This window comes from Ornithinibacillus scapharcae TW25 (genome assembly GCF_000190475.1).
In the GTDB taxonomy this organism is placed as follows: Bacteria; Bacillota; Bacilli; order Bacillales; family Amphibacillaceae; genus Ornithinibacillus; species Ornithinibacillus scapharcae.
The window spans coordinates 57,672-99,509 of sequence record NZ_AEWH01000019.1 but is presented as its reverse complement, the minus strand read 5'-3'; the positions used below and the strand labels follow the sequence as shown (position 1 = coordinate 99,509).

Below are 41,838 nucleotides of genomic sequence, written 5' to 3'. Positions count from 1 at the left end.
TTACCGAGACAAGCGCACTCACGGTAGGCATTATCTGAAAAAGTCGCAAACGTTACCGAGAAAAGCGTTCTCACGGTAGGCATTATCCGAAAAAGTCGCGAACGATACCGAGACAAGCGTTCACTCGGTAGGCATTATCCAATCTAACCCAGTCTTAACGACGATGATATCCCCGTAAATGCTAGTAAATCCCAAGCCCAACCGACAAAAAATGAATATATCGGTAGAACAATATAATATAAATAATTACAAGTATGACTTTGGACATATTGATTTTTAGGCTAAAAGGATTATAATAAGTAGTGGTTTATGGGAAAAATATGAAACAATGAAACTTTTAAAACTAAAATTACGTCTAATATAATAGAGTACTACCTATGAAGAGGTATGTAGGAGGATATATATGGAACTCATAGCATTAGGGATTTGTTTTGTTGCTGCTTTAATCATTACACCGTATGTTATAAAACTTGCATTTAAGATTGGCGCAGTTGACGAGCCAAACGAGCGAAAGGTTCATACGAAAGCGATGCCGAGATTGGGAGGCTTAGCGATATTTCTGAGCTTTATGCTTGGGGTACTGGTATTTTTACCAGACACGATGGAGGCTTGGCCGATAATTGTTGGTGCGTGTGTTATTGTTATCACAGGAATTTTAGATGACCTATATCAATTATCACCGAAAGTGAAAATGTTAGGCCAATTAATCGCTGCATTGATTACCGTGCTGGCTGGTATACAGATTGAATTTATTACATTACCATCAGGACAAATAATTGAATTTGGCTATTTCGCAGTTCCTCTTACTATTTTTTGGATTGTTGGGATTACGAATGCCATCAATCTAATTGATGGCTTAGACGGATTAGCTGCTGGTGTTTCGTCAATCGTGTTATTAACGATTTCCGGACTGGCACTTTCAATGGGGAATCCTCTAATTGCATTACTTGGCTTTATTCTGTTGGGAAGTACACTTGGTTTTCTTGTGTTTAACTTCCATCCGGCGAAGATTTTTATGGGAGACACAGGCTCCTTATTCTTAGGATATATGATTAGTGTGTTGGCTGTTACTGGTTTATTTAAAAATGTAGCGATGTTTTCTTTAATCATTCCGATAATTGTTCTTGGTGTACCGATTATCGATACGACGTTTGCGATTATTCGTCGTATCGTTCAGAAAAAACCATTATCGGCACCAGACAAATGGCATTTACATCATTGCTTAATCCGATTAGGATTTTCACATCGGAAAGCGGTTATCTTGATCTATGGAATGAGCGCACTATTCAGTATCTCGGCGATTATCTTTACAGAAGCAACCCTTTGGGGATCAACCATCTTACTTATTTCCCTTTTAATTCTTATTGAATTGATTGTTGAAATAACGGGACTTATTGGGGAGAATTACCGACCTCTGTTAAAATTATTGACAGGAAATAGAGCGAAACGTTAAAAGGGGAAATATCCCCTTTTTTATTGATTTTTAACCAAATGTAAATTTTATCTTACAGTTTTTGTGTCTATTGGTTAGAACTGTCCAAGATGTGTTAAAATAACCCTAATGGTTTGTCGAAAGGTTGGGAAAAGTGTTGAGTAACTCGTTACCAAAGACATTAATAATTGTGCCAGCATATAATGAAGAGGACAGTATAGCCTCAACGCTGACTACATTGATGCGAATAAGAGAAAAAATATCTACCGTTGATGTTTGTGTAATTAATGATGGTTCAAAGGATAGAACGGTTGAGATAGCTAGTCAATTTGATATTGTGTTGTTGGACTTGCCGCAGAATCTTGGAATTGGTGGTGCAGTTCAAACAGGTTATAAATATGCAGATAAACATGGCTATGATATTGCGATTCAGTTTGATGCGGATGGTCAACATAACGCAGATGACTTAAGAGAGCTAATTCAACCAATAATAAATAATGAAGCGGATATGGTTATCGGCTCAAGATTTTTGGAAAAGACACAGTATAAGGGAAGTAGTGCCAGAAGACTTGGAATATATTATTTTTACCTTATTCTAAAGTTTTTGACTGGTCAACGGTTTACAGACCCTACTTCAGGTTTTCGGGCAAAGAATGCAAAGGTAATCAAGCTGTTTGCCGAAAATTATCCAAAGGACTATCCAGAGCCTGAGGTACTTATTTTACTTCACAAAAAAGGCTTGCGTATTAAAGAAATCACCGCACATATGAATGCGCGCCAAGGTGGCGTTTCCTCGATTAATTCTTGGAAAAGCATTTATTACATGGCAAAGGTAACCCTTTCCATCGTGATGCAGAAGATTATTAAGGAGTAATTCCACATGAGTATTACGATTTTTTCGTTTGTTGTTGTTGTATTATTTTTCTTAATCATTATCGAAAGTGTCCGTCGGGGTGTCTTAGAGACAAGAGACTCGATTCTTTGGATTATTATGAGTATTGTTTTAGGTATATTAAGCTTATCCGAAGGGCTGCTGGAATATCTGGCAGACCTTCTTGGTGTGCATTATGCACCGAGCTTATTGTTCCTTGTTGGATTACTTGGTGTATTAATCATGATATTCGATCTGACTAGAAGAATCTCGAAGCTAAATCATAAACTAACCAATATTACACAGGAATATGCAATTTTTAAAGAAGAAACCTTAGATGAAATCGAGCAACTGCGCGATGAAATAGCACAAATAAGGAAGAAGGAAGAAGAGTAATGAACTACATATTATTAATGATTAATGTACTCTTTCTAGTATTTGGGCAATACTTATGGAAGGTTGGGATGACTAAAATTGGTACCTGGGGACCTGGTACAATTCTAGATTTGATTAAATCACCTTATATCATTGGTGGTGGATTAGTGTATGTTTTTGCAACCCTAATCTGGTTGTTTATTCTAACTAGAATGCCATTTAGTATTGCATACCCGTTTCAGAGTTTAGCCTATGTATTCGGAATTGTAATGGGCTATTTAGTATTTAAAGAAGCCGTAACACCGACACAATGGGTTGGTGCCGCAGTTATTGTATTGGGAGTGTATTTAATTGCAAAGTAAATCAAAAAAGATTGGCATACCTAAATTTAGTTTTAAAAAAGAGCATATACCACATTATCTATTAGCGGTCATTTTACTTGTGTCCTTTATTTTACATATTGTGTTATTAGTAAAAAATCCAGGAAGTAATTTTGTGCAAATGAGCCCTGAGCAAATTGAAGCACAATTAGAAGCAGGAAAGCTAACGGAGTATGATGCTAAGCTGAAAGAACACACATGGGAATGGGGAAGTCGTGACGGTTATTTATATTCAGTCATGGCAAACCAATTACGTGAGCATGGTGTATATGGTTATGACACAGGAAACACGGGAGAAATTGTCCATAATGCATTTGTAACATACGGGCATCCTATGTTGTTAGTTGTTATTTTTAGTATTGCTGACTTGATTAATGTAGATCAAGCAACATTAGTAAAGATTTTTAATATGTTTTTAAACCTGGCTAGTATTTTCTTATTGTATGTCATTACAGCGAAAATCTTTAAAAATCGATGGATGGGGTTAGTGGCAAGTGGTTTGTACGCGTTCTATTTCACGCCTTATCATTTCTTTAGAACGGCCCTAACGGAAACACCAGGTATTTTCTTCTATTTACTGGCGATTTTCCTATTTGTACTAGCGCTTGAGTCGAATAAGAAAAGGTATCATTTCTTATTTGCAGTAGTATTCTGTTATGCAGTCATGATCCGACCTGTCATTGCACCAATTGTTCTACTCGCTTATTTAATCGTATTAATCAAGCATCGCAGTAATTATAAGCAATGGTTAAAAATTGCTGTCATTTGGGCATTCGGTGCAGCATTAGTCATCATGCCATGGGTTGTTCGAAACTATGTGCAATTTGATGAATTTATTCTGTTTTCCACACATTCAGGGAATAGCTGGTTCTCTGGCGCTAACCCATATAACTTATATAGTTTCTCCGATTATTATCTGGAGCAAAAAGAGCTTGGAATGGAAACCGTTGAATATGCACAAATGAAGATTAAAGAAGGATTCGAGACGGACTATGGACTTTGGTTATCATGGTTTACCGTTGGGAAGACCTATGAAATGTTTAAAATTCCAGATGCCATCTACTTCTACCCAGGCGGAGACCTGATGGCCAATGTGAAAACATATCATAAATACTTAGTTATCCTAGCCTTACTTACAGCACTAATCTCACGCCGCAAGGAAACACTAGCGATAACAGGAATCCTGTTAATTTATCTCGTGCTATCCAATCTATTCCTAACCATACCACGATACGGGTTCTTCATCATCCCGATCATGTGTATCCTAGATGGATATGCCATCATCACCATTATTCAGAAAATCAAACAATGGATCAACAAAATACCAAAACAAAAACAACAGCCTCAAACAGCCCTAGAAAGCTAAGGGGCTGTTTTTTTGGGGGCACATCAGCCCCTTGTCCCAGCACCTCATGAAAGAGGGAGCCCGCCCGTGATCGGAAAGGGGGATATAGACTGGGAGCTACCAAGACAACGCTTGTCCAGATAAGGTTTGGTGTAGCAGTACCGGCAAAATGTAAACGAGAGGTTTAAGCCACAGTAGAGAAGCCTCAGAGCAGTGCCCACAAAGCCTGTTCGTCATCCCATCACTTAAAGTCGTTTAAAAGACCTCTAATTCTAGATACATTAAGTATAAGATGATGGGACAAGGGACCTGTCCCCATGTCCCAGGAGGTGGAAGGGTGGTTATTTATTTTTCAAAGGGTCTGGCTGTTTTGTTTGCTGTGGAGGAGTTGTGTAGGTTGTATGAGCAATGTCATAAGAAACCTCTTGGTAGTTACTTTTCAAAAGATGGAGATATTCCATTGGGATCAGAACGATTTTTTCTTATGCTGGAGAGTGAATGGAAGCAAAGGGGAAGAGAAGAACTTACGATTAAGAATGATGGGTTATCTATTGTAGTGGAGAATGAAGATGTCTTTATTATCGGTGCTCAAGAACGATCACTATTGTATGGTGTCTACCATTATGCTGAAATATTTTTAGGATACTCTTTCGTTGGGATGAAAGAATCCCAAAAGGCTAGCTACGTATCAAACTTAAACATCCCCATCACACATAATCCTCGTTTTCAGAGAAGGGGAAATGTGATTGAAACGATTCGTGATACACAGTATGTGAAACAGTTAATCGATTGGGGTATAAAAAATGGTTTGAATGAATTCTTTTTCACATTCTTTTTATGGAATGAAATAGGACCAGAAGTAGTGGGTGAACTCGAAAAACGAAATTACAATGTGACACTTGGTGGACATAGTTTATCATTTCTATTGGGACGGGAACTAGAAAAGGCGGAGGAAAGGACTGTTTTTTTCGACCGCCATAATATAGATCTTCATGATGTTGTGATTAGTCGAATTATCGAAATTTGTAAGGCTTATCCGATAGTTAACCGTATTTCACTTTGGCCAGAAGATGTCGGAATACAGGAGAAGAATTATGACAGCTTTATGCCTAGCTATATTGCTTTTGTAGAGAAGTTAAAAGATAGGTTAGACCAAGCTAATCTATCGGTTGACGTGGAGCACATTGCTTATAATGCAGGACTAGAATGGAGCATGCTGGAAAGAAATAAACATACAACCCCTTCCTCAAAAGCGGATGTGCTCTATGCATATTGGGGAAGAAATTATAAACAATCACTTCTTAGCCAAGAAAAGAACTCAATACGAGCTTATCAAGCATTATTAGATTGGGATTGTAAGACGAAGGATAACCAAACTGAATTGACAGTTTTGGAATATTATAGTGACCATTTTATGCTTAGTGAACTATTTCCACCGCTATTAAAACGGATAGAAGCAGACATGGAAGATTATAGCTGTATTGGGGTTAATGGGGTGTTGAATTTAATTGTACCAATTCACCAGAAGAAGGGTGCGCTAAACCAAGATAGTGAATATCCATGGAAATGGGTTCAAATGATCAATAATTATTTTTATGCAGGACTTAGCTGGGGGAGGGATATTCGGACATTACGGGATCGGTTCTTTGTACTGTTTGGTGAGAAAGAAAACCTCTTCCGTCAATTATTAAGTGAACTGGAAGATGTAATAGCAGAGCACACTTACTGGAATATCCCACTTTTTCCGGCAAGAATAGTCGATCCAGAAAAAGTTTCTAATAAACTATTCATAGATAACGTGATTCATTATTTAGATGGTGTATACGCATTTTTAGAGGATCATTCTCTGCAATATCCTGGAGAAGCCATTTCGCTACCTGAAGAAGATTTGCATGATTTCCCCTCGGAGGAAATGTTAAGCATCTATCTGTATCATGTACAAAAGAAAGTGGAAACCATAAGAGACCAGTGGAGGCAAAAAACATGAATAGTTTTCCGAAGTATTATGAACGGGTAAACAGAAGCAAAGGTAGTAGTTATAATGCAACGTTAATAGTATATGGAGCAACTCCTGCAGGGATAACTGCTGCTATTCAGGCAAAAAAATTAGGAATAGATGTGCTCATTGCAGAATTTAGTAATCATCTAGGTGGAATAACTGCCAATGGATTAGGAGCTACCGATTTTGGTGCAAAAGAGGCGATAGGAGGATTATCGAGGGAGTTTTATAAACGCGTTGGGAAGTATTATGGGAAGGATGAACAATGGACATTTGAGCCTAAGGTTGCAAAGAAAGTATTCCAAGAATGGCTCGAGTCCTACGGTATCCCTGTTTACTTTAAACAACATTTACAGGACGTACTTGTAGAAAAAGGTATGATAAACATGATTACCATGGAGGATGGTAATAGCTTTCAAGGCTCCCACTTCATAGATGCAAGTTATGAGGGTGACTTGTTGGCAAAAGCGGGAGTCCATTACCATGTAGGGCGTGAATCGAATGAAACCTATGGTGAGTCCTATAATGGTGTACAGTTCGGTCATCCACATCATCAATTCAAAAATAAGGTAGATCCGTATGTAACGCCCGGTAAGCCAGAAAGTGGCCTTCTATTCGGAATTACTGAGATTATCAGTTCGGAACAAAATATTCAAGGTGCAGGTGATAACCGGATTCAAGCCTATAATTTCCGTCTATGTTTAACAAAGGAGTCTAACAATAGAATCCCTTTTCCAAAGCCGCCTAAGTATCAGAAAGAGCGATATGAATTGCTGTTGCGATATATTAAGACAGGTGTTTGGGACGCAATGAACCTACATACAATGCTTCCCAATGGGAAAACAGATTTAAACAATTATGGTGGATTTTCGACAGACTATATCGGGATGAACCATAACTGGCCAGAAGCAAGCTATGAAGAGAGAGAGGAAATGTTCCAAGACCATCTGAATTATCAATTAGGGATGTTATATTTTCTAGCTAATGATGCAAGAGTACCGCAAGCAATCCGCAATGAGGTAGCGGAGTGGGGGCTAGCCAAGGATGAATTTGTGGAGTCGAGAAACTGGCCTGAACAACTCTATATTCGGGAAGGTAGAAGAATGATTGCTGATTATGTCATGACAGATCGTAATTGTTTAGGAAAAAAGGTAGCAGAAGATTCTATCGGACTAGCATCCTATCAAATGGACTCACATCATTGCAGAAGGGTAGTAATGGATGGAAGAGTTTTAAATGAAGGGGACGTGGAAATTCCAATTTCACCGTATCCAATCTCATTACGGGCCGTGTTACCAAGGAAAGAGGAGTGTCGTAACTTACTTGTCCCCGTATGTGTATCCAGTTCACATATTGCATATGGATCAATTCGTATGGAGCCAGTGTTTATGATCATCGGTCAATCTGTCGGTGCAGTAGTAGCTATGGCAGCCAAACAGGGTATTCCCGTTCAGGATGTACCATATCAGGAGCTGAGATCGATATTGGTACAAGAGGGCCAGGTGCTAGAATGGAATAATACTATGGAAGACGATCCTGTGAAGCGGATGCAGGAGACCTTTGGTAGAGAATAGGGTAAGGGAGCTGATTACAGCTCCCATTTTTAAATTAGCTACTTCAAAATATTAATCACACATCAACAGCATGGAAGTTTCGTTAAATATAGAAATAGACAAGTTGTGAGACAAGTCACTAATTAGTCTATAAATGTTAGATGAACAAAATAGGTCATGGTCGAAAACTGTTAGTATGTAAAAAACAAGTATAGAAACCACTATACTTGTTCAATATTTTCTAATCCCTTCTTCATTGCAATTTTCTTAAATGCACGTTGACATAGGAATGTGTATGCGAGCGCTAACACGCTTCCTGTAAATAATGGAATAATTCCCGGAATTAGAACTATTGCTCCGTATAAGAACAAGGTTACGACTATCATCCCTATTAATTCTAATGGAGAGGAGACCCCAATGAGAAAGGCTTGTTTAATGTATTGAAAGAATGATAGCTTAAAATGTGCAAACACAGGAAAGAAGAAAAAGATAGTAATAAGTGTTGTCATTAGAATTAATAAAATAACCGGTACCAGAAACTGAAATTGCCCAGGGTTTAACTGAATAAAGGCAATATCATAATAGAGAAAATATCCTACAAGTAAGAAAATGAGGGAGTAACCATTTAACTTAAAAAAGTCCTGCTTATAGGCTGTCCAAAATGTCTTAAATAGTGGAATATCCCATTCCCCATATAGAATCCATTTTCGGGCGATAGTGAACATAGCAGAAGTAGCTGGAAAAATACCAAAGAATACAATTCCAACCAATGTAAAGAAAATCCATAATATATTTAGATAAGCTATTCGTAGCATACATTTGGCAATGATATAAAATTTATCCCATCCACCCAAAACATCAACCCCTTTTATGAGACAACTATACACCGAGAAGTAATAGTTGTTCAATTATTTTTTTAATATTTTGCAAGAATCGAATAATATAATTAAAGACAATTAATAGACTTGTCTATTGTCAAAAAAACAAATAAGATAGTCATAGTTAGTATATGAAAATTCCAACAAGTCAAAATTTATAATGTAAATATCCTTAAGTGTGTAACTGTATAGCCTTAACTTTTATTAATTTGGTAACGCTTTCATGTGATGACTTTGTCAAAATACAGTTATGAAACAGTAGTGATTACTTTTCGTTTTGACTTGGGAATGAACAAGGGGGATTCATGATAATGAAGAAGAAGTTCAGTTTCCTAGTTTTGCTAATTGGCTTAATGTTTGTAGCGGTAGCTTGTTCTGATGACGCTGGAAGTGAGGGTGACGGAGAAGTCGGGGGCGAGATCACGGTTTGGGTACATCCTTACACTGGTGATGCAGCGAAGGAAGAAGAGATGTGGGATACCATCATCAAAAACTTCCAAGAGGAATTCGATGCTGAAGTCAATATAGAAGTGATACCTTGGTCAAACCGTGACCAAAAGATTTTGACGGCTTTAGCTGCAAATAATGGTCCCGATGTTTTCTATGCTATTCCTGACCAGATGCCACAATATGCAGATGCAGGAATGCTATTAGAGCTTGACCCATATTTAGAGGATTTTGATATGACAGACTTTGTTGACACGGCTTTAGTATCAACGAAATGGCAGGATAAAACATATGGTCTTCCAATTTTACAAGAGTCCTACACGTATTTCTATAATAAGGCTGTTATCGAGGCGATTGGCGAAGATCCAGAAAATCTACCAGAAACGTGGGATGACTTTAAGGCTTGGGCAGAAAAGGCGAAAGATAAAGGGTACTATGCAACGACTTTCCAAGGTGGAGGTTCCATGAACGGTACATTATATCCATATTTATGGCAAGCGGGTGGAGACGTCATTACCCAGGATAATGAAGTAATGATTAACAATGAAGCTGGTGTGGAAGCATTTACCCTAGTGAATGAAATGTATGAGAATGGCTGGATTCCAGAAGATTCTATTACAGCAATGGAGCATGATGCAATCTGGAATAGTGGCGATATGTTAGCGGTATTAGGATCAGGTATTACATTAAGTAATTTACAGAGCACTGGTGAAATCGATTTTGTAATTGGACCACCACTTAAGAATAAAGAGCAAGTAACATATGGAACAGTAGGAATGTTTGTAGTTCCGTCTAATACAGATAATCCTGCAACGGCTGCCGAATTCGTAAAAGTGCTAACAAATGCAGAGAACCAGCGCACATTTAATGAGGTAACTCAATATATCCCTACAAGAGAGTCTGCAAAGGATATTTTCGATGAACAACCATATCTAGCCCAGCTCGCTTCTTATACCCAATACGCATTACCTGGTGTTATTCATCCTAAAGGACGTGACATAATGCCGATGATTCAGGCAGAACTTCAAACGATGATGGAAGGCAAGAAGACACCACAAGAAGCAGCAGATTCCGCAGCTGAATCAATTAAGGCGGCAATAGGAGATTAATTAGGAATAAAACATGAAATATGGGCTGGCACTGTTTTATCCCGAAAATTACAGCCAGTAAGATTCGCGCTTCAGGTATACAAGGATATCAAAGGGAGTTAAGTGGGAATCAGCTGCTAGTCATTATCCGATAAGTTCGAGCTACCATTCAGTGGGGAAAAGATCGCCCCACTGAATATAGTTTTGACTCTATCCTTATAAGAAATAAGGTGATCACTTGAAAAAGAACAAAAATAATAAAACTCGTAACAAATTACCTTTTAAAGAGCGCTTTCGCAAAAATGCCATCGTTTATTTGTTCTTGATACCTATATTAATCCACTTTGCAATCTTTCAGGTTTTTCCCTTCCTGTTTAGCTTTGTACTTACCTTTATGGATTGGAGAATAATCGGAAACCATGAGTGGGTTGGCTTGAAGCATTGGATATATTTCTTCCAGGATAAATTAGCATGGAAAGCGCTATGGAATACATTTATGTTCTCCGTTTATTATATTGTACCAACAATGGCAATAGGGTTAATTCTTGCATTGATTATTAATTCGGGAGTTCGCTTTGCAGGGTTCTTCAAAGGAATCTTCTTCTTACCAGTTGTAACCTCCTTTGTCATTGTTGCTGGTTTATGGGGTTGGCTGTTCGGTGGTACCGAATCAGGCCTTATAAACTGGCTAATAGGGTTATTTGGAGTGGAACCACAATTATTTTTAGCAGACTCTAGTCAGGCATTAATTGTACTTGCCGGATTAAGTATATTTAAGGTAGCTGGAAGTACAATGATATACTATTTTGCAGGCTTGCAATCTATTCCTAAGGACTTGTACGAAGCGGCCAAAATTGACGGAGCATCTAAGATGAAGATTTTTTGGAAAATAACCTTTCCATTATTAAAACCAATACACTTTTACGTGGCTATTGTAACCACGATAGGTTCCTTCCAAATCTTTGATTCTGCTTATCTATTAACAGGTGGTGGACCAAATTATTCCACTACAACTATCGTATTCTATTTATACCAACAAGGGTTTACGAACTTGAACTTAAGCTATGCAGCGGTATTGTCCTATGCATTGTTCTTTATCATATTAATTGTTTCTTTAATTCAACGGAAATATATCGGGAAGGATACAGCAATCTACTAAGGGAGTTCTGAGCGTGAAAAAAATTATTACCTATCTATTATTAATTGCACTTGGATTTTGTTTTCTATTGCCCTTTCTCATCATGGTGCTGGGATCTTTAAAAGAGATAGAATATGCGCTACTTGATCCGTTTTTCTGGATTCCAGAAGATCCATCCATTGGTAACTACCTGTATATCTTCCGTGATGGAATCTTCATGCGATGGATATTTAACTCATTTGTTATTACGGTCATACCTGTTTTCAGTCAAATGTTCTTCTGTGCAATCTTAGGATATATCTTTGCCAAAAAACAGTTTGCAGGAAGAGAAACGATCTTTTGGATATTTATGGCTGTCATCATGATTCCACAACAATTATTAATCATTCCGAAATACATTATGTTTGCTCAATTTGAATGGATTAACACATACTGGGCGTTAATTGTTCCTGAAATATGGGGGATTATGGGCGTGTTCCTAGTTCGTCAGTTCTTACAAGGAATTCCAGATGATTTTGAGGAAGCCGCCTATATAGATGGTGCAAATGATATTCAAATATTTTTCAAAATCATCTTACCATTATCTTTACCAGTTGTAGCTACAGTTGGAACATTCGCATTCATCTCGAACTGGAATGATTTATTCCAACCACTTATCTACATGACACAAGAAAAGATGTACCCAGTGACTGTAGGTCTAGCATCATTGCTTGGGAAAGAAGGGAACTTTGGAATTGAAATGGCAGGTTCAACCCTATCGTTCATTCCAACATTCCTCATATTCCTATTCTTCCAGCGCTACTTCACAGAAGGAATACAGATGTCCGGGCTGAAGTAGTGGGGCTGCTTGTGGAGTTGGTTAGGATTGCACGAGTTGTATCTCTTATCGCGCGGCGAAAGGAAATCTAGCACCAGATGTTACGTAGTCGCGCGGGAAAAATAAAAAGATGCGCGGGTCGTAACACTTTTCGCGCCATAGGTTGAAAAGTAGCGCTGGCAGTTACTCAAGTCGCGCAGCAAGTAAAAAAAGTCGCGCAAGCAAGGTGATCCCGCGCAAGTTTGTTCATCCCCCGCGTCAGTTTATCTACAGACCGCGCGAGTCAATCAGTGATTGGCGTCATTTGGATTTACTTTGGCGCGAGTCCAAATCTGTATAGGAGGCCCCACTCGGTGGCTTAAATTAATCAAGGATGATTATTATGAAAAGATTAAAGTTAGGTATCATCGGACTGGATACAAGTCATGCTGTTGCCTTCATCAGATTGCTTCATGATGAAAAGGAGAACCACCATGTAGCTGGGGCTCGAGTTGCTCTAGCTTTTCCGGGTGGTTCTCCACATTTACCAATAAGCAGGGAACGATTGGAAGGATTCACAGCAGAGCTTATGTCTCACCCTGTACCAATAGCAAAAACGATGGAGGAAGTTGCGGAAAAGAGTGATGCCATTTTATTAGAGTCAGTTGATGGTGGTGTACATCTAGAACAATTTCGGAAAATAGTACCTTACCGAAAGCCAGTCTTTATCGATAAACCATTAGCACTTACTTCACATGATGCAGAACAAATAGTTCTACTAGCCAAACAATATAACACGCCCATCATGAGTTCATCAGCACTCCGTTTTGCAGAAGGTTTAACCACCACACTTCAGAAAAATTATAATCGAGAAATAATAGGTGCGGATTGTTTCGGACCAATGGAGATTATAGAGGACCAACCAGGTCTTTTTTGGTATGGCATCCATACGATAGAAATGTTGTATACCATTATGGGCTGTGGTGCTAAGAGGATCCAATCTATATCCAATCAGAATCATGATGTTCTCCAAGTTATATGGAAGGACGGACGGATGGCAACCATTCGTGGTAATAGAGCTGGAAATAACCAATTTGGTGCAATCATTCATTATAAGGATGGATCTGAATTTGTAGAAATTTCTCCAAAAGCTAAACCGTATTATGCAAGTCTATTAGAAGAGGCACTCGCGTTCTTCCGTGAAGGAAAAACACGGGTATCAATAGATGAAACACTAGAAATCATTCGTTTTATGGAAGCTGCCAATCGAAGTCGAGAGATAGATGAAATGGTGTTCATATAGAGGAAACAGGGGCGAGAGGCCACCCCAATGAAATTAGTTCTTACTCAAGTGCTCTTCTTGAATAAAGCTTAAACGATATATACGCCTTGGCCTCCCTTTAAAGGTTACCTTTTCCTCGCCGATGATATCGACTAGTTCTGCATCCATCCATTTAAGTAGAATGCGGTGTGCGCTACGAATCGTTATGTTTAATGTGGATGCGAGTTCTTGCGCAGTGTAGTCGATTTTATTGTGCCGTGCAACCCTTGCCATTAGCTTTGCCATATAGGCAGCCGACATTCCGGCTTTCTCAGCCTTATCTAAAAGTTTGGCATCGGTAATGGATAACTCATATTGCTCATAGTTAACCGTACTATTCAAGTCTACTGGACCAATGACACTCCGATCTTCGCGGACAATATAACAGACATTACCACCTATTTCCTTCGATTGCCTTAAGGCGAGGCGTGCATGGTTACCAGCTTCAGCAGCAGATTGGCCAAAGCCAACACCTAGACTTAAGGTAATACCGATCTGGTCCTTGGTATTTTTGAGCAAAGGTAGAAACTTGTATCCTCTCGTTTCTCGTTCGAACGTGCCACGAGTTGTAATAAATAAGTATTCTTCACCGCCAAGACTGACGAAATGCCCATCAAGTTGCTTGATAAAATCTAGTAGCTTTTGTTGTATTTGTAAGTTTAATAATTGCACGTCATGCTCTGTAGTAAAACGTTCGGATAGCTTTTGATAATTATCGATGCTAACGTAGCCAAACACAATCTGTGATTCCTTATTTCTTCTTGTCTCACTAGACAGAAGTGCTCTTTCCAAGGATACAATCATATCCTGATTCGTTGGGGTAACCCATTCATGTGGTGTTCCTAATTCTGTTAAACGGTTCGAGACTTCTTGAATTCCAGTTAATGCAACGGAACCAAATTTCTGGTAATTATCAAAGTGGAATTGTACCATGCTCTCTATATCAACTGTATCCGTACGGTGCTCAAGAATATCGCAGTCGTCTTCTTCCAATTCATAGAGAACTTGACGCACGTATTGCGGTGCAAGAATATCGATTGATAGTTTCTCGAGTCCATAACTATTTTTAATCAAAACCAATGAACGATACAATCCTGTTCCCATCAATGGTACATGATGAACTGGTATCTTAAAGTCTATATTCTCTTTAATATTTTGATAGAGGTAGTAATCCGTAAACATCAAAACATCAACTAATTCCATTAGCTCTTGAACCGTTTGCTCGTTATCTTGCCTGGCTTCTACCACTCGAAATACAGGTTTAAAGTTTGGGAACGCTTTCAAAACTTTCTTTGTTTGATCCAATAGGCCAGCAGGAGCTATGATGCCTATGTTTATTTCCGAGGCTTGTTTGATAGTTTCCTGAGTAGTCATACAAAATTTCTCCTTTACCGTTTATCAATCTATTTTATAAAGTCAGGATAATAGACATGTCTGTTCATAATATGTCCTTATCATACGTTGAATATGTAATATTGTCAAAATTACATTAATTAAATTTTAGAAATTTTAATTAAAAGACAATTTTAAGACTTGTCTTTTAATATCGCGATTTACTACAATTGAACCATAAGTAAAAAGCGATCCAAATAGTATGTTACGTTATTAAAAGATTTAGGAGTGATAAAATGAAAGCGATTACGGAGTTAGACAATATGTTAACTTCTCCATCTGATAGGTTAATAGCAGACCTGAAGAAAATCGATGGGGATATATTAATCCTTGGTGTTGGCGGTAAGATGGGACCCACCTTAGCAAAATTAGCCAAAAGAGCCATTGATGAAGGAAATCTTGAAAAGCGTGTCATTGGCGTTTCTAGATTTTTGTCAGGAAACTTGCGTGAAGAGCTGGAAGCGGCAGGAATAGAGACTATTTCGTGTGACCTACTCAATGATGAAGCGCTTCAGGCATTGCCAAATGTGAAAAACATTATTTATATGGCCGGAAACAAATTTGGGACGGTAGGAAACGAACACTTCACATGGGCAATGAATGCCTACTTAGCAGGTAGAATTGCCGAAAAATTTAAAGACTCTCAAATCGTTGCATTCTCAACAGGAAATGTTTACCCACTAACCAATGTATTGACGAATGGGTGTACAGAGGATTTCCCGGTTAATCCGGTAGGAGAATATGCACAGTCTTGTCTGGGTCGCGAGCGGATATTAACGTATTTCTCTCACAAACACCAAACTCCAATGCTTATTTTCCGATTGAATTATGCTATAGATTTACGTTATGGAGTGCTATTAGAAATTGCAAAACACGTGTATGAGGGGAAGGCAATTGATCTATCTATGGGGAATGTTAACGTTATCTGGCAAGGGGATGCAAATGAATATGCACTTCGTTCCTTACGACATGTGGACTATCCACCTACTATTCTAAACATAACTGGACCAGAAACCTTATCCGTTAGATGGGTAGCAAAGGAATTTGGAAAACGCTTCGGAAAGGAAGCATTATATGTAAACGAAGAGTCTGATAAAGCATTATTAAACAATGCCTCCCAAGCACATAAGCTGTTCGGTTATCCAAGAGTCTCCGTACAGGAGATGATGGATATGGTTGCAGATTGGGTTGCAAATGGTGGCGAAATGCATAATAAACCGACTCATTTCCAGGAAAGGGAAGGAGCCTTCTAAATGTTACATGCAGAGGTGAAAAAAGCATTGCTACAGGGGGCAGTTATTCCTGCACATCCACTTGCTCTAACGGAGGAAAGACAGCTTGATGTTAGGGGCCAACGAGCCCTCACCCGTTATTACCTAGATGCTGGTGTTGGAGGTATCGCTGTAGGAGTACACACCACTCAATTTGAGATTAGAGACCCGGAGTTTAACTTATTCGAAAAAGTATTAAAGCTTGCGATAGAAGAAATGAACCGGGCTAATGTTTCGGAAAGTTTTATCAAAATTGCTGGAATATGTGGGCCAGCGGAGCAGGCAATTCGCGAAGCAAAATATGCGGTAGAAATTGGTTATGATTTAGGACTATTGAGTATGGGAGGACTGCATCATCTTTCAGAAGCAGAATTGCTTGACCGTACGAAGGCAGTGGCTGAAGTAATTCCTGTTGTAGGCTTTTATTTACAGCCTGCAGTTGGTGGCAGAATATTTTCATATGACTTCTGGAAGCAGCTTGCAGAGATTCCTAATGTCCATGCAATAAAGATTGCCCCTTTTAATCGTTACTTAACGAACGATGTTGTGCGGGCAGTAGTAAACTCTACCCGAAACGACGAAATTGCTTTATACACTGGAAATGACGATAGCATTATAAACGATTTATTAACGACATTCCGTTTTCAGGTGGATGGAAAAATGGTTGAAAAGCGAATTGTTGGAGGATTATTAGGACATTGGTCTGTTTGGACGAAACGAGTTGTAGAGGTTTTTAGAGAGCTTGAAGTTGTTCGCGATTCCAAACATATTCCTGCATCATTATTAACGTTAGGACAGGAAATTACCGATGCCAATGCAGCCTTCTTTGATGCTACCAACCAGTTTAAAGGATCGATTGCTGGTATTAATGAAGTATTAAGAAGACAAGGCATTTTAAAGGGAAACTGGTGCTTGCTTGACCACGAATCACTTAGTCCTGGTCAATTAGAGGAAATAGATCGAGTCTACCGAGCATATCCTCATTTACATGATGATGAATTTGTAAAGGAGAATCTATCAAAATGGCTTGAGTATTGACATTTAGGAGGGTCTACAGTGAAAAAAATCGTAGCGCAACATAAGCAGGTGCGAATAGTTGAAGACGAAATACCCCAGGTTAAGCCTTCTTATATCTTAGTAAAAACTATCTATTCTGCAATTTCACCGGGTACAGAGCTTCTAATAATCGAAGCAAGTGAAGAAAATCCTATTACACTCGGATATAATGCGATGGGCATAGTGGTGGAGTGTGGCGAGGGTATTACAGACGTTAAGAAAGGTGATCTCGTTGCTTGTTATGGAGCACCATATGTTCAACATGCTGAATATTTATTGATTCCAAAAACACTTTATGCAAAAGTTCCAGACCATGTAGAGCCAAAGGAAGCAGCACTAGTTGGCTTAGGGGCAATTGCCATTCATGCCCTACGAATAGCTGACTTACAATTTGGAGAAACAGCTGTTGTTGTTGGCTTAGGAGTACTTGGGCAAATGATTGCAAAGATAGCCGATGCGGCTGCATATAATGTTATAGCTTGTGATATTAGTACCGAACGTGCTGGAATGCTAACGGAACAAAACATTAAGTCCTTTTCCTCGATAGAGCAAATGGAATCAGAAATAAATGTGCAGACAAATGGAAATGGAGCAGATGTCGTAATCCTCTGTGCCGGTGGAAAGCGTTCACCGCTCACGAAGGAATGCCTAAAGTGGGTTCGTAATAAAGGGAAAGTTGTGATTGTTGGGGATGTGGAACCAGACTTTCCTCGGGAGCTAATGTTTTCGAAAGAAGCACAAATTCTTATTTCTCGCGCAGGTGGACCAGGGAGATATGACAAGGTATATGAACAGCAGGCAGTTGATTATCCATACGGTTTTGTTCGCTGGACAGAAGGGAGAAATATAGCGGAGTATATTCGACTCATTAGTGAGGAACGAATTGATGTGCGTCCATTTATTGGTGATGTCATTTCATTCCGGGATGCACCAGGTGAATATGAAAAACTTCGCAATAAGCAGTCAACTGTATTAACCAAGATTTTGAACTATATGGATTAGGGGGATTTTATGAAAAAAGTTCAAGTTGCCATTGTCGGGGTCGGGGCAATAGCTGAATCTACCCATCTACACTATCTAAAGGGAATGGATACGGTAGAAGTTATAGGGCTAGTCGATACAGATTTACAACGAGTAGAAGCAGTTGCAGAAAAGCACGGGATTCCGAACTGGTTTGAATCCATCGAGGCATTATTAGAGAACATTGCTGTAGAAGCTGTTTTCATTTGTACACCAAACGCAACTCATATAGGGATTGCTAAAAAGGCTGCTGAAAAAGGCATACACGTTTTCATTGAAAAACCGATTGGTATTGATATCGACGAAGTAACAGAATATAGTAATCTCGCAAAAGCGAACAATGTGTTAACGATGGTAGGAATGACCCATCGTTTTCGCCGTGATGCAACCATTTTAAAATCTTACTTGGAGAGAGGTTCACTCGGTAACGTTTATTATGCAAAAGCGAAATTATTCCGTCGACGAGGTACACCGAAAGGGTGGTTTACCAATAAGGAACTAGCAGGTGGTGGAGCCTTAATGGATATTGGGGTTCATGTGTTAGACCTTGCATGGTGGTTATTGGGACAGCCGGAGGTTCAGTCTGTATCGGCTACATCTGTTAGCATGCTTGGAAACTATCAAACAAAATATACATCTGCCTGGGAGTCCAAAAATAATAAACTCAATGCACAGCATGTATTTGATGTAGATGACTTTACAGCTGGCTGGATACGCTTTCGAAATGGAACTGTCTTGAATTTAGAAATAGCTTGGGCAATCAATGGTGAAGAGGATGATTCCATCTCATTAGAGTTCTATGGTAACGAAGGCGGTGCAAAATTAAGCCCGGTTACTATTTTTAAAGAAGATAACGGTATATTTACAAAAATAGAGCCAGAATTCGAGAACAATGACGTTTACCAAGATGAAATTAATCACTTTATCGAATGCGTCATACGGAATGAGAAACCGTTGATTGATGCAGATCAAGGCTTAGAAATCCTGAAGATGTTACAAGCCCTATATACTTCTTCTAATCAACAAAAGGAAATCATTTTGGATTGATAGCTAGTCTCTAACCAAAAGGAGGAATTACCATGTTAAAAGTTGGTGTCATTGGTGTCGGTTCCATATCACAGTTTCATATTGAACCATATCTAAACCATAATCGAGTGAAGTTAATGGCATTTTGTGATGTGAATAAGGAACGCCTAGAGGAAAAAGGGAAACGATACGGAGTAGAGAATCTTTATACTGATTATAAGGCGCTAATTCTTGAAGCGGATATTGATGCTGTAAGCATTTGTACATGGAATAACACACATGCCGAGATTGCTATATTCGCACTAGAAGCAGGCAAGCATGTCCTGGTAGAGAAGCCACTTAGTATGACAGTAGAAGAAGCGGAAGCTGTTGAGAAGGCTCAGCAAAAGTCTGGAAAGACACTGCAAGTTGGTTTTGTCCGTCGGCATGGTGACAATGCTAAGTTATTGAAGACATTCATTGATAACGGGGATCTAGGTGACATCTATTATGCGAAAACCTCCTGTTTACGCAGATTAGGGAATCCTGGTGGATGGTTTAGTGATATTACCCGTTCTGGTGGGGGTCCAATAATTGATTTAGGGGTACATATGATTGATATTAGCTGGTATTTAATGGGGAAGCCTCGTCCAGTATCCGTTAGTGGCAATACGTATAACCGATTAGGGAATCGCAGTCATATTGAGAATCTATCATTCTATCAAGCAGCCGATTATGACCCCATGATAAATGATGTCGAGGATTTAGCAAATGCTATTATTCGTTTTGAAAATGGCGCTTCCATTATGGTAGATGTGAGCTTTACATTGCATTTAAAACAAGATGAATTATATGTGAAGCTTTTTGGAGAAAAGGGTGGTGCCGAAATCGAACCTGAATTAGCACTAATCTCCGAAAAGAACAATACGATTTTAAATATTACACCTCAGATTGATACGTTGAGCTTTGATTTTAATAAGGCTTTTCAAAATGAAATAGATCATTTTGTATCGTGTTGTTTAGATGGAACGGAAAATATTGCCCCTGTCCGTGATGGTGTTCAAGTAATGAGAATGTTAACTGCAATCTATGAATCTGCAAAAACTGGAAGGGAAGTTTACTTGTAGTGAACCCATTACAATTCGATGTTGTCATTGCTGGTGGTGGATTAGGGGGGACAGCTGCTGCCCTGTCCGCCTGTAGTAGAGGCTTGAAGGTGCTAATAGTAGAAGAGACGGAATGGATTGGTGGCCAAGTAACATCTCAAGGTGTACCACCAGATGAACATCCTTGGATCGAAGAATTCGGGAGCACGAATCGTTATCGTCAATATCGTAACAAGGTAAGAGAGTTGTACCAAAAAATGTTTCCGCACAAAGGAGAAACGGTCCCATCAAATCCTGGAAATGGACTTGTCAGTAATATTTGTCATGATCCACGAGTCACGTTACATGTCTTAGAGGAAATGCTGCTTCCATACACCTTAACCAATCAATTAATTATCTGGAAGAATGCTGTGATTTCATCCGTTAACCGGAAAGGTCGTAAAGTAACAGAAGCAATAATTACGATAACGCCTACTAAGCAAAAACACCATGTCATAGCCCCATTTTATATGGATGCAACCGAGGCAGGAGATTTACTTCCACTTGCAAAGATGGCGTATGTTGTTGGAGCTGAGTCAAAAGAATTAACAGGTGAGCCACATGCACGGGAAGCCGTCAATCCACTAGATATTCAAGCATTTACTTATGTGCTTGGTTTGGAATATAGAGAAGGGGAGGATTACACTATTCCTAAACCAGAAATGTACGATTTCTGGAAGGAATACCAGCCCGATTTTTGGCCAGATCGTTACCTAAGTTTCTATGCCCCACACCCTATAACGAAAGAAAAGCGGACCTATACATTATTTCCGGAAGAAGAAGGATTTTCCTTATGGGAATATCGTAGGATTCTCGATGTCGCTCAATACGAGTTGCCAATTCAAACAGGTGATGTAACTCTAATGAACTGGCCAATGAATGATTACTTTCTTGGCAATATATACGACGTGTCTGAAGAGGAAAAGGAAAGACATATCTATCAAGCAAAACAGTTAAGTCTATCGTTATTATATTGGCTGCAAACTGAGGCTCCCAGGAAGGATGGTCAAAAGGGGTATCCAGGCCTAATGCTCCGAAAGGATATCTTTGAGACAAAAGATGGGCTGGCCAAGGCGCCATATATTCGAGAATCACGTCGGATAAAGGCGGAATACACGATTGTGGAACAGGACTTATCTCCTCATACCAATAGCGGGAAAGTGGGAAAGAAATATAAAGACAGGGTTGGTATTGGCTCCTATAGTATTGATCTCCATCCTAGCATGTCTGGTGAAAATTACTTGGATATTCAGGCATTGCCATTTCATATTCCTTTAGGTGCATTAATCCCTATTGATATGGACAATGTACTTGCAGGTTGTAAAAATATTGGCACAACCCATATTACAAACGGCTGTTATCGACTACATCCTGTTGAATGGAATATTGGAGAGGCATGTGGCGCACTAGTAGCATTTTGCCTCAAGCATCACGTTACACCAAAACAAGTTCGGAATGATACAAAACTATTAAAAGACTTTCAGCAGGATTTGCGGCAGGATGGCTTTGAATTGGAATGGCCGGAGGAATTTTATTCTGATTCATTAGCTTTAAGTTAAGGGTTTAAAAATCATACTACTGGTCAAGGAGTGTTGGGTATGGGTCGAAAAATAGGTGACTATCCAATAGATGAATTATGGAAATATCGTCCTGAGCTTACCAACAAACCAGATGATTTCTGGGATTTTTGGGATAAAGAAAAAGGAAAGCTGGACCAGAGGCAAGAGGATGTTCACGTCACTTGGAGAGATTATCCAGTGCCAACTGTTGAAGTAGCGGATTTGCTTCTGACCAGTTGGGATGGGACACCACTAAAAGGGTTGTTCGTAAAACCGAAACAGATGGTAAAAGGGCCAGTCATGATAGGGTTTCATGGATACACCGGAACCCGTGGGCTCCCAGTTGATTATTTGAAATGGACAGCAATAGGTGTTGCAATCGTTATTTTTGATGTCCGAGGACAATCAGAATCACCAGATTATGCTAGATATGAGAATGGTAGTCGTGTACCAGGGTGGATGTTAAATGGCATATATGATCGTGAACAATATTATTTTACGAACGTATATCGGGATGTTTTATCACAGCTGAATTGGGTGCGCTCGGGGGCATTTCCAATGCATGTGACAAAATTGGGTGCTATGGGAGGATCGCAAGGTGGAGGACTTTCACTTGTTGCCGCGGGACTTGATCAAAAATTAGATTTTGTCTTATCTGATTATCCATTTTTAGCCCATTTTGAGCGGGCTTTAGAAATAGCATTATCCGGTCCTTATATGGAATTCACTACCTTTTTAAGTGGAATGATCCACAGTATGAAACCTATCATCAAGTCCTCCGTACATTGGGCTATATTGATTGTGTCCATTTTTGTGATCGTATTTCATGTCAAACACTGATGTCTATCGGATTAGAGGATGCAGTAACACCGCCTTCAACTGTCTTTGCAGCATTTCATCATCTGGCATCTAAACAGAAAAGAATGGAAGTCTATCCCCAATTTGAACATGAGTTTAATGTATTTCATGAGGAAAAGAAGCTAGCATTTGTAGTGGATATGATTGGATAGCTAAGGTGAAATACCCGTACCATATCCAAAAGGAGGAGAATAAATGAAGGTTAGTGTTAGTATGTATAGCCTGAACCAAGTGATCCAAGAGGAAGGCTGGTCTATTGTGGACTTTATCAACTATGCCAAAGAAATGAACCTTGACGGAGTAGAACTACTAGATTTTTATTGGAAAAACGAAGCGGAAGAGGTAGAGGAGGTACTTGCAGCATTAAAAACAAATAATCTACCTGTATCCGCTTATGATGTCACGAATAATTTTGTAAAAGAAACTGCTAAAGAACGAGCATTAGAAGTAGAAAAAATCAATGCAGGTATTCAAATGGCGAAAAAGCTTGGAACGAATATAGTCCGTGTTTTCTGCGGAGATTTATCAGGGGACCTAACGTATCAAGATGGTCAAGATTGGATTGTGGAAGGACTAAAGGAAAGCGCAAAGTTAGCAGAGTCAGAGGAAATATTCCTAGCAGTAGAAAACCATGGATTATTGGCGGGTAAAAGTGTGCAGGTAGAAGAAATTATTCAAAAAGTTGGTAGTCCGTATGTCCGTTCCACTTTCGATACAGGGAATTTTTTACTAGTTCATGAGGCATCCGAAACAGCGTTTGATCGTTTGAAGGATTACATTGTACATGTTCACTTTAAAGACTTTAGAGTGAAGGGTTCAAGTGAGCAAGTAAATGGATTCCGTTCTACAGAGGGTGTCGAATTAATTGGAACGGTTCCCGGTGATGGTCAAGTAAATCTGGAGTATATAATAAATGGCTTAAAGGAGAACAACTATGACGGTTGGTTGTCGATTGAGTACGAGGGATTCGATAATCCGAAGATAGCAAACATAGAGGCAGTAGACCGTTTACGAAAGTTATTAAAATAGGGAGGTACACAACATGGTAAATGTAATCTACGCAAACATTGACCGAATTAATCGGCTAACAACGACGGTTGATGTGGCTGTGGTCGATTCCATTGATCATACAACAGAAAAAACAGTCTTACTGGAAAGTAACCATTCCAATATACAAGATTTTAGTAACCATACGGTATATGTACCAGCTTCAGCTCTTCAACATGTCAAGGGAGAAAAGGTTAAGGTATATCACGAGCTTGCTCAATACCCATTTTTTCAGCAGGCAAGGTCTATGATTCATCGTAATGATTCGCCTAAAGGTGTTTTTCGCTTGCGTCGAGTGTTAGCGGAAGAAAAAAATGATTTCGTTATAGCGAGTGATCTATATGTATTGTCATCCCTGTTCGGCGAAGCCGAAATCATAGATGTAAAGCATAGTAGAGGTGGTCTAGATCCTCAGCATGTAATTGTAACGGTTAAATATGGTGATGGGGTAATGGCACATGTTGACTACACATTTACTAGTAAAGAAATTATTGAACTGGAATGGAGTGGTATTAATCAGATCATCGAATTTAAGAGTGATGAAATGAACCCGATGGATCCTGGTCATCTGACAACTTTACCATTACAGTACAATGTGGATTCGATATTAGAGACTGCAGTAGAACTGGATGTAGTAGCTCCAGAGTTAGCGAAATATCAGGAAGCAATCGGGGGTGTTGAAGCATGAAAATTGGTATGATGAGCTTTGCCCATATGCATGCTTATAGTTATGCGGATAGTTTAAAGAAACTTCAACATGTAGAATTGGTTGGAATCTTTGACGATGATGTTGCTCGAGGGAAAGAGGTTGCGAAACAATATCAAACAACACATTACATCTCTCAGGAAGACTTTTTAGCACTTGACATGGATGCCGTGATTATTTGCAGCGAAAATGTCCGGCATAAAGAGATGGTACGAAACGCAGCAAAGGCTGGGAAACATATCCTTTGCGAGAAACCAATTGCAACGAATCTAGAAGACGCACAGGAAATGATCGATGTATGTGAACATCATGGAGTAATCTTACAAATTGCTTTTCCAGTAAGATTCAGCGCCCCTATCATACGATTGAAGGAATTAATTGACCGAGGTGAACTTGGTGAAATCATTGCCTTTCGAACAACAAACCGTGGGCAAAACCCAGGTGGTTGGTTCATTGAACAAGAACAAAGCGGTGGTGGAGCTGTACTCGATCATACCGTACATATGGTGGACATTATGCGCTGGTATTTAGGGAGGGAAGTTACTGAAGTTAACGCCATCGTAGACTCCTACTTTCATGGAGTGGACATTGATGATGCTGGAATATTAACATTGGAATTTGAAAATGGCGTCATTGCTTCCCATGATGCGAGCTGGTCGCGTTTTAGTGAGTACCCAACATGGGGAGACGTGACAGTAGAGGTGATCGGCTCAAAACAAACGGTGAAAGTAGACGCCTTTCAAGAACATTTCCGATTATTTACAAGTGGCTCAAAATCCTTAACCAATGTATTCTACGGAAATGATATGGACTTTGGACTAATACAAGACTTTGTAAATTGTATAGAGGAACAACGTCAGCCATCTATTTCCGGAAAAGATGGTCTAAAAGCACTTCAAGTAGCCCTAGCAGCTTACCAATCTAGCAAGACCAAAACCAAAGTTAAACTTTGAGTGGACAGGGAATATTTCTGTTCCTTGTCTGGTGGCGAGAATAAGCGGTAAGGTCAAAAATAGAGTAAAGGTGTTGGTTAAGAAAGGCTTTGTCATGATAAGGATGGAGCATAACGAAAGGGAAGCAGAGGTCTTGTCATGACAGAGATGAATGCTGACCTATCATGTGCTGAACCAGGCAGATTGAGAGTAGAATATAGTGACACGGATGACAAAAAAGTAAGGAATGGGGGAAGTTCATGGAAATTCGTAATCTGGTAGGAGAAGAAATCAAGGAAGCGATCCATCTTTCAGACAAGACGTTTCGTAATGACAACCATGTGTCAATGGGGGAGGCATTCCCCGCTGTATTCACGAAATATCATAATTTGGCATATGGTGCTTTTGATCAAGGGAAGCTAGTCAGCTTCTTTGGATTAGTCCCGTATCGTTTGAAAATCAGAGATGCATTCTTAAACGTATTTTCCATTGGTTCCGTATGTACCGATCCTGACTACAGGGCACAGGGGATTGCTAGTAGAATTTTAGCGGAGATTAATGATTTTATAGACCAGGCCGATGCTTCACTACTACTTGTTTCAGGTGACCGAGGACTGTATCAACGGAATGGATGCTATCCAGTTGGAAGAAGTTATACATATAACATTAATAGTGCTAGTCCCACAAGCCATATCGGAGTAATACGGGAAGCAACAACCGTTGATTTTATGAAAATATTCTCTCTATATCAACAAAAGGAAGTTCGCTATGAATCTAGTATCGAAGAGTGGAAAACATTGCTTGAAGCAGCTGGATATGCAGGGATTTTTCATTTGAAACAGTCAGTGTTTGTTTCGGAGAAGGATGGAAAAATACATGCTTATGTTGTAATTGGTTTACCAAATGCGGAGAATCCAAATCGTAATGGGCTTGTTACGGACTGGGGAGGAGATTCAGAGGCTATTCATACAATCTTGATGGATATTTTAGGTAAGAATATAATTAGTTCCATGAAAATTAAAGTACCATGGCAGGACAATCTAAACAGATTCCTAACCGATTATGAAGCGGCAGATAATACGATTGGTGGAACGATTAATATCGTAAATCCTAAGAGACTGATAGATCAACTATACCCCTACCTTAGAATAATTGATCCCAATGTAGAAGAAACGTTAATAGTTGATGATGTAAGAGAAGGAAAAATTCACGTCCAATATGAAGATATTCAACTTACATTAACGAAACAAGAGTTTACAAACTTAATATTTAACAAGGATTCCAACCCAATCTCAAAACTCTTCCCAATCCCATTTCCAAGTACAGAAGGGATTCATTATGTATAGCTGGGACAAGGGGACAGGTCCCTTGTCCCAGGTCTGATAAGAAGAATTTAATTGAATGGGTTCATTCGAACCTAGTATCCTCGTAGAAACAACCTTGAAAGGCATATCACTTTGCCAATCAAGGTTTTACGTTACTTTATAAAATCTAATATAGAATTTACACTTTCTTCAAAACGACTTGGGTTCCTTTCTTTAATACTATTTAATTGAGACAAAATATATTTCTGAATATCATTGTTTAATGTGGGAAGGATTTCTTTATAAATATTCCTTGATGGTTCATGATTTAATATCCTTTTGTGAAGTATCTTTAACCATTCCTTAGCGTGAGGTAGCATTTTAGGAATAGAACTAGCTAACACTTTCAAAGAAATTTCAGAACTAGCAATCTTATCATAAGACTCTATAGCATGAATTAATCCAAACATTACTTCATCATTTTCGGTTAAATCATCAAATCCTTGACACAATATTTCTATATGATTAACATCCTCCATGTCTAAAATATTTTCTATGGGTTTTCAAATTTTTCTACTGCACTCTCATTTCTTAATAAACGATTATTCTTTAATTCGGTAAGTACGACTAAAATGTACAACTTTCTCCACCTCCCTATTACGTATCAAAAATATCTGGGTACCTTGTTATATTTAATTTTATTTCTTCCAATAATCCTGAACGTATCTCAGGAGTGTAAAGCCCTTCTTTTATATAGATATTCCTTGCATCAATAATATCACCAGCTAAAGCTTCACGTGGTTCAAGGCTAAGATAGTCTTTCTCAGCAAAAAGCACTTGTTGCTTATTAAACAAGTGCTTTATATATAGCTGTATAATGTTTTCACTGTTAATACTTCTTTTTATTCTTCAGTGTCCTCATATAAATTATCTAAGAATTCATCAATACTATTTGCTAAAAAATACATGTTACTCATATCATTAGGGTCTTCCGGTTCTAGTTCATGATCCCAAAAATAAATCTTGTCGTAATAAGGTTCCTTTGTCCCTAAACATATAACATTACCGGAAGGGTCATCCCCAATTGGAATAAATCCTACTGGTAACCTCTCATCCATTATCTCAATAAAATCTGTTAAGTTATCATACATATCGCCAATACCATAAAAAACATTCAAAACACTTGGTCCTTGCTCATTAGATATCATAAATAAATTAGGTATCACTTTTCCCCCATTCCATTTTAGTAAAAAATTAATATATTTTTTAGTTAGTTTAATGTTATTCTTACTTTCAAATATTTCTATTTGTTCTAACGAAAGATTATCATTTGAACCATAAATTTCCGCCATATATATCCTCCTAACTAATTTCTATTAACGATACTTACTCCACCTGCGTGAGTAAATTCTCTATGAACCTTTTTATCAACAAGAATCATTGTTTTTCCATCTTGATGATGATGCCAAGTATAACCTTCAGGAGCTTCATTTAAAGAAGCAACAGGTGGGTCGGAATCTTTGTTCAATCCCGCCTTTATATTTGCGTTTTTATTATCCAATGGACGATTGGTTGGATTTGCAATTTCGATTTCTACCGGCTTAACAGTTGGATGTGCATATTCAGTGAAGTCTGGATAACCATCAGGATACCTTACAGTCTGCCCCTTCTTATTTGTATATACCCAAGTACCATCTTCATCAATTCTCACTGTACCACCTTTCTTCGTCCATTTATCCGGTACAGGAGAATATGATGGTTTAGTGGCAAACTGTTCTTTTGTAAATTGGGCTTTTAGATTACTATTACCCGTACCCTTACCACCATCACCCTCAACAGAACCCGACTTCCCTTTCCCACCATCAATCCCAACCTTCTGCCCAAGTCCCTGCGACTTCTTCTGAAGACCACTAGTCATCTCGTCAAATGCCCTAGTGACAGGGAAGCGTTTGGCTAGGAGCTCCAGTCCAGTCACACCGGTTCGGATCAGAAATTCCTGAGGGGATAAGTCCTTTGCTTGGTCAAATAATGTCTTCGGATTTCGAATGACATTGGCAATCTTGTCTGACCCGTCGAGTACGTCCTTTGCTAACATCGATGTTCCGAATCCTGTAAAGCCAGCGGCGATAATTCCACCACCGGTTGCCACCATAAATAACCCGATTGTAGCACCAGTTGTGATAATGAGCCCGGTTTTAGTGAATGGGTCTAAGTTATCCCACCAACCAGATAAGCCGTCAAACACGCCAGCTAGGTATCTCATATATTCTGGTTCAATCGTAGCGTAGCTCCAGTTGACTAGCAAGAATAATAGAGCAAATCCGAGCAATTGGTAGGCACTCCACATTTTCTTATGTATCCGGTCAACTTTTTCCTGCCCTAACTTCAAAATAGTAGAGAATCCAAAAGCACGTCTTTCACGATAGAATAGCATGGTTTGCGCCCAGCGCTTGGGACCATGTCGAAATGCTTTAACCAACTCTATCATTTCTGTTAAAGGTTCTAAGAATTTTTCTTGTGGTAATAGAGGTAATGACGACTTTACCTTATTTAAGTTTCGATAATCCAAGTATACCGCTGCGATAAGGGATAGGACAAATGCCCACTTAATTAGATGACCATGATTTGTTAAAAAATGTACTAGTTCAATGCCAAAAGAAGAAAATGTAATATTTACTTGTGTGTTATAAGCAATGTGATCAAAGGTAGACCAGCACCATAGTAGCAAGGGTACTAACCAGACGAATCGAGAAAATCTACTCCTATAATGGATTGCAAAACCGATTCCTAATGTTACAAAGGCAGTCCAAACATGATGTCCAGCGGCGATTACTTCACCATATTGAGAACCACCAGGAAATAACGTATCGAATCCCCAAGTTTTTTCAAAGGGACTAAAAAACCTAAAAATAGATAACAATAAAGACTCGTTAGTACTCCCCCATGCACGCAAAACCTCTTCCATAAACTGAAAACCAGTTCCAACTGCTGCTCCTATTAACGCATAATCAACCAAACTTAATTGGCGCTCTTTTCCAGTCACAAAAAGGAAAAATAATAACGGTAAGACCTTAATTACCTCTTCTATGATTGGGCCAACTATTGCTGAACTCCAATAATCTGTTACAGTTATTAGACCATCAGCGAAGAGGAAGTGGATTCCCCACACGAGTAAAACTGTTATTGGTCCAACAATCCAAATGCCAGAAAAGAAAAACCTGGCATAATGACTCCAGGATATCGTTTTACTACGGGATAGAATCCAAAATTGCCATAAAGCATAGTAGCTCCAAAATAAAATGACAATCATGGTTCTAGATATAGGAAAAAGAAGCCAGAACAACAACACCACCGGAATCAATAACCAAATCACAGCGATATAAATTTTCCTCAGTCGCATCAACAAAGCTTGATGATTTTCCTTCCAGGCGTGCACCTTGTCAATCAACCCATCATAACGGTTTATTACTTTTTGACGAAATATTGATAGTATTATATTTTCCCCCCTCCCAGAAAAAACCAAATTCTATATATGTACGGATATCTGAGGTAGAGAGTTTCTATCATGAAGGAAAATAGTCCTTTAGGTTTAGTAGGTAGAATAGAGAATGAACCAATATATCTAGGAATAATGACTTTCATCTCAAACTTTCGACCTGTTCCCGGCATGGGACAAGGGACCTGTCCCCATGTCCCAAAAAAGCAGCTCACCATCCTATCGGTGAGCTGCTTTCGTGAAGATGTCTACAGCCATTCTTGCTGTTTCAATTGCGTTTTCGTTTAGAACTTCTACGTGCTTACTAACTAGCTGTTCTTGCTGTTCTAGCTTATCTAAGCTTTGTTTAGCTTGTAATGCTAGTGAAGCACTGTCCCAGTTATTTTCATTCACATGGCCGGCTATCGGTTGTTCACAGATAGCGGCAAAGGAATTGATTTTTGGATCGTAGGATAGGCCGATAAATGGTGTACGAGTAACTGCTGAGAAAATCAATGCATGCAATCGCATTCCAATCAGTAACCGAGATTCACCGATAATGGCTATTTTCTCCTCAATGGATGCATTGGATGGATAAATGAAACTTTTCTCCTTCATCAAATCAGCTGTCTCTTTCGAAGCAACTGCATCATGTTCACCATGCATCGGAACAAAAACAACACCATAACCTTCCCGAACGAGTTCATCTAAACCGCCGGCAATTTTTTCTTTAAACTTAACTTCAGATGGCCAGTCACGCACACTAACGGTTACAAACTGATCCCCTAATTCATGTGGCTCCCATACGGAAGTAAAGCTCTTACCAGCTAGTCCTAGCACTGGGTCAGGGACGATTGAGATTGGCAGTTTAACGCCAATCCCTTGTAATAACTTCTGGGAGTCGACATCTCGAACGGTAATTCCACTTACTTTATTTAATGTCGAACGAACGAACCACTTACTAATCCCGCGATTAATTGGTCCCATTCCTTGTGCGTAGATAAACACAGGCTTTTTATGCCATCTCGCAATTCGCATAATCCCGGTATAATAGGGAATCGACTTCATCCCAGTTTGGTCTTGAAGTAGGCTTCCACCACCACTAATGAGACCATCGGAAGCCTTAATTGTAGCGCTAACCTCTCCGAACTTCCAGCGGTTAACAGCCTTCACGTCATAGGTCTTAGCAGTATGGTCAGGGTTATTGGAAAGCACTGTTATTTCAATATCTGGCTGTACTTCCCGCAATGCCTGAACGATAGAAAAAAGAATCGCTTCGTCACCAACATTGTCGAACCCATAATATCCTGATAAAACAACATGCATTATGAAGTCAACTCCTTATTCCAATGCTTCCGGACGAAGTTGATAACAAACTTCACAATTGCGATTAAGATTAAACCAATTACCAATCCTAACACGACACTATAAACCGTACGTAGTAAGGATAGTCCTAATGGAATATGGAAGTGGGTAAATGTGTTCATGATCGATAGGAATCCGATGACACCCGGTACCAGTAACAATTTGCCCCACTTAGACATTCCCATGATATAAAGTCCTACGATGAATAATGGGAAGCCAATTAAGAATTCTTTTGTACGTGGTCGTACATATAAAACATCCTCTAACTTTTGTCTGAATGCTAATTCTAGGTCACTAACAGTTCCAGCATTACCTGTTCGTGTAATGTAATAGAATGCAGCGGCTGCAAATATCAACATCACAATGACTTGCCAGTAACGTACTGGAGCATTCATAAAGGTAACAATTGCCTTTGTACTCTTCACATTGACCATATTTCCAAACCAAAGTACGAAAATAAGGACAAAGGTGATTGGAATGACATAAACAAGCTTCACGCCACGGAATACTTCAAATCCAGTAATAAAGGCATTACCATTCAGTAAACCAACGACAATCATGATACCAACTAAGGTAATGGCAATCGCTTTAAGATAAGCCAAAATGATCTTGCCAATATTCGTTGTTTCTAAGTTTCTAGCCGAGAGCACGGCATAAATAGGTGCAACGACAGCAACTAGTAGAGCAAAGACTTGCAGAATCGCTAGACGGTCTGTCAACAAGTACGCAACGGTAAGAGCCGCCATGATAATAGGTGCCGCAAGATGAAGCCTACGATCCTTAAACACCTCTAACGCTGCAAGTGTCATAAATAGAACTCCTGCTAATAGGGAAGCAATTTGACTCCAGATTGGAATCTCAATCTTTTCAAAAGGAGCTGCTACACCAGGTGTGAAGTGATCTGGTAGTTTATCTGTTACACCTTCAATAAATTCAACACCCATTTCTAAGGACTGAATCGCTTCCTCAAATGGTAGGCGGAAGAAGATGGTCTTGATATTTCGTTCTTTAATAGCTCTTACTGCTTTATCAATATCTGCTGGGAGCGTATCCTTGGCAATTCGTAAGCTGTGTAGACGAATGATATCGTAATCCGTCTCTCGAGCAGCTGTTTGCATACCTTTTTGTGCGCTAAATTCAATCATATATAGAGAATATCCAGCATCACTCAAGGTACTTACATGATCTTTTAATTCGTCAATCTCTGGATATCCGATTACTTCCTCACCAGAGAAAAGTACAGCACTTGTGTGACCATTTAAATTCGTAATGGATTCTACATCACGATAATTGGTTTCACTATCATTATTTTCGACACGGAGAATATAGGACAATCCGTGACTCTTAATGTTGTTAATGATTTGTTCATCATATCCAAGACTCGTATTTAACCCAATACCATTGTCAGACGGAATGAAGTAAACAGACATCCCATTAATCGGAATTTCTTCCGGCTCAAAGTACTCTTTAATCTTATCCAAGTAATACGGATCGGATGGTAATGTAATATAGAAACCATTTCGTTCCTGACTTAAATCAAGTTGGTGATTACTAAAACGAAGCAGCTGGTTGAGCTCTTCCTCCGTATACATCTGGATAATACCCATTAGTTCCCAATTCGCTAGCGTAATTGGTTGAACACTGACAGTTGTTAATCCAGCATCCTTCAGTGTAGAAAGAGCTTCATCGACTGTAACCGTTCCTTCCTCTGTTAAGGTGAAGATTTCATCATATGGAACGACAATCTCATATTCGTTGTTTTCACTCTCGGTCTGCCAGCGATTGATAATGCCTGGTAGCGAAGCGAGTAACAATACAATTGTAATAATCCAAAGAATGATACGCTTTTTCGACGACATAGTTTCATTCCTTTCCGAGTGAGTTGGAGTTTTTTCTGTTGTTGTAGTCGACTTTTTCCAAAACTTATTGATGATAGGTAGTGATTGTAACGATTGTTTATTCAGTACTTTTAATAGGAATAACGATATAAAGTATATTCCTGCACCAACAACAATCCCAGCTGCACTATATAAAAGAGCTGTGAACCTTGACCATTCTGATACGTCCATCGTCATGAGTGGTAGTCCAATAACCGCACCCATGACAATCGAAGCAAGAATAATCTTAATCGTGTTAGCTGTTACAATCTTAAACGGTGCATTTCGGTAAATATAAATCGTATTTACGATAAATAACACCACGTAAACCAGTAATGTCGCAATCGCCGCACCTGTCAGACCACTTATATTGATCAGGACAATATTGAAAATTACCTTCGTTACGACACCGATAATAATAATGGATGCAGCAAGTCTTGCCTTATTTAACCCTTGTAAGATTCCAGTCCCAACTAAAGTCAGTGATAGGAACACCGAGCTAAAATTAAAAATAGATAACATCAAACTACCTTCCATATTGGAGAAAAGGGCAATGTTTAACGGTATTGTTAAGGCAAATAACCCAAGTGCTGCTGGCCAGGATGTTAAATGTGTCATAAAATGCGTTTTTTCGATTGTACCTTTAATTCCAGTAGTGTCTTTTTCGACTAATTTCTTTGTTAATAATGGAATAAGTGGTAAAACGAGAGATGTCGCGAATACAGTCGCAATTTGGACTAGTGCTAACCCTCTACCATATATCCCATATAAATACGTAATATCATCATTTTCGACTCCAGTAGCACGAAGTCCAAACGGAATCGTAAGGGAATCGACTAAATTCATCAACGCCATCGTGATAGCACCAATGGCGATTGGAATGGACACCATTAAGATACGCTTACTCCAGACCTTGAACGTTTGGAAGGAATAAGCTTCCTCTGTCCTTGCTCGTAAGGCTGAACGCTGGTATATCACCCGTAAGTAAATAAAGGAAATGAGTGCCCCAATGATGGAGCCAATCATGACCCCACCGGCTACTGTTTCATCGGAAAAGCCCTGTCTTGTTAGATAAAAAGCAGCTACTAGGATTAGACCGACGCGAACTAACTGCTCCATTACTTGAGAAATTGCGGTTGGTCGCATGTCTTCATATCCTTGGAAAAATCCCCGGTAAACAGCCATATACGGAGCAATTAACAATGTTCCAGCCACAACGATTAGTGCTAATCGAGTGGACGGTCCACCTAATGCATCCGCAATCGGGGAAGAAAAGCTATAAATTAAGGAAAAACTCAATATCCCAAAAGCAATGGAAAGGATACAAGCAGTTAGATATATATTACGGATCGTTGCTTGATTGTTTTCCACTCTTGCCTCAGCGATAAGCTTGGAAATCGCTGTTGGAATTCCAGCCACAGATAGAATAAGCGCGACCATATAGACGGGGTAAACTAGGCTGAAAATCCCTAAAACCTCGTCACCTGCAATGTTTTGCAACGGAATCCGGAAAACGCTCCCTAATACTTTGGATAATAATGTTGCAATCGTTAAAATCAGTGTACTTTTGATAAAAGTTGATTTACTCATGCCGACCTCTTCATCCGCATTATTTTAAACATAAACTTAGGTAGGACAAGCATTCTTTTCCAACGACTTGGCTGTTGCAGTAGGCGGTATAGCCATTCTAGATTGAGTTTTTGCCAGATTTTTGGAGCGCGCTTCACGACTCCAGCTATTCCATCAAAGGAACCACCGACACCCATGAACAGTCCATGTTCGAACTTGTCCCAGTTTTGATGAATCCATATTTCCTGTCTTGGTGCACCAAGTGCAACAAAGGTCATATCAGGTTTTAGTTCTGCAACTTCATCGGCAATCGTATTATCGTTCAGGTCGAAGAATCCATTATGGGAGCCGACAAGGTCGATATTCGGATAGTCGCGATGGATGATGGCAATTAGTTTGGTTAGGACTTCTTGTTGTGCGCCAAGTAAGTAAACTTTATAGTTATTTTCGTTTGCTTTATGTAATAATGCTACCATTGTATCGAATCCTGTTACGCGGCCTGGTAGTGGTGTTTTGAGTATGTTTGCTGCTTTAACGACACCAATTCCGTCGGCTACGGTGTAGGTTGCTTCTTGTATAATGCTGTTGAATTTTTCATCTTCATTGGCTTTCATGACGATTTCAGGATTGGCGGTGACGACGAATGTCTTTTGTTTTTGTTGAATCCTGTTGTCTAGAAGTTCGACAAAGCCGTTTTGATCGATGTTTAGGAATGGAACTCCCATTATGGTTACTTTATCCATGTGTGAATCTCCTTTAAGAAATCGTTATTACGGAATACTGTTATAAATATAACATAAGTCGATAGGTAATATATAGTAGAAAAAGGTCTTAATTTGTTAGGGAGACACTCTTGCCAAGCCCGCGGTCGGAATATACTTCGCTTTCTACTTCCAGTACAGGGGCGACATCTGCTCGAAAGAACCTCGCAGTGTCTACCTTGCGCGGGCGGCTAGTGAGCCTCCTCGAGCTCGTAAGCGCTCTGTGGGGTCTCACCGATGCCTTTCCTCCCGCAGGACAAGGAAGGCTACGGCAGCGACTCATCTTCGTGAGAAAAAGTGTTCTTCTTTTTCAAGGAGTCTTCATATATTCCGACCGCTCAGTGCGATAACTAAGTGAGTCATTCCCAATTGATTCTAAAACAATATATCCTACTGTAATAACACAAAAAAACAGTTCCCACTGCCATTCAGCAATGAAAACTGTCTTATTTAATAGAACTTATTTCGCATCTTTCACAACGTAATCACCGTGGATATATGCTGCTGATCCGTTGTAGATGATTTTGTACCAGTCACCGTTCATGACTGGGTTGCCGTTTGCATCGGTAAAGACAGGTACTTTTGCGTTACTGTCTAGTTTTCCTAGTGCAGAACCACTAGTTGATGGTTGGCTACGTACGTTTAGTCGGTCGCCGTTCATATCTTTAATTGTGATATAGTTTGCGAATTCGACGTAGTCACCTGATACCCAACCTTGCATACCATTCACTTTTACTTTGTACCAGCCACCGTTACCACCGATGATTTCTAAATCAGAAGCATCTGGTAGTTGTGCCTTACTTGCACCATTCACAGGGTATTCACGTAAGTTTAGACCTGCACCTTTTGATTTCGCTTTGACACCAGCTAGGCTAGTATCTACAGCATATTGCGCTTCGCCAGTTGGTCGTGGGGAAGAGCTCGGTGTGTTTTCGTATTTCGGAACTTCATATTGAAGTCCTTGTGCTAGATTGTATTGTTGATACATGTCATAAATATATTTCGCTTGGATCGTTGCCCACTGGACATGCGTTGCGTATTGGTGAACACCTGGATTTGCTGGATTCCAACGCATTTTATACAAGGTGTCTTGTCCATCGCTAATATATCCGTTGTCAATGAAACCTGCCCCACCTAGAACCGCAGCACTTGGTGTGAACCATCCTTTTTCATAAGCAGTCTTTGCGCCACCTTCAAGTGGATTCGAATCGACAGCACCAATACCAAACATATTGTATGTTTTCTTAATGTCAGTTAAGCTTGCGCGATTCGCAGCTGTTACTAACTGTAGTGCTCCATTCTTATCTTTTCCAACTTCCACTCCTGATGCAAGAGTTGATGTACCTCTTCCAGTTTCATGGAGAGCATGAGCGATTAAGTAAAGAACGTTGATATTTAACTGTTCTGCAACCTGGACAAACGCATCTCCTGTATTGGAAAGTGCGCCTTGGCCATTTAGAACACCAGCATTTAACTCACTGCCTGTCAGTCCAGGAACATAAGAAAGCTTCAAGAATTGATAGAATTCTGCGTCGCCTTCTTTAAAGTTATTCGGGTTAAGGAAATAGGCAACTAGTGCTTCACTAGCTATGAATCTACCAGCTCCATCAACCTTAGGCGTTCTTCCAGCCTGAATATCTACTACATTAGAAAAATCAATTTCATAGTTTTGACGAATGATTTCATCATCTTGATTGCCACCATTTGAGCCACCGTCATCTGGCTTTGGCTGATGCTTAGCAATCGTATTTATTAAACGATCTAAAACCGCTGCTGTTTCACCACGAGTAGTATTATCTTTCGGAGCGAATTTGTTACCAGCTTTTCCACCCATAATGTTGTAGTAAAGAAGCTGTTCTACAGCTGGATGGAAAATCTTATTAATGGATGCTTTGTCAGCAAAAGTTAGCGTTTCTCTACCAGAATTAACGCCTTTTTTATTAAGCGCTCTTTGCACCATGGCAGCCATCTCTTGACGACTGATTTTGTTGTTAGGCTTGAACGTTCCATCTGGATATCCACCAATGATTCCATTGCTTGTCGCGATGGAGATAGCAGAAGCATACCAAGCACCACTCTTCACATCACTGAAGGACTTCTTATTAGAAGTTTGCTTCAAATCTAGTGCTCTTACTAGAAACGATGTAAACTCTGCACGAGTTACTTGATTGTTAGGCTTAAAGGTTCCATCTGGATAGCCGCCCATAATCCCTTCTTTAATTAACTTTCGCATGTTTCCTTCAAAGTAATGTCCCGTGACATCATCTTTTGCCGCAAATGCGGAAGTAGGAAGCACACTAAAAACTAAGAAAAGAGCCAATACTAGGCTTGAAAGTCTTTTCATCTCCTCTGTATTCCTCCTCCTGTTTTCCCTGCAACATACATGTCGATTTTTATCGAGTTATGTAGTATATTTTCTATAAGATAGATTACTAGGGATATACAAGTTTAATAGTATTATATTTCAACAAAAAAAGCACTAGAAAATCAGAAATTAATAGAGGTTGGGAGTATTTAACTAGGTGTGTATCTACATCCAAAATCTGTCTAATCAACCTAGCAAATACCTAGTGATTTACAAAACACAACAGAGGAGTATCGGAATGGTGAAAAAGTTAGTTTTAAACGTCGTATTAATTTTCTTCATTGTTCAGCTGTTCGCTGTTCAGGCATCGGCTGAAGCACTAAGCGATATCCCAGATAAATATTCTGGTGAAGTGAATTATCTATTAGAAAAGGGCATTTTGACTGGATATCCTGACGGGGAGTTTAAACCGAATAAACAGGTTACTAGGGAAGAAGCAGCAACTATGATTGGTCGAGCACTTAACCTAGATGGAACCGTTCGTAAGTCAGTATTCTACGATGTGCGTGAGACTTCCTACGCGTCTGGATACATACAATCAGCCTATGAAAAGGACATTATTGATGGCTATGGCAATGGAACCTATGGTCCATTAAAGGAAATGACGAGACTTGAGATGGCATATCTCATTTCGAAGGCATTTCAACTGAATGAAACATCCTCCATTACATATAAAGATTCACCAAGTAACGCAAACCACCAACGTGTTATTGACCTGGTATCTACTGCAGGCATCTCAACAGGATACCCAGGGAATGTTTTCAAACCAAATAACTCGATTACGAGAGTGGAATTCTCGATTATGCTTGCTCGTGCATTAAATCCAGAATTTAAGCCAGAGATACCAGAACCACCGACTGATGAGCCAGTCGATCCAACGACAATGTACGTAACAGCAGATGTCCTTAATGTTCGTAAAGGACCTGGTACCAATTACGACCGTGTAGGACAAGTTGTGAAAAATGATGCTGTGACTGTGCTAGCGATTAATGGCAGTTGGGCAAAGATTTCAACTAGCAAGATAAATGAAGGCTATGTACATACCGATTATTTAACTGATAAGAAAAAAGTTTTTACTATTATGATTGATGCCGGACATGGAGGCAAAGATCCAGGAGCAAGTGGAAATGGTGTAGTAGAGAAAGAGGTTAACTTAGATGTTTCCCTTAAATTACGAGATTACTTGAAAAAAGCGGGCTATAACGTCCTAATGATTCGTACAAATGATACGTTTGTGGAATTAGATGACCGTGTATTTGAAACAGTAAAATCTAATGCTGATTTATTTATTAGTATTCACTCGAATTCCCATGACAATCCAAGTGCAAATGGAACCGAAACATATTATAGTGCGACAGGTACACAGTACGTGAACAGCTTGAATTTAGCGAAGCAGGTTCAAAGCGAATTAGTGAAGGCTCTAGCAACAACAAATCGTGGAGTAAAAAATACACCATTTCGTGTAATAAAGGATAGCAAAATCCCTGCAATTCTAGTAGAATTAGGATTTGTTACGAATAGTCATGATGCTAATAAACTAGCTTCTCAGACTTATCGTGATAAGGCAGCAAAAGCAATTTCCCAAGGAGTAGAAAACTACTTGAAATAAGAAAAGCGCAGGGCGCCCGCTTTGCGACGTACGGACTGGACTGAGCCGTAGGAGATAAAGGAAACACGACGACCGTAGGGAGTAGATGTTGACTTATCGTACGGAGGCGAGGGAAGTCTCGCTAGTCGCTGGCACCGGAGCTAGACATCTTTGTTTATACATTCTAATCTTTTAATAAAGATGTGCGTAGGAGGAAACCAACATGAAAACAGCAACAAAACGTATTTCTTCTATTATATTAGCAATCTTGTTTATCGCCTTATCCACTTCCGTAGTATTTGCTGAGGAAAATCAAGCAACTAACGAACGTTGGATCATCGGATTTGAAGGCGATGTAGATATTTCCATTTTTGATGGAATATCCCATGAGATTTTCCATATCTATGATAGTATCCAAGCTGTTTCGGTTTCCGTTCCTTCTATTAATATAGAAGAAATCCAAAACCATCCAAACGTAAAGTGGATGGAGAAGGATCAGGAGGTTAGTATTACTGGTCAAGTAGAGGACTGGGGATATACGACAACCGTAAGACCTGAAACAAAGAACTTAAAGCTTGCAGGTGAAGGGGTCAAAATCGCTGTAATCGATACAGGGGTTAGTACCGTTCATCCGGATTTAAAGCTTGCGGGTGGGGTAAGCTTCGTGGAAGGTGTTTCTACCTATGAGGATGATAATGGTCATGGTACACATGTTGCGGGGATTATTGGAGCAGAGAATAATGATATTGGCATGTTAGGTGTGGCACCAAACGCGGAGATTTATGCCGTTAAATCGTTGGATAAAAATGGCGATGGTACCCTGAGAGATGTTATTGCCGGTGTCGATTGGGCGATTGAAAATAAGATGGACATTATTAATCTAAGTCTTGTTTCCACTCAACCAACACCAGCTCTAGAACAAGCAATTAAGAAAGCTACAAATCTAGGTATTATCGTCGTTGCGTCAACTGGAAATGATGAAACTGGTCAAGGACAAAAGACAGACGATGTTCTATATCCAGCTCGATACCCTGAGGTAATCGCAGTTGGGTCCATTAATAAGGAACTGGTCAAATCAACATTTGCTTATGTCGGACCATCTATCTCATTTGCATCACCGGGGGAAGACATCTTAAGTACGTATATGCCAGTCAACGGAAGAAATGATGTATATGCCAAAATGAGTGGTACTTCCATGGCGGCACCATTTGTAACAGGAGTCATTGCACTATATAAAGAGCTATTTCCTGAATTAGGCACAGCTGAGATTAAAAATATCCTATATAATAACACCACTGATTTAGGTGTTAGTGGAAAAGATGCTACTTACGGATATGGATTGTTATTATCGCCAGAAGTTCCATTCTGGGATATCCGCAGTAATGCATGGTATTCCAATTCAGTAGCCTATCTAATTTCGAATGACTATGTAACAGGGTTCTCCGATGGAACATTTCGCCCAAACGCGAATATTTCTAGAGGTGAAGTTGTAACCTTAGTAGGTAGGGCATTAGGGTTAGACGGAACGAAAAGAGAAACAGTTTTCCCAGATGTTAATGAAGGTCATTATGCATCAGGTTATGTAGCCGAGGCAAATAGTCGGGAAATTGTAACAGGTTTCCCTGATGAAACGTTTAAACCGTCTGCGACCATTACAAGGGGAGAGGTAGCCGTCATCATAAAACGAGCTTTTTCGACGATAGACTCTAATGAAAGCTTATTTAAAGATGTTCCAGTAAGTAAGTACTACGCTAAAGCGATAAATTCATTAGCGAAGGAAAATATTATTAAGGGATATACCGATCAAACCTTTAAACCGAACCAGCCAATAAGTCGGGCAGAATTTTCTATTATACTAGCGAAAGCCCTAGATGAAACGCTGCGTTAAGCAATTATGTTATGAGAAAAGAAATAGTAGTT

General features: G+C 39.4%; 33 protein-coding genes and 1 pseudogene. 24 read left to right on the top strand and 10 right to left on the bottom strand.

Annotation, left to right across the window (positions count from 1 at the left end):
* Positions 1-403 precede the first annotated feature (403 nt).
* The 7 genes from G5W_RS0105285 to G5W_RS0105255 all read left to right on the top strand — a co-directional run bounded on the left by G5W_RS0105285 (position 404) and on the right by G5W_RS0105255 (position 7,976).
* The gene (locus G5W_RS0105285; RefSeq protein ID WP_010094816.1) at positions 404-1,453 is read left to right on the top strand and encodes a glycosyltransferase family 4 protein; all 1,050 of its coding nucleotides are present in this window, start codon (positions 404-406) and stop codon (positions 1,451-1,453) included.
* 136 nt (positions 1,454-1,589) lie between these two features.
* Positions 1,590-2,306 (top strand): glycosyltransferase family 2 protein, encoded by a 717-nt coding sequence (locus G5W_RS0105280; protein ID WP_010094814.1) that lies wholly within the window; start codon positions 1,590-1,592, stop codon positions 2,304-2,306.
* Positions 2,307-2,312: 6 nt separating this feature from the next.
* Complete coding sequence (locus G5W_RS0105275; protein WP_010094812.1) at positions 2,313-2,699, top strand: DUF2304 domain-containing protein; 387 nt, start codon at positions 2,313-2,315, stop codon at positions 2,697-2,699.
* Positions 2,699-3,040, top strand: coding sequence for an EamA family transporter (locus tag G5W_RS0105270; RefSeq protein WP_010094810.1), 342 nt, complete (start codon positions 2,699-2,701; stop codon positions 3,038-3,040). Before G5W_RS0105275 ends, G5W_RS0105270 begins: the two co-directional genes overlap by 1 nt.
* On the top strand, positions 3,030-4,424 hold the full coding sequence (locus G5W_RS0105265) for a glycosyltransferase family 39 protein (RefSeq protein ID WP_010094808.1): 1,395 nt from the start codon (positions 3,030-3,032) through the stop codon (positions 4,422-4,424). The genes G5W_RS0105270 and G5W_RS0105265 overlap by 11 nt, the downstream gene beginning before the upstream one ends.
* A 316-nt stretch (positions 4,425-4,740) precedes the next feature.
* Positions 4,741-6,390 (top strand): hypothetical protein, encoded by a 1,650-nt coding sequence (locus G5W_RS0105260; RefSeq protein ID WP_010094806.1) that lies wholly within the window; start codon positions 4,741-4,743, stop codon positions 6,388-6,390.
* Entirely contained in the window at positions 6,387-7,976 is a 1,590-nt protein-coding gene (locus G5W_RS0105255; protein WP_010094804.1) for an FAD-dependent oxidoreductase, read from the top strand. The genes G5W_RS0105260 and G5W_RS0105255 overlap by 4 nt, the downstream gene beginning before the upstream one ends.
* Before the next feature lie 200 nt (positions 7,977-8,176).
* Here the strand turns inward: G5W_RS0105255 and G5W_RS20520 are convergent, their stop codons facing one another.
* The gene (locus G5W_RS20520; protein WP_010094803.1) at positions 8,177-8,809 is read right to left on the bottom strand and encodes a YesL family protein; all 633 of its coding nucleotides are present in this window, start codon (positions 8,807-8,809) and stop codon (positions 8,177-8,179) included.
* A 335-nt stretch (positions 8,810-9,144) separates the two neighbouring features.
* Here G5W_RS20520 and G5W_RS0105245 point away from each other — a divergent pair, with 335 nt between their 5' ends.
* The 4 genes from G5W_RS0105245 (at position 9,145) to G5W_RS0105230 (ending at position 13,605) form a co-directional block, all read left to right on the top strand.
* The gene (locus G5W_RS0105245; protein ID WP_010094802.1) at positions 9,145-10,389 is read left to right on the top strand and encodes a sugar ABC transporter substrate-binding protein; all 1,245 of its coding nucleotides are present in this window, start codon (positions 9,145-9,147) and stop codon (positions 10,387-10,389) included.
* Positions 10,390-10,606: 217 nt separating this feature from the next.
* On the top strand, positions 10,607-11,527 hold the full coding sequence (locus G5W_RS0105240) for a carbohydrate ABC transporter permease (protein WP_010094801.1): 921 nt from the start codon (positions 10,607-10,609) through the stop codon (positions 11,525-11,527).
* 13 nt (positions 11,528-11,540) lie between these two features.
* Positions 11,541-12,344: a carbohydrate ABC transporter permease gene (locus G5W_RS0105235; protein WP_010094800.1), complete on the top strand. Its 804-nt coding sequence runs from the start codon at positions 11,541-11,543 to the stop codon at positions 12,342-12,344.
* A 361-nt stretch (positions 12,345-12,705) separates the two neighbouring features.
* A complete protein-coding gene (locus G5W_RS0105230) occupies positions 12,706-13,605 on the top strand; it encodes a Gfo/Idh/MocA family protein (RefSeq protein WP_010094797.1) in 900 nt (299 codons plus the stop codon).
* 33 nt (positions 13,606-13,638) lie between these two features.
* On the opposite strand, the gene G5W_RS0105225 is transcribed toward G5W_RS0105230, so the two are convergent.
* Positions 13,639-14,997, bottom strand: coding sequence for a GGDEF domain-containing protein (locus G5W_RS0105225; RefSeq protein WP_010094795.1), 1,359 nt, complete (start codon positions 14,995-14,997; stop codon positions 13,639-13,641).
* A 254-nt stretch (positions 14,998-15,251) separates the two neighbouring features.
* Here G5W_RS0105225 and G5W_RS0105220 point away from each other — a divergent pair, with 254 nt between their 5' ends.
* From G5W_RS0105220 to G5W_RS0105165, 11 genes and pseudogenes are all read left to right on the top strand, one after another.
* Positions 15,252-16,268: an NAD-dependent epimerase/dehydratase family protein gene (locus G5W_RS0105220; protein ID WP_010094793.1), complete on the top strand. Its 1,017-nt coding sequence runs from the start codon at positions 15,252-15,254 to the stop codon at positions 16,266-16,268.
* Positions 16,269-17,324, top strand: a complete 1,056-nt coding sequence (locus G5W_RS0105215) for a dihydrodipicolinate synthase family protein (RefSeq protein WP_010094792.1) — start codon at positions 16,269-16,271, stop codon at positions 17,322-17,324.
* An 18-nt stretch (positions 17,325-17,342) separates the two neighbouring features.
* A complete protein-coding gene (locus tag G5W_RS0105210; RefSeq protein ID WP_010094791.1) occupies positions 17,343-18,344 on the top strand; it encodes a zinc-dependent alcohol dehydrogenase in 1,002 nt (333 codons plus the stop codon).
* 9 nt (positions 18,345-18,353) lie between these two features.
* Entirely contained in the window at positions 18,354-19,409 is a 1,056-nt protein-coding gene (locus tag G5W_RS0105205) for a Gfo/Idh/MocA family protein (protein WP_010094790.1), read from the top strand.
* A gap of 32 nt (positions 19,410-19,441) precedes the next feature.
* On the top strand, positions 19,442-20,494 hold the full coding sequence (locus tag G5W_RS0105200) for a Gfo/Idh/MocA family protein (RefSeq protein ID WP_010094789.1): 1,053 nt from the start codon (positions 19,442-19,444) through the stop codon (positions 20,492-20,494).
* Positions 20,494-22,071 carry an FAD-dependent oxidoreductase gene (locus G5W_RS0105195; protein WP_010094788.1) on the top strand — a complete coding sequence of 526 codons (1,578 nt, stop codon included), beginning with the start codon at positions 20,494-20,496 and terminating at the stop codon, positions 22,069-22,071. The genes G5W_RS0105200 and G5W_RS0105195 overlap by 1 nt, the downstream gene beginning before the upstream one ends.
* 39 nt (positions 22,072-22,110) lie before the next feature.
* Positions 22,111-23,081, top strand: a pseudogene (locus tag G5W_RS0105190) (acetylxylan esterase).
* Positions 23,082-23,124: 43 nt separating this feature from the next.
* Positions 23,125-23,958 carry a sugar phosphate isomerase/epimerase family protein gene (locus G5W_RS0105180; protein ID WP_010094783.1) on the top strand — a complete coding sequence of 278 codons (834 nt, stop codon included), beginning with the start codon at positions 23,125-23,127 and terminating at the stop codon, positions 23,956-23,958.
* A gap of 13 nt (positions 23,959-23,971) precedes the next feature.
* Complete coding sequence (locus tag G5W_RS0105175) at positions 23,972-24,664, top strand: hypothetical protein (protein WP_010094781.1); 693 nt, start codon at positions 23,972-23,974, stop codon at positions 24,662-24,664.
* Positions 24,661-25,635 (top strand): Gfo/Idh/MocA family protein, encoded by a 975-nt coding sequence (locus tag G5W_RS0105170; RefSeq protein WP_010094779.1) that lies wholly within the window; start codon positions 24,661-24,663, stop codon positions 25,633-25,635. Before G5W_RS0105175 ends, G5W_RS0105170 begins: the two co-directional genes overlap by 4 nt.
* A gap of 239 nt (positions 25,636-25,874) precedes the next feature.
* Positions 25,875-26,960, top strand: coding sequence for a GNAT family N-acetyltransferase (locus G5W_RS0105165; RefSeq protein WP_010094777.1), 1,086 nt, complete (start codon positions 25,875-25,877; stop codon positions 26,958-26,960).
* A gap of 131 nt (positions 26,961-27,091) precedes the next feature.
* On the opposite strand, the gene G5W_RS22000 is transcribed toward G5W_RS0105165, so the two are convergent.
* From G5W_RS22000 to G5W_RS0105120, 8 genes are all read right to left on the bottom strand, one after another.
* Positions 27,092-27,457, bottom strand: coding sequence for an Imm30 family immunity protein (locus G5W_RS22000; RefSeq protein ID WP_237706200.1), 366 nt, complete (start codon positions 27,455-27,457; stop codon positions 27,092-27,094).
* Positions 27,458-27,575: 118 nt separating this feature from the next.
* Positions 27,576-27,755 carry a hypothetical protein gene (locus tag G5W_RS20510; protein ID WP_033445571.1) on the bottom strand — a complete coding sequence of 60 codons (180 nt, stop codon included), beginning with the start codon at positions 27,753-27,755 and terminating at the stop codon, positions 27,576-27,578.
* 65 nt (positions 27,756-27,820) lie between these two features.
* Positions 27,821-28,270 carry an SMI1/KNR4 family protein gene (locus G5W_RS0105150; RefSeq protein WP_010094772.1) on the bottom strand — a complete coding sequence of 150 codons (450 nt, stop codon included), beginning with the start codon at positions 28,268-28,270 and terminating at the stop codon, positions 27,821-27,823.
* Positions 28,271-28,284: 14 nt separating this feature from the next.
* Positions 28,285-30,354 (bottom strand): HNH endonuclease, encoded by a 2,070-nt coding sequence (locus tag G5W_RS22680; protein ID WP_010094771.1) that lies wholly within the window; start codon positions 30,352-30,354, stop codon positions 28,285-28,287.
* A 279-nt stretch (positions 30,355-30,633) separates the two neighbouring features.
* Positions 30,634-31,719: a polysaccharide pyruvyl transferase CsaB gene (gene csaB / locus G5W_RS0105140; protein ID WP_010094770.1), complete on the bottom strand. Its 1,086-nt coding sequence runs from the start codon at positions 31,717-31,719 to the stop codon at positions 30,634-30,636.
* Positions 31,719-35,225 carry a DUF5693 family protein gene (locus G5W_RS24635; RefSeq protein ID WP_010094769.1) on the bottom strand — a complete coding sequence of 1,169 codons (3,507 nt, stop codon included), beginning with the start codon at positions 35,223-35,225 and terminating at the stop codon, positions 31,719-31,721. The genes csaB and G5W_RS24635 overlap by 1 nt, the downstream gene beginning before the upstream one ends.
* Entirely contained in the window at positions 35,222-35,947 is a 726-nt protein-coding gene (locus tag G5W_RS0105125; RefSeq protein WP_010094768.1) for a WecB/TagA/CpsF family glycosyltransferase, read from the bottom strand. The genes G5W_RS24635 and G5W_RS0105125 overlap by 4 nt, the downstream gene beginning before the upstream one ends.
* A 478-nt stretch (positions 35,948-36,425) precedes the next feature.
* Positions 36,426-38,309, bottom strand: coding sequence for an S-layer homology domain-containing protein (locus tag G5W_RS0105120; RefSeq protein ID WP_010094766.1), 1,884 nt, complete (start codon positions 38,307-38,309; stop codon positions 36,426-36,428).
* A gap of 262 nt (positions 38,310-38,571) precedes the next feature.
* On the opposite strand from G5W_RS0105120, the gene G5W_RS0105115 reads away from it, so the two are divergent.
* A complete protein-coding gene (locus G5W_RS0105115; RefSeq protein WP_157998034.1) occupies positions 38,572-39,939 on the top strand; it encodes an N-acetylmuramoyl-L-alanine amidase in 1,368 nt (455 codons plus the stop codon).
* A 202-nt stretch (positions 39,940-40,141) separates the two neighbouring features.
* On the top strand, positions 40,142-41,806 hold the full coding sequence (locus G5W_RS0105110) for a S8 family peptidase (protein ID WP_010094763.1): 1,665 nt from the start codon (positions 40,142-40,144) through the stop codon (positions 41,804-41,806).
* Positions 41,807-41,838 lie beyond the last annotated feature (32 nt).

Excerpts from the sequence above, each read along its gene's own strand:
- G5W_RS0105180 (WP_010094783.1), top strand. The coding sequence starts at position 23,125 with ATGAAGGTTAGTGTTAGTATGTATAGCCTGAACCAAGTGATCCAAGAG.
- G5W_RS0105255 (WP_010094804.1), top strand. The coding sequence starts at position 6,387 with ATGAATAGTTTTCCGAAGTATTATGAACGGGTAAACAGAAGCAAAGGT.
- G5W_RS0105220 (WP_010094793.1), top strand. The coding sequence starts at position 15,252 with ATGAAAGCGATTACGGAGTTAGACAATATGTTAACTTCTCCATCTGAT.
- G5W_RS0105120 (WP_010094766.1), bottom strand. The coding sequence starts at position 38,309 with ATGAAAAGACTTTCAAGCCTAGTATTGGCTCTTTTCTTAGTTTTTAGT.
- G5W_RS22000 (WP_237706200.1), bottom strand. The coding sequence starts at position 27,457 with ATGGAGGATGTTAATCATATAGAAATATTGTGTCAAGGATTTGATGAT.
- G5W_RS0105225 (WP_010094795.1), bottom strand. The coding sequence starts at position 14,997 with ATGACTACTCAGGAAACTATCAAACAAGCCTCGGAAATAAACATAGGC.
- G5W_RS0105285 (WP_010094816.1), top strand. The coding sequence starts at position 404 with ATGGAACTCATAGCATTAGGGATTTGTTTTGTTGCTGCTTTAATCATT.
- G5W_RS0105170 (WP_010094779.1), top strand. The coding sequence starts at position 24,661 with ATGAAAATTGGTATGATGAGCTTTGCCCATATGCATGCTTATAGTTAT.
- G5W_RS0105230 (WP_010094797.1), top strand. The coding sequence starts at position 12,706 with ATGAAAAGATTAAAGTTAGGTATCATCGGACTGGATACAAGTCATGCT.
- G5W_RS0105275 (WP_010094812.1), top strand. The coding sequence starts at position 2,313 with ATGAGTATTACGATTTTTTCGTTTGTTGTTGTTGTATTATTTTTCTTA.
- G5W_RS0105125 (WP_010094768.1), bottom strand. The coding sequence starts at position 35,947 with ATGGATAAAGTAACCATAATGGGAGTTCCATTCCTAAACATCGATCAA.
- G5W_RS24635 (WP_010094769.1), bottom strand. The coding sequence starts at position 35,225 with ATGAGTAAATCAACTTTTATCAAAAGTACACTGATTTTAACGATTGCA.
- csaB (WP_010094770.1), bottom strand. The coding sequence starts at position 31,719 with ATGCATGTTGTTTTATCAGGATATTATGGGTTCGACAATGTTGGTGAC.
- G5W_RS0105205 (WP_010094790.1), top strand. The coding sequence starts at position 18,354 with ATGAAAAAAGTTCAAGTTGCCATTGTCGGGGTCGGGGCAATAGCTGAA.
- G5W_RS0105175 (WP_010094781.1), top strand. The coding sequence starts at position 23,972 with ATGGTAAATGTAATCTACGCAAACATTGACCGAATTAATCGGCTAACA.
- G5W_RS0105245 (WP_010094802.1), top strand. The coding sequence starts at position 9,145 with ATGAAGAAGAAGTTCAGTTTCCTAGTTTTGCTAATTGGCTTAATGTTT.
- G5W_RS0105110 (WP_010094763.1), top strand. The coding sequence starts at position 40,142 with ATGAAAACAGCAACAAAACGTATTTCTTCTATTATATTAGCAATCTTG.
- G5W_RS0105150 (WP_010094772.1), bottom strand. The coding sequence starts at position 28,270 with ATGGCGGAAATTTATGGTTCAAATGATAATCTTTCGTTAGAACAAATA.
- G5W_RS0105270 (WP_010094810.1), top strand. The coding sequence starts at position 2,699 with ATGAACTACATATTATTAATGATTAATGTACTCTTTCTAGTATTTGGG.
- G5W_RS0105200 (WP_010094789.1), top strand. The coding sequence starts at position 19,442 with ATGTTAAAAGTTGGTGTCATTGGTGTCGGTTCCATATCACAGTTTCAT.
- G5W_RS0105165 (WP_010094777.1), top strand. The coding sequence starts at position 25,875 with ATGGAAATTCGTAATCTGGTAGGAGAAGAAATCAAGGAAGCGATCCAT.
- G5W_RS0105215 (WP_010094792.1), top strand. The coding sequence starts at position 16,269 with ATGTTACATGCAGAGGTGAAAAAAGCATTGCTACAGGGGGCAGTTATT.